Raw genomic sequence first — 55,812 nt, forward strand, 5'->3', positions numbered from 1 at the left:
CCGTTCTGTTCAAGACTTTTGCTGGCATTGACTCTATCGACCTTGAAGTCGACGAGCAGGATCCGAAGAAGTTCATCGAGATCGTTGCGCCGCTCGCTCCAAGCTTTGGTGGCGTGAACCTTGAAGACATCAAGGCTCCAGAGTGCTTCGAAATCGAAGAGGCCTTGCGTGAGCGCATGAACATCCCAGTGTTCCATGACGATCAGCACGGCACTGCGATCATCGTGGCTGCTGCTGTCCTCAATGCGATGAAGCTGATCGGCAAGGATATTGGCTCGATCAAGATCTGCACCTCTGGCGCAGGTGCGGCGGCTATCGCTTGCATGAACATGCTGATCGCTGTTGGCGCCAAGCGCGAGAACATCTGGCTGGCGGACAGCAAGGGTCTCGTCACGACCGCGCGTGTTGGCTCGGTTGATCGTTGGCGTGCAGCCTTCGCTCAGGATACCGACAAGACCCAGCTGAGCGAAGTTATGGATGGCGCAGACGTGTTTGTGGGCCTTTCCAAGGCTGGCGCGCTTAAGCCTGAAATGATGACCAATATGGCGGAAAATCCGCTGATCTTGGGTCTCTCCAACCCAATTCCGGAAATCATGCCAGAACTGGCAAAGGCCACGCGCCCAGACGCTATGGTTTGCACGGGTCGTTCGGACTATGCCAACCAGGTGAACAACGTTCTTTGCTTCCCATTCTTGTTCCGTGGCGCGCTCGATTGCGGCGCAACCACGATCAACGAAGCGATGAAGGCAGCTGCGGCGCAGGCAATTGCTGAGCTGGCGCAGGAAGCCGAACTTGACGGTTCTGCAAGCACCTTCGGTCGCGAGAAGCTGATCCCGAACCCGTTCGATCCGCGTTTGATTGAGCGAGTTTCGATCGCCGTGGCAAAGGCAGCAGAAGAGAGCGGCGTCGCGCGCCGTCCGATCTCTGATTTTGAGACCTATGCTGTGAACCTGCGCAAATTGCGCGGACTCTAAGCCTTCTTGGAATAAAGAATAATAAAAAGGGCCCCGACCGAAAGTCGGGGCCCAATCACTTCTGCTGGGAGTGCGCCCTTTGGAAGTGACTTTATTGCGCTGTTAAATCACAGCGCATTTCCATTTAGCAAAAAACTAAAATATATTTTTAGATCTTCCTATTGTTCTCTCATTTCTAAATAAAAGTCAAACTGCAGTGTTTGAAGGGGGCGTGCTGTGGTGCTGATGGTCTTAGTACGTCTGTGACGCTCTGCACGCAGCTCGTGTGTATAGTGGGGTAACGCTGTCTGTTTCTGGCAAGATTGGGCTGTTGCTCATCGCGATCCACTATCTTGCTGCGCGCAGTGACGCCCGATGGCGAGCCTGTTCAGCGGTCGTGCGTGCCGAAGCTGCTCAGGTTTAATTTCGGGTATATTTGAGGGTGATTTCTGCCGGCAAGCAGATGGGGTGGCTTTTAGGGGTTTTCGGAATGAAGTTCTATTTGATCCAAGCAAAAGCAGGATTGGAGGCATTTTTTTCTTCATTCTCGCAGTTACGGCAAGCCAAAACCTTCTCAAAGGCGACCACGTTGATAGAGTTTAAAACATCAAACGAACGGGAGGTTCCCAATGAAACGGACAGCCAAGCTAGTTGCCTACTCAGCCCTCGCCGCATCCCTGCTCGTGGGCTTTTCTATCACCGCTCAGGCACAGGATCGCACCCTGATCAACGTGTCTTACGATCCCACGCGGGAACTCTACCGCGCTTATAACGAAGCCTTCATCACGCACTGGAACGCTGAAAAGGGCGAAACCGTCGCCATACAGGTGACCCATGGCGGTTCTGGTTCGCAGGCTCGCACCGTCATCGACGGCCTCGAAGCTGATGTCGTCACACTGGCGCTCGAAAGCGACATCAACGCAATCTCAGACGCCAATCCCGATCTTATTCCTGCCGACTGGCGCCAGGCCTTGCCGCATAACAGTGCGCCTTACACATCGACCATTGTGTTCCTCGTTCGCAAGGGGAACCCCAAAGGCATCCAGGATTGGGGTGATCTGATCGCTGATGGCGTCGAGGTGATCACACCGAACCCGAAAACCTCCGGTGGCGCACGTTGGAATTTCCTCGCCGCTTGGGCGTGGGCACGCGAGGCCAATGGTGGCGATGAAGCTAAGGCGCAGGAGTTTGTCTCCGAGCTCTTCCGCCATGTCCCCGTTCTCGACACTGGTGCACGGGGCTCAACCACCACTTTTGTGCAGCGTGGCATTGGTGACGTTCTGCTTGCTTGGGAAAACGAGGCTTACCTCGCCCTTGAAGAGCTTGGCCCTGACGCCTTCGATATCGTCACCCCGTCGCTGTCGATCCTCGCTGAACCGCCAGTTGCGGTTGTGAAGGGCAATGCCGACAAGAAGGGCACGACGGATTTGGCGCAGGCCTATCTCGAATATCTCTATTCGGACGAAGGCCAGACTATCGCAGCGCAGAACTACTATCGTCCTTCGGATTTCTCAAAGGTCCCGGCTGAAGACACAGCGCGCTTCGGTGAGTTGAACCTTGTGACGATCGAGGATTTCGGCGGCTGGCGTGAAGCGCAGCCGAAGTACTTCGGCGATGGTGGTGTGTTCGACCAGATCTATTCCGGTCCAACCCAGTAACGGAACAGCGCTCCCCGGCCCTGTAAGCCGGGGAGCCTCACCCAGGAGAAGGAACATGGTCTACTTCTTCGGTATCTTCGGCCCCGGAAAGCTCCAACGCGCTCCGGCAGCGGAAGCCAAATCCAAAGCAAACTTTTTCGGTGGAGTGCCGGACATTGCTCAGGGCGCTGTGCCCTTGAGCCGAGCAGAGCAAGATGCCTGCTATCTGGCCAGTAAAGCGCCTGAACCCGACTATCGCGACACCCCTGCCAATAGTCGTGAGCGCGCAGGTGAGCCATGACCAGACCAGTTCTCATTGTGCCGGGCCTCAATGGCTCGAATGATGGCCATTGGCAGCACTATTGGCTGCGTGACAAGCCGGAAGCTGTTCTCGTTGAACAAGCCGAATGGGCTGACCCAAAGGCTGGGCGTTGGCTGCATCGGTTAGAGAAAGCGGTGATGACCTATCCGGGCGCCATCGTTGTCGGGCATAGCCTGGGCACTATCCTTGCGGCTCGCCTTGCAACAAGCCCGGTCGCGCCACTGGTGGGCGGGGTTCTGCTGGTGGCACCGGCGGACATAGAGCGCACTTCGACCCTGCACGCGCGTAGTTATGAGTTTGGCACGCTGCCGGGGGATAAGTTGCCGTTTCCGGGGCTCATGGTCGCCAGCCGCGACGATATCTATATGAACTTTGCTAAAGCGCGGACCCTCGCGCAGCACTGGGGTGTCCCTGTGCTGGATTTGGGGCACGCAGGGCACATCAATATTGCTAGCGGGTTTGGTCGCTGGGCACGCGGCTATGATCTGGCCCAACAGCTTGCCGATAAAGCTGATCGACAACAGCGGCACCGCCGCGCGATGGGCCCACAGAGCGTCCAGCGCTCTTGTCTAGTGCCTTAGTCGACTTTATAGTTTTCAGGCTGATCCCCAAAGCTTTCGTATTGGGTGATTTTCAGCCTGGCAGCGATGTGCCGTAGCTTCATTTTAGTGAGCGCGTGCAGCTTCCAGCTTATTATGGAAGGCGCAGTACATGGCTGATCCGAAGGACCTATCTAAGACCCCGGCTGAGAAATCGGTGACGATTATCGGTGGCGGTGCAAGTGGTGTCCTGCTGGCGGCCAATTTGCTCAAAAGCGACGATCCAGATTTGCGTGTCACCTTGCTCGAGCGCCAAGGGCAGTTCGGCCAAGGTCTCGCCTATTCAGCTCGCCGCAAGGACCATCGGGTGAACGTGCCGGCACGTGGCATGAGCGCATTTGCCGATGATAAGGATCACTTCTGGAATTGGCTGCAAGAGCACGAGCCGGGCGTTTACGACAGCTCGTATGTTTTCGTGCCGCGTCGCAAATATGGCAGTTATTTAGAGGATGTGTTGCGCCAGGCAGGTGCACGCATGCAGGGTCGTTTGCGCATTCTGGCCGAAGAGGCTGTATCGCTGCGCGAAACCAGTAAGGGTGTGGAAGTCGAGCTTGGGAACGGCACCAGCCTCGTAAGCCGCCGCGCTGTTCTGGCTGTTGGGCATGAGACACAGCCCGCGCGCGGGCGGGGGATCGCGGTTCGTGTCGGGTCGGAAGAAGATACGCCACTTGAGCCGAATGCTCCGGTGATGATCCTCGGCTCTGGCCTGTCGATGGTGGACGCTTGGGTATCGCTGGTTGAGGCTAAGCATCGGGGCCCGATCACGGTTGTTTCGCGCAATGGACTTTTGCCGAAAGGGCATAAGGACGTGCCGCCGCTGACGATCAGCGAAAGCGATGTCCCCTTCGGCACGAACATGACTGAATTGGCAAAGTGGTTCCGCGCGCTTGTGCGCGATACTGAGGGCAAAGGGGGCGATTGGCGCAGTGTCGTCGACGGCCTGCGGCCCTATAATCAGAAACTGTGGCAGAGCTGGTCTGATCCGGTGAAGCGGCAGTTCCTGCGCCACATTCGGCCTTGGTGGAATATCCATCGTCACCGCCTGCCACCTGATCTTTATCAACGTCTGGTCGATGCCATACGTTCGGGGCAGGTGACACTGCGCGCAGCTGAGTTTGTGGGGATTGAGCGGGACGGCGAGAATACCGTGGCGATCATCCGCGCGCGAGGGACCGAACAGCGCGAACGGCTTACGGTTGCGCGTGTATATGACTGCGGTGGCGTGAGTGTTGATGTCCGTGCGAGCCATAATCCACTGCTCCAGCATCTGGTGAGCACAGGGGCGGCACGTCCAGACTCAATGCATATCGGTATCGATGTGGATGGTGCCTGCGCGCTCATCACGGCGAACGGCGAAGTGTCGCCAAGAGTGCGCGTGATTGGCCCCCTCACGCGGGGACGATATTTTGAAATTGAAGCTGTCCCAGACATCCGCGTACAGGCGGCAGGACTAGCGCAATCTTTGCTCGCTGCAGGACAGGCTGAGGCGGCCGCGCAAAGCTCTTCGTGAATTGCTTGCTCCTTCCGGAACGATTTTCTACATTCTTGAGAAAACTCGCCCAGTCCGCTCCTTGAGAAAGTCGAGCGGAAAGCTAGGGTTAGGCCAGTTCTTGAGGGTAGATGTATGCATCGACCAAAGCATAGAGGCCGAACCCTGTCTAACAGGGGAGATCTCATATGAGCCGGAAGACTGGATTTGTTCAGCCTAGCGTCATACCGGGCTTCGGTTTGACCTTTGGTTTTACTCTTGCATACTTTGGCCTGATCATTCTCATTCCGCTCATCGCGCTGGTGTTGCGTGCTGCGGGTATTGGTTGGACCGGGTTTTGGGCGGTGGCGCTCGATGCGCGCATGCTTGCGGCGCTGCGCACCAGCTTCGTGACGGCGCTGATCGCTGCCGGGATCAATGTTGTTTTTGGCACGCTGATCGCTTGGGTGCTCGTGCGCTATCGTTTTCCCGGTCGGCGTATTTTCGATGCGGTGGTGGACCTGCCATTTGCGCTGCCAACGGCGGTGGCAGGGATTGCTCTGACGGCAATCTATGCGCCGAACGGTGTGATCGGGACGCTGTTTGCACCTTTGGGTTGGCGGATCGCTTACACGCCCATCGGCATCACCATAGCCATGGTGTTTATCGGCTTGCCCTTTGTGGTTCGGACCATTCAGCCGATTTTGGAAGAAACCAGCCGAGAGGTCGAGGAGGCCTCAGCCACGCTTGGCGCCAACCGCTTTCAGACAGTTTCCCGAGTTCTGTTGCCGAGCCTCACGCCCGCAATTTTAACCGGCTTCGCTTTGGCCTTTGCCCGCGCTGTTGGGGAATATGGTTCGGTGATCTTTATCGCCGGCAATATTCCGTTCGTATCCGAAATCGCACCGCTGCTGATCGTGATCCGGCTTGAGGAGTTCAACTATTCTGCGGCCGCCGTGATCGCCACGGTGATGCTCTCGATTTCGTTTCTGATGCTGTTTGCGATCAATCTCATTCAGGCGTGGAGCCGCAAGAGGTATGGCTATGGCACGTAAGAACGCCCCATCCCGCCGCTACCACCCCACCAATGAGCCGCTCTGGGTGCGCGTGACCCTAATTCTGATCGGCGTCGCCTTCATGGGGCTGATCTTGGTTTTGCCGCTCGTGGCCGTATTCACCGAAGCGCTTCGGCAGGGCATACCCGGTTTTGTGGCGGCGCTGCAGACTGCTGATGCGCAGTCAGCCATCCGCCTGACGCTTTTGGTGGCGGCGATCTCCGTGCCCCTCAATGTGGTGTTTGGCATCGCGGCCTCGTGGGCCATCGCCAAGTTTGAATTCAAGGGCAAAGCCTTTCTCATCACGCTTATCGACCTGCCGTTCTCGGTGTCGCCTGTGATCTCTGGCTTGGTCTATGTGCTGCTGTTTGGCTCGGGGAGCCTGTTGGGGCCGTTCCTCAAGTCCTACAACATCGAAATTCTGTTCGCGGTGCCGGGCATTGTTCTGGCGACGATATTTGTCACCTTTCCCTTTGTGGCCCGGGAGCTGATCCCGCTGATGCAGGATCAGGGTTCAGGCGATGAAGAGGCGGCCATTTCGCTTGGTGCTTCGGGATGGCAGACGTTTTTCCGCGTGACGCTGCCCAATATTAAATGGGGCCTACTCTATGGCGTGCTGCTGTGTAATGCGCGCGCTATGGGCGAATTTGGTGCGGTCGCGGTGGTTTCTGGGAAGATCCGGGGGCAAACCACGACCATGCCGTTGCAGGTCGAAATGTTCTATAATGAGTATCAAGGGACAGCCGCCTTTGCGCTAGCGTCGCTATTGGCCTTGCTGGCCCTTGTCACTCTGGTGCTCAAAACGGCGCTTGAATGGCGCTTCGGCGATGAACTCGCCGCTACTGGCCGCGGCCACTGACAGGGTTGGGAATGGAAGTAAAAGTACAAGACGTCCGCAAGGAATTCGACCGGTTTCCAGCACTGCATTCGGTGTCTCTGGATATTCTTTCGGGCGAGTTGATTGCGCTTCTGGGGCCATCTGGTTCCGGCAAAACCACCCTGCTGCGCTTGATCGCTGGGCTTGAGCGCCCGACGGAAGGCAAGATTTTCTTCGGCGCAGAAGACGCTTCAGAAAAGAGTGTGCAGGAGCGGAACATTGGTTTTGTGTTCCAGCACTACGCGCTGTTCCGGCATATGACGATTTTGGAAAATGTCGCCTTCGGTTTGAAGGTGCGCCCGCGTTCGAGCCGCCCGCACAATAGTGAAATCCGCCGCCGGGCGTTGGAGCTGCTCGATCTGGTGCAGCTGTCTGGTCTTGAAAAGCGCTATCCGAGCCAGCTATCGGGCGGGCAGCGTCAGCGTGTGGCGCTCGCTCGCGCATTGGCTATCGAGCCGCGCGTTTTGCTGCTCGACGAACCATTCGGTGCGCTCGACGCGCAGGTTCGGCGCGACTTGCGCAAATGGCTGCGCGAAATCCATGATCGCACCGGCCACACCACAGTTTTTGTGACGCATGATCAGGAAGAAGCGCTGGAGCTGGCTGATCGTCTCTGTGTCATGAGCCAGGGCAAGATCGAACAGGTGGGAACGCCTGATATGGTCTATGACCAACCGGCGTCGCCGTTTGTCTTCGGGTTTATCGGCGAAAGTTCAGAGCTTCCCGTCACGGTCGAGGGGGGCGAACTTCACCTCGATGGTCGCTCACTCGGTCTTCCGGCCAGCGGAGCCACGGGGGCCCAACGGCTTTATTTCCGTCCACATGATATCGAGCTGACAGACGCGTCCTCGGCGCTCGGCGGCGATGTTGTCGCCAGCCGCCGCGTTGGTGGTACGCGCCGTGTTGAGCTTGAATTGCAGGGAAGCGCACATCGCGTCGAGATTGACCTGCCGTTCGACCATCCGCTGGCAGACCGATCCCGCTTTGCGTTTCGCCCCAAGCGGTTCAGACTCTTTCCGGCAGGATAAGGCAGAAAAGCGCGGCTCCGGTCGCGCTTTTCTCTTTGGGGAGCTGCGCGCTCTTGGCATGGCCAAATTTGGCTCTCTTGCGCTATGAGAAGCTTCACTTCTTGTTAGGCAGGCCATGACGCAGCGGCACATCGGAATTCTTGGAGCTGGGCCTGCGGGGCTCATGGCAGCTGAGGCAGCAGCGAGTGCCGGGGCACGTGTCACCGTGTTCGACGCTATGCCCAGTGTCGGCCGGAAATTCCTCATGGCCGGTAAGTCTGGTCTAAATATCACCCACTCGGAGCCACACGAGGCTTTGCTAGGCCGATTTGGCGCGTCACGAGAAAGGCTCGAGACGGCGTTGAACGCCTTTACGGGCGATGACGTTCGCACTTGGGCGGATCGATTGGGCGTGAGCACCTTTGTTGGCTCGTCGGGTCGTGTGTTTCCAGATGTGATGAAAGGCTCGCCTCTGTTGCGCGCTTGGCTCAAGCGGCTGGACGCGCAGGGCGTTGCCATCTGTACCCGTCATCGCTGGCTTGGCTGGGCGGAGGAAAAGCTGGTTTTTGCGACGCCTGAGGGTGAGGTTCAGCACGCGTTTGATGCGGTGGTTTTTGCATTTGGAGGGGCGAGCTGGCCGCGACTAGGCTCAGATGCCGCTTGGGTTTCGCCCTTTTCAAAACGTGGCATTGAAATTGCCGCGTTCCGGGCCGCCAATTGCGCTTTCGAGCGGGGGTGGAGCCCGTTTATCAGCGAGCGTTTCGCCGGTCACCCAGTAAAGTCCGTTGTGGCGACGAGTGCTCTGGGCGCTCTGCCAGGCGAGTTTGTGGTCACGCCTTACGGTGTTGAAGGCAGCTTGATCTATGCTCATTCTGCTGCGCTGCGCGACGCTATTGAGGCAGACGGTTCAGCAGTGCTGACCCTCGATTTGGTGCCGGGACGCAGTGTTGAACGATTGGCGGCGGATTTCGCCCGCCAGCCCAGCAAGGTGAGTTTTACCAACAGATTGCGTAAGGCCGCGGGGCTCGATGGGGTGAAGGCGGCATTGGTGCGCGAGTTGGCGCCTGAGGCAGGGCAGTTGGCCCCTGAAGCATTGGCGAGAGTGCTCAAGTGCCTACCGCTGAGCCTCAACAGAACGCGCCCGATGGCTGAAGCCATTTCGGTGGCGGGCGGTGTCGTTTGGGACGAGATCGGGGCCAACTTCATGCTCAAGAAAATCCCCGGCACTTTTGTCGCCGGAGAAATGATTGATTGGGAAGCCCCAACGGGTGGCTATCTGCTGACGGCGTCGATGGCGACAGGGCGTTACGCAGGCTTGGCGGCCGCGCATTGGGAGCCGTGACCGGTCCAATCAATCTCGATCGTGGCGTGATTGATGTCGTGGGTCTGTGCGAGGCGTTGCCGGACGGCATTTGAAACGCTGGCGGGGGCGATGTCTCCGGTGAGCGCAATGTCGAGCGTTGCCATGGTGCGGCCCGATGATAGCGACCAGACGTGGAGATGGTCCACCTTGGCGAGGCCGGGGACATTGGTCTTGAGGTCCGCGGCGATCGCTGCGGGATCAACGCCATCGGGTGCGCCTTCCATGAGAATATTGAAGGTTCGCATCAGCAAAGCCCAAGCGCCACGCAGAATGAGCACACTGACAAATACCGATAGGATCGGGTCAATAGGCGTCCAGCCGGTGAGCCAGATGATGATCGCGGCCGCAATAGCGCCCACAGAGCCCAAGAGGTCGCCCATGACGTGCAGCGATGCGCCCTTGATGTTGACGTGGTCTTTGTCGGCACCACCGAGAATGCGCAGCACCAGCAGGTTTATGAGAAGCCCAGCGACGGCTACGGCGAACATGGGACCCGCGAGGACTTCGCCCGGCGCCATGAAGCGCTGGAACGCCTCATAGAGGATCCAGACCACAATGCCGAAGAGGGTCAGCGCATTGATCAGCCCGGCAAGGACTTCGACACGAGCATAGCCAAAGCTGCGCTTGCTATCCGCTACACGCTTGCCGATACGGAAGCCGAGCCACGACAGGAATAGGGCAATGGTGTCGGTCAACATATGACCAGCATCGGCCAGCAGGGCGAGGGAGCCCGATAGCAGGCCGCCGATCACTTCGATGACCATGAACGTGCCGGTCAGCGTTAGCCCGATGAGGACAGCGCGTTCGTTGGCGGAACTTACTTTTGGCGTATGATCGTGTCCGGCGTGATCATGACTATGACCTGCATGGTCATGAGCATGGGGCGCGTGTTGATGCGCCTCATGATCGTGGTCAGTTTCGTCGTGACTGTGGCCGGAGTGATCGTGCGGATGTGCCATGATACCCTCGTTCTATAATCATATGAACACGTATTCATATGATGGTCAACAAGCATGGTAGACACGCTGGCGTGATCGCGACGTCGCGCATGAAGCTCGCCCGTTTAGAACGCTTAGACTTGGCTGGGTGCCTCGTCCGTCTTCGGTTCTGCCAAAACGTCGTCGTGCAAGTCGTGCTCTTCCATCGCGTGAGCAATCATGTCGGCCAGGATTCTGGCGATGTGATCGTCCGCTGCTTGGTAGAACACCTGCTTATTGCGCCGAGTTCCGCGCACCAGTCGGGCGGCGCGGAGGAGACGCAAATGGTGGCTAACGAGAGATTGGGAGGCACCGGTGGTTTTGGCGATATCGCCCACCGCGATGGGGCCTTCGAGGCAGGTTAAGAGCACACGCAGACGGGTCGGATCGCCCAAGAGCTTATAGGTCTCGGCAATCAGTTGGATGGTGTGTTCTTCAGGAAGGGCCACGGGGCGATGCGCTCAATTTGCTGGTTCGGCCTGACCTTAAAGCCGCTTAGACGCGCTGACCATCCTTGTCGATCACCACCTCACCATCCTCTTTGGTGAACGGGATGGTGGCCGCTTCTGGCAGAATGTCCAAAACGAGCTCTGAGGGGCGGCAGAGGCGCACGCCATGCGGAGTAACCACGAGAGGGCGATTGATGAGAATAGGCGTCGCCACCATGGCTGCGAGCAGCTGCGTGTCACTCAACTCGGGATTGTCCAAACCCTGGGAGAGGTATTCTGGCTGCTTGGTGCGGATCGCATCCCGCACTGAAATGCCGGCACGAGCGATGAGGTCGGCAAGCGTTGCAGCAGACGGAGGGTTTTCGAGATAGAGCACAATTTCTGGCTCAATCCCGGTGCCGCGGATCATTGCCAAGGTGTTGCCCGAGGTGCCGCATTCGGGATTGTGGTAGATGGTGATGTGCATCAACGATAGCCTGCCGCTTGCAGTTCAAAGAGTTCGGCATAGCGCCCATTGAGCGCCAGCAATTCCTCGTGGCTTCCTGCTTCAAGAATCGCGCCCTTTTCAAGCACCAAAATACGGTCTGCCATGCGGACAGTCGAGAAGCGGTGCGAGATGATGACGGCCGTAGTGTTGGTCGCAAGGTTTTTAAAGCGGGCGAACACCTCAGCTTCCGCCTTAGCGTCCAGCGCTGCGGTCGGTTCATCGAGAATGACGAGATCGGCGTCACGCATATAGGCCCGGGCAATGGCGACCTTCTGCCATTCGCCGCCCGAGAGGTCGCGGCCCTTCTTGAAGAGACGACCGAGCTGTTGATCATATTGCTGCGGCAGCTTGGCGATGACCCCATCGGCAAGGCTTTGTTCAGCGGCCTGCTCGATCCGCGCCTGATCGGTTCGCGCTTCGATACGGCCAACGCCGATATTGTCGCGAGCGGAAAAGCTGTAACGGATGAAGTCTTGGAAGATCACGCCGATATGCTGGTGGATGTCGGTGGGCGACATGTCGCGCAGGTCGATGCCGTCGATGGTGATGCGGCCCTCTGTCGGGTCGTAAAGGCGCGTCAGCAGTTTGACGATGGTGGTTTTACCGGCCCCATTCTCCCCAACCAGCGCCAGAGTTTCGCCTGCCGCGAGGGTGAAGTTGAGATTGCGCACCACCCAATACTCCGTCTCGGGATACTGGAAGCCGACGTTCTCAAAGACGATGCCGCGCTGGATCGGGGTTGGGAATGCCTTGGGGGAGGCAGGGGGCAGAACCGATGGTTCGATCTCGAAGAAAGAGAAGAGGTCGTCGAGGTAGAGCGACTGCCCCGCTATCTGGGTGAAGCCGAGAAGGATTTTTTGGAACAGGCCATTGAGCCTGAGGAAAGACCCCGACAAAAAGGCGAGATCGCCGAGCGTGAACTCGCCGGTAATGGTGCGCCAGACGATGTAGCCATAGGCGAGGTAATAGGCGAGGCTGGAAATGGCGGCAAAGAGGGAGCCCCAGCTGGCGCGCGCAATAGCGACCCGGCGATTGTCGACATAGATGCCGTGTGCCAGCTTTTTAAAGCGCCCGATGAGATAGTCGCCCAGGCCAAAGAGTTTGACCTCTTTAGCTGTTTCAGCGCTCGCACCAACGTGGCGGAGGTACTCAAGCTCGCGGCGCTCTGGGGTACGCCAGCGGCTGAGCATGTAGTTAAGCGTGTTGAACCGCGTTTCGCCCCAAATCGAGGGGATGAAGCTTAAGGGCAGTAAGAGCACCAACCACGGAGCGTAGATGACGAGACCTGCTGCGAGGGTCACGACCGTGATCATGTCCTGCGCTTGGCCAAACAGCTGGCTCAGGAGCTGATTGCGCCCTGCAGCCTGACGGCGTGCGCGCTCCAAGCGGTCTTGATATTCCGCCGATTCAAAATGCATCAAATCGAGCTTGGCGGCGTGCGCCATCAACTCGACACTGACAGTGTTCGAATGCAGTTCGGAGAGGATGGAGTCGACTAGGCCTGTGGCGCGGTTGATCACATCATTGGCCAACACCAGAGCCAGCTCGATCAGCAGGAAGCCGAGAACCGTGTTGAGGGCACCGGCATTCCACCAGTCAAGAATGGTGGGGCCGGGGGCGGGCAGAGCGGTAAGCCGCACCACCTCATCAACAATCAGCTTTGCCGTATAGAGCACCGCGATCGGCTGGAACGCCGCCACGAGGCGTAAACCGATGCTCGCCGCCGTCAAGGATCTGCTGGTGCGCCAAATCTGCGCGATCAGGCGCCCAAGGTGGCGCATGTTGTCCAGTCGTTGACGGAAGGTGAGCGGCGTTTCGGGAATTGGTGGCGGGCGACGCCCTGGAAGATCGGTCATACGCGCAGTTTAGTCCGCAGCAGAGGGCGAAGAAATAGTCGTTATTTCAGATTGTGGAGAAACTTGGTCAGGTTTGCAGTGACGTGATGGACGTGCGGGCCGGAGGTTTGCTCCAGCTCCCAAGCATCGACGAGGTCGTGGCTATAGTCTTCGCTGGCCACCACCTGCACCGTGCTCATCCCCATTTCGTGCGGAACAACGAGGTTCTTTTCGAGATCGTCGAAAAACACAGAATTGCTGGGGGTGATGCTGTAGCGCGAGAAGAAGCCTTCATAAGCCTCTTTGCGTGGCTTGGGGATGAAGACCATGTCGCGAATGTCGTGGAAGTCTTCAAAGAGGTCCGCGCCGCCGAGGCGAGTGAGCACTGATTTGGCGTGGTTGGTGTCCGCATTGGTGAGGATCAACTTACGACCTGGCAAGTTGCGAATGGCTGCCACCAATTCGAGATTCTGCTGAACCGGGGAATAGTCGATGTTGTGGACCGTATGGAGGAAATGGTCCGGATCGATTGAATAGCGGCTCATCAAGCCGTTCAGCGTCGTGCCGTAGTCCCGGTAGAACTCTTTCTGCAGCTTTCTGGCTTCAGTAAACTCAAGCCGCGTAACGTCCATCACATAGTGGGTGATGCGGACGTCCACTTGCTCCCACAAATTGCATTCACGCGGGTACAGCGTGTTATCGAGGTCAAAGACCCACTCGGATACGTGGCTGAGGTCGGCGGCGGGGGACGGGGAGATCACAGAGGTCATAAGCGCAGAATGCATCAATAGCTTGAAAAGGAAAGGGGCCCGAGGGCCCCTAGGAGATTTACTGGTTTGCCGTGAGGGTAATGCCCAAGGTCTTGATCAGACTTGCTGGGTTTGCCGCACCGGCCGCCAGGATCAGCATGCTGGTTTTCGTGGGTGGAGCAATCTTGAGTTCGATGTTCTCAGGCTTGTCGAGGAAGGCCTCGACCGGTGGCGCAACGAGATCAACGATTGCTGGAATGCCAACTTGCTCCAACGCCATGCGCACCATTGGTTTGAGGCTTGCTGCGTATTGCTCGGTGGAGACACCTGCCTGATCTGCAAAGACTTTTAGAGCACGCTGAGCAAAACCTGCGTCATCGTAGCGAAGCGTGAAGCCGCTGATCGAGAGCGCCTGCGCTAGCTCCAGCCCCGTCACCATGGCCTGTGCTTCAGCTTCTTCACTATTGGCCGCCGCCGCCGTTGTTGCGGACAGGGCAGATAGCTTTTCGAGCAGTGGCAGTGTGAAGCCCGAAATATCGAAGGTCGAGTTGATCTGGCCAACGTCGGCGAAGTCGATCAGGAACTGATCCATGACCATGCGGCCATCGGCCAAGGTCCACTGCGCTGTCTGGTTCACTTCACCCTGCAGCGTTTGGAGGCCCAAGCCGTCAATCATCGCGGCGGCTGCTGGATCTTCGGCCTTGAGCGGCTCTAGGTCAGCCTGAATGTTGGCGATTGTGAAAGTGCTATCAACGGTTTCGAGAACGTCGGCGCTATCGAAGCCAAAGTCGTACTTCGCAAGCAGGCTATCGTAGGTGAGAACGGTTGTGCCGTTCGTGATCACGGTCAGTGGACCGGTGCTGATCGAGCCGAAAGACTGCACGACATGAGCGGCGGTCACTTCGCCTGGCGGCGGGAGCCAAATGTCGGAGGCCTTGATGTCTTTGAGGGTCACGTTCGTCTGAGACTTCTTGGACCCTTCAGCAACTTCGAGATCGGGGATCGAAACGGATTCGATCGTGAAATTGCCGCCACTGCCTTCGGCCACGCCGGAGAAGGTGATCGTCTGGTCGAATACGATAGGATCTTCGCCGGGCACATCCATGGTGGCGCCTTCGACGGTAATCGTATCGCCGTTCACTGTTGCTGGGCCAAACGTAATCTTGCTGCCCGAATATTCCATGACAGCGCTGAAGCGCTCGAGCACGGCATCGGCCTCGAAAGCGAGAGCAGGCTGAGCGACAATCAGTGCCGTAACGCTTGTTGCCAGTAATGCGGTGGCCGTCTTGATAGTGCCGAGCATGAGCTGTGTCCCTTCTGACTGAATGCGCAGGGCTGCACCGCCGCTGCAAAACCGTATCGTTGTCTTCGTATGACTTGTAGCAAAGCTAGTCTGACAGAAATGCGACCCAAACGGGGCGGTGCCGGGTGCTTTGCCTAAGCCAGATGCAAAAATTGCTTATAAGCTGGATTTTCTGTCTCGTCCCAATAAGGGAAACCAATCTCATCGATATGGCTAAAGAAGCTTTCCCGCGTTTCCGCCGGGACTTCGACGCCCACCAGTACGCGACCATAGTCGGAGCCATGATTGCGATAGTGGAATAGGGTGATGTTCCACTCATCGTTGAGGCCCTCAAGGAATTTCAGCAGTGCGCCTGGCCGTTCTGGGAACTGGAAGCGGAACACCATCTCATTGTTCAGTCCACCGACGCGGCCACCCACCATATGGCGAGCGTGAAGCTTGGCCACTTCATTGTCGGTGAGATCGGTCACGGCCAATCCTTGCGCCACGAGATGGGAGATGATGTCGGCCTTCTCGGCATCACCGCGGGCGAGTTTGACGCCAACGAAAATGCGGGCCTTGTCGCCCTGCGCATAGCGATAGTTGAACTCCGTCACAGCGCGAGCGCCGATCTGGCGAATGAAGGAGCGGTAACTGCCGGGTTGTTCGGGAATGGTCACGGCCAGCAATGCCTCAGCGCGTTCGCCGATTTCGGCGCGTTCGGCGACGTAGCGTAGGCGATCAAAATTGACATTGGCGCCAGAGTTGACGGCGATCAAAGCTCCGGTGGCCGGGGCGGTGCCATTCTCAATGTCGCGGCGGAGCCCTGCCAAAGCCAAAGCGCCAGCTGGTTCAGTGATAGCGCGATGGTCATCGAAAATGTCTTTGATGGCGGCGCAGATTTCGTCGGCCGTGACGGTGACAATCCCATCGAGCAGCTCGCGACAAATACGGAAAGTTTCTTCGCCCACTTGGCGCACAGCGACGCCATCAGCAAAGAGGCCGACCTGATCGAGCGGCACGGGATGACCTGCTTCAATCGCCGCCTTCATGCTGGCGGCTTCCTCTGGCTCGACGCCAATAACTTTGACATCTGGGTTGAGGAATTTGACCAAGAGCGCAATCCCTGCGGCCAGACCACCACCACCCACAGGCACGTAAATCGCGCCGAGGTCGTGCGGGTGCTGGCGCATAATCTCGAGGCCAACAGTGCCTTGCCCGGCGATCACGTCAGGATCGTCGAAGGGGTGGACGAAGACATAGCCGTGGCGTTCCGCGAGGATTTCTGCCTGCGCGCGAGCAGCGTCAAAACCATCGCCAAACAGAACCACTTCACCGCCCAACCGTTTGACCGCGTTGACCTTGATCAGTGGGGTAGTGGTGGGCATGACGATAACCGAGCGAATGCCAGCGCGGGTCGAGGAGAGGGCAACGCCTTGGGCGTGATTACCTGCCGAGGCGCAGATGACGCCGCGCGCTTTTTCTTCCTCGGTGAGATTGGCGATGCGGTTATGCGCGCCGCGGATTTTGAATGAGAATACGGGCTGTAGGTCTTCGCGTTTGACCAGGATCTGGCGTCCGAGCTTGGCCGATAGCAATTCCATCTGTTCGAGCGGCGTTTGAATAGCAGCTTCGTAGACTGAGGAGGAAAGGATCTTACGGACGTAGTCGGTCATCAATATGGCTCCAGCGCGCGCGTTTGATGGACGCTTCCGTGCGCTAAATGTCAATTGCGCCGCTGGGATGGCGGATCGTCACGGTTACGTGATCAGCTCGGGCAAGGCCGAGATTCTCACAGTATTTAGAGTTTGAAATTGCCAGAGCGACCGACGGTGTGTGCCCGAAGCACGATGGTCGCGGAGGTCGCCTATGCAATGAGGAACGGCCGCCAGTACGTCACAGGCGGCCGTTGAAACAGGTTAGCGGACGATCAGCGTGCCCGCACCGAACTCGGTGAATAGCTCGACGAGAACGACGTGTGGCTGTTTGCCGTTGAGGATCACGACGCCTTCAACGCCGCTGTCGAGCGCGTCAAGGCAGGTTTCGACCTTGGGGATCATGCCGCCCGAAATCGTGCCATCGGCGATGAGCGCCTTGGCTTCGCGCACGGTCAATTCTGGAATGAGCTTACCATCGCGATCGAGCACGCCCGGCACGTCGGTTAAGAACAGCAGGCGCTTGGCACCGAGCGAGCCAGCAATGGCGCCCGCGAAGGTGTCGGCGTTGATGTTGTAGGTATTGCCGTCGCGGCCTGGAGCAACCGGAGCGATGACCGGGATCATTTCCGAACGGGCCAACAGGTCGAGTAGGGTGCGGTCGACTTCAACCGGTTCACCGACATAACCAAGGTCGAGCACGCGCTCGATATTGCTGTCTGGGTCGATCATGGTCTTAACCGCCTTTTTGGCGAAGACCATGTTGCCGTCCTTACCGCTCAGGCCGATGGCCCATTCGCCTTCAGCATTAATGGTGGCGACGATCTCTTTATTGATCGAACCCGCCAGCACCATTTCCACGATTTCCATGGTGCGCTTGTCGGTGACACGAAGGCCGCCTTCGAACTTGGATTCGATGCCGAGGTTTTTCAGCATCGAGGCGATCTGTGGTCCACCCCCATGAACCACGATCGGATTAACCTTGGACTGCTTGAGCAGCGCGATGTCGCGCGCAAATGCCTGACCCAGTGCGGCATCGCCCATGGCGTGGCCGCCGTATTTCACAACGACGGTTTTGCCTTCATAGCGCTGCATATAGGGCAGGGCCTGCGCAAGGATGCCGGCATCATGGCTGAACCGGTCTGTATCGGGGGTAGTCATTGCAGTGGGCGCTCCCTGGGAACAAAGCCTCAAATTGGGCCAAGGGTCTATAGGATTTCTGTGGCGGATGAAATCAGGATTCTTTGGACTTTAGAACGATCAATCGACAAGAATTTCGACCTTAATTCGATCATCAAACGACCAGCCGCCCAATGCGACCACGTTTCCTGCCTCGTCGCGCAGGATAGGGGTGGTTCGAATGGCTTCCGATGGGGCGGTTACCTTGGCTCCAAGCACTGTTTCAATGCGGTGGCGGGGCAAAAATTCAGACACGGATGCGGTGAAGCGCTTGTCGGTCGAGAGATTGGCATAGAGGAAACGCTCGTCCCAAGTGAGCACGCCGCTCGGCTCAAGTAACGCGTCTGCGGGCAATGTACGGCCGGGTTCGCGCGAAATGACGAGGGTCTTTTCGCGGACACGAGCAACGGCGCCAAGGGCGGTCGCGGCGCGCTGGAGTGTATTGGCAATGATCGAATCGTAGAGACGATCGACTTGCCCCAAAGCGCGCGGTTTCTGACGGCCACCAACGATGGTGAGCACGCGCGAAAGCATGCGCCGACCGATGGCCGGGCTGAGAGCGGTAAAGGCGTCGCGTGAAATGGTGGCGGCGCCAAAGCCATCGAGATCAACGAGTTCGTCAAAAGCTGCATCAGCCATTTGCCCGATTGCAAGATCGGTCTCGGCCATGCGCTGGGCGAAGCGGGAGAGTGCTGCCCCGTCTAGGCCCTCGGCGGCCAGCGCAGGCAGGAGCTTGCGCCAGCGCACGCGTTCGTAACTGGTGTCCTCATTTGTCGGGTCTTGCACGGCTGTCATGGCTTCTTGCTTGACGAGGGCAATGAGGTGCTTGGGATCAATCTCCAAGAGCGGGCGGAATACAGTGATGCCTTCAACTTGCGAGCGAGCCGCCATGCCGCGTAGGCCCTCGATGCCGCTGCCGTGCGCCAGGCGCATGAGAACGGTTTCGGCTTGGTCGGAGCGATGGTGTGCGGTGAGAAGTAGGGTTGCCCCATCCTCTATCATTGCCGCGCCGATTATCCCGTAGCGGGCCGCTCGTGCCGCTTCGGAAATGCCGGTTTCTGGCTTTTCGCCAGTCCACTTTAGAGCGCGCGCAGTGAGGCCCAAGCGTGCCGCCTCACGCAACACCATTTCGACCTCGGCAGCTGCCTCCGGTCGTAGATCATGATCGAGACTATAAACGATGAGTTTTGGTGTGTGGGGCGCGCTTTGTGCCCAGCGGTGCGCCAAGATCATCAGAGCTAGGCTATCCGCACCGCCGGAAACCGCTAGGCCGATGGTTTTCTCATGCGCTGCTGGCGCAAAAAGCTGCGCCAGCACGGTGGAGTTTGTAAAATCCGGCGTCAGACTGGCGGACATTGAGCCTGCGAATTGGCCTGCAACAGGCTCGTCTGGAAGGTTTCATCGGTATTGGGATAGCGTGAGCGGACCTCGCCGAATGTCCGGCACGCGGTTTCGCGTTCACCGACACCAGCCAATGCCACGCCAAGGTTCATCAGCAATTCTGGTGCAACCGGGCTGCTCTGGTGCTTCTCATAGGCGGAGACCAGCACATCGGCGGCTTCGGTATAGCCGCCGCGCGCGATCATGGCTTGACCCAATCCGCTCGACGCATCGGCGAGATTTGGGTTGTCTGGGTACAGTTCGAGGAACTGTTTGAACTGGTCTTCGGCAAATTCGTAATCGCCGGTTTCAAGCGCCTGACGGGCTGCCGCAAACTGTGCATCCGCGTCAGCATTGCCGGTATTGGCCGTAGGATTGTAGCTAAGATCAAGGGGTTGACCTGTCGCCAAGTTGATCCCGCCATTCTGGCCGGTACCAACGAGCGGATCGGCAGAATTGCCGAGTTCGTCAACAGCACCCTCGTCGCCAAAGGTGGGGTCAAATTCCTGCTCTCCCGGGAGAGGCTTAACGCCTTGCTCGGGAATGTCGGTCAGCGGGGCTGCTTCTTCGTTAGGGGCTGGGTCCTGCGGCAACGCCTGGGGCTGCATCACGCTGCCCGAGCGGGTTGCCGCTTCAGAGTTTCCCGAGTCACCGCCTTCTAATTGCTGGAAACGGAACTCAGCGTCTTCCTGGAAGCGGTTCAGCATTTCCTGCAGCTGGGTCAGCTGGAAGGTGAGGCCTTCAATCTGCCCGTTCAGGGTGCGGATCTGTTCTTCGAGCTGCTGAATGCGAACCATCGACTGTGCGTCGTTCGATTGCGCTACCAGAATGCGGCCGCCATTATTGTTGTAAGAGAGGCCGCCGAGTTCGGCAGCGGGCAGAGAGGTCTGCGCTTGTGCGGCTTGTGCGCCGAGGCTTAGCCCCAGTGCGCAAAGCGCCGCCCTTCCGAATTTCTTAGTTTTGAACAAGGTTACCCTAGCCTCCGAGTGTCGCCGCCGATGCGGATTAAATGGGTATCAATATGTGTCGATAAACCCCAATCGTGCCAAAAAAAAGAAAGCGCCCAAACCATTTCTGGTTTTGGGCGCTTTTACCTCCAGTTTTCACTGGGTCAGTGGCATTCTCCTCGAGAGGAGAGGCCTTTAGCTTACTGGACGACGGTTACCGCGCGGCGGTTCTGAGACCAGCAGGAGATGTCGTTACAAATTGCAACTGGGCGTTCCTTGCCGAAGGACTGGCTGGTGATGCGCTGCGCGCCAACGCCCTTGGAGACGAGGTAGTTGACCACGATGTTGGAGCGACGTGCACCAAGTGCAATGTTGTATTCACGGGTACCGCGTTCGTCGGCATGGCCTTCGATCATGACGCGGTAGTTCGGATACTGGTTGAGCCACTGGGCCTGCTTGTCGAGGGTCGCCATGGCTTCTGGCGTCAGAGAGCTCGAGTCGGTGGTGAAGAAAATACGGTCGCCAACGGTGACGATGAATTCCTGCTGGCTGCCAGGGGCGCCGCCGCCCGGACCTGTATTACCAACGCCGGTCAGGCCAACATTGTCAGTTGCAGAGCGCGAACACGCTGCCAACACCACGACGAAAAGCATCATGGCAGCAGCGCGCATTACATTAGAGATGGGTGCAGAGATGGCCACGAGCGGCTCCTCAAGAAGGCTTTAAACTTAAGCAGGGCATTTACCGCTCTTATTCTTAAAAGCGAGTTTGCTGCTATGGTTAATCTTGTCCTATTGAGGCTGGGATGTGGCGGGAATCCGGGCTTTTTTGTGGCGCGGTCGATCTCAGACAGCACCGCCATGAAAAGCTGTTAAGGTTAAGCCGTTTAGCCCTCGTCCATGATTTGACGGGGAGAGAGAAACTCTCACCCCTCCGTAAGTTTGAACTCAATACGGCGGTTGCGCCGGTAGGCGTCATCGGTCTCACCCTCATCGAGCGGGGTGAATTCACCAAAGCCAGCGGCGACCAAGCGATTTGGCGAAACGCCGCGTGAAACCAGATATTGGGCGACAGAAATTGCGCGAGCGGCCGACAATTCCCAGTTCGAGGGGAAGCGTGCGTTGGAAATCGGGCGCTTGTCGGTGTGGCCGTCGATGCGCAGGACCCAATTAATATCGGGTGGAATTTCGTCTTCAAGCTGCAGGATGGCGTCGGCCAGAGCATCAAGATCGGGCAGTCCGTCTTCGCCCAGAGTGGCCTGACCCGCGTCAAACAGAACTTCGGATTGGAAGACGAACCGGTCTCCAACAACGCGGACGTCGGCGCGACCTTCAAGAATCTGGCGCAAGCGACCAAAGAAATCAGAGCGGTAGCGCGACAGATCCTGCACGCGTTGGGCTAGTGCAAGGTTCAGGCGACGGCCAAGATCGGCAATCTGCGTGCGCGATTCTGTATCGCGAGCCTCAGAGGCGTTGAGCGCGTTTTCGAGCGCGGCGATCTGAGTGCGCAAAGCGGCCAACTGCTGGTTGAGCAGGGCGACCTGCGCATTGGCCTCGTCGGAGAGTTGTTCGGCCGCCAGTAGCTCCGATTGCAGCCCTGCGATGGCGTCGTCCTTGTCGCCGAGACCCGCGCCGATTCCGGCGAGGCGCGAGTTCAGCGATTGGTTTTCGTTCTCGGCGGAAGCGAGCGTTGCGGTGATGACGGAGATTTGGCCAAGCAAATCATCGGAATTGGCACGCTCCAGCTGCAAGAGCTCGGTCAGTTCGGCAATCTGGGAGTTGAGCCGAGCGAGTGCCGTATCGCGCCCCTGAATCTCCTGACCCAGAAAGAACTGGGTCAGCATGAACAGTGACAGCATAAAAATGATGACGAGCAGAAGGCTCGATAGGGCGTCTACGAACCCCGGCCAGTAATTGGCCTCTTGCCTGCGACGCGAGCGGGCTCCCGGCATGGCTTAGTTCCGCCGCTCGTTGTCGAGCTCTTTGGTCATGGCTTCCAACAAATCGCGCAGCTTCTTGTTGGTTTCGCCTTGCTCCAGGATATGGGCGCGCAAATCGTCTTGCTCGGTGCGGATGTGCTTGACGAGGCCATCAATACCGCGCGCCAGTTCGGCCATGGCGCGAATGGCGTTTTGCGAGGAATTGGCGTTCTGCATATTGGCGCCAAGCTTATCGAACATGGCCTGCATGTCCGGGCCGCCCGCATTGGCCTGCATGGCCGAAACAGGGTGATCCAATTCGGTCATGGACGTCATCCAGTCTTCCAGATCGGTGTAGAAGGCGTTCTGAGCCTGACTGGTTTGAAGATCGAGAAAGCCGAGGATCAGCGATCCTGCAAGGCCAAAGAGCGATGACGAGAACGCCGTGCCCATGCCGCCGAGAGGGGCGGCGAGGCCTTCCTTGAGGTTGGAAAAGAGCGAGGCGCTGTCGGCGGAAGTCACATCGAGAGCATTGATAACGCCAGCAACGGAGCTGACGGTTTCTAAGAGGCCGTAAAACGTGCCCATCAGCCCCAGAAAGACCAGAAGACCCGTCAAATAGCGCGAGGTGTCTTTGGCCTCATCGAGGCGATTTCCCACCGAATCCAAGATCGAGCGCATGGACGACGGCGTGATAACCGCTTCGCCAATGCGTTCGCGCAGCAACCCTGCCACAGGAGCGAGCAGTACTGGCGTACGCACATTGGCCTGTGTGCCGTCTTGAAGCGAGTTCACCCACTTCACTTCTGGGAAGAGGCGGATGACCTGACGGAAGCTTAGGAAAATGCCGATTGCGAGAGCAAAAAAGATCATCGAGTTGATGAACGGGTTTGCCCAGAAGAAGCTGATGATTTGCCCGGCCAGAATGGCGGCAACCAAGCCCACCAGGATCAGGAAGATCACGATCTTGACCAGATACACACCCGGGCTTGCTAGGTGATAGGGATCATATCCTTGGCTCATCGACATTCACGCCCCTTACGCCGCAAATCAGGCATGGCAAAGACTAGAGGGGCTAGCGATGCGTGACAACTCGTAAGGTTAAGGATTTCTCAATCCACAAACCAGATTTCGTGACCCGCACAAACAAAAGCCCCCGCCGAGCGCTAGAACGCTGGGCGAGGGCAGAAAATCAGTTTGGCTAAACTTAGTGGATTGGGCGCAGAGCCTTGAGCAGCAGTGGCTGCAGGGTTTCGTTGCCAGCCACGAGCTGACCGTTGGCAACCGAACCAGGCTGACCGGCGTAGTCCGAAACAACGCCACCGGCTTCCTTGACGAGCAGGAGACCCGGAGCCACGTCCCATGGCTTAAGGCCAGCTTCCCAGAGTGCGTCGAAACGGCCTGCTGCGAGCCAAGCCATATCAACGCAGATCGAGCCGGAGCGGCGAATGCCAGCAACGGCAGCATTGATCGACGCGACCTGCTTGATCTGGAGAACGTCGTTAGAGGTGCCCTGAGTCTTGATGCCAGTCGAGACGACAGCGTCAGCAAGGTGGCGACGCGCGCCAACGCGCAGGCGCTTCTTATCAGCAAGCCATGCGCCACCACCCTTTTCGGCGGTGTAGAGTTCGTCGAGCACTGGGTTGTAGATCACCGAGGCGACAATATCGTCGCCGCGCTGCAGCGCGATTGCGACTGCGAACAGTGGGATGCCGTGTAGGAAGTTGGTTGTGCCATCGAGCGGGTCAACGATCCAAGTGTGCTGGCCGTCGGTACCTGCAACTTCGCCACCTTCTTCCATCAGGAAGGCATAGGATGGGCGGGCTTTGCGCAGTTCATCATAGATGATCTGTTCGGCGCGAAGGTCGGCCTTGGAAACGAAGTCCGCTGGGCCCTTGCGGGATACCTGCAGATTTTCGACTTCGTTGAAGTCGCGGGTGAGGGATTTACCGGCTTTAATGGCCGCGCTGACCATAACGTTTAGAAGGGCGGAACGCGCCATATCGGATTTGCTCGCTAGCTCATGCGGATTATATGCATCGGGCCCGTGTGGATGGAACCAGTGCAGAAGGAGAAAAGCTCCGCCGCAAAATAAATGTGTGGCGGGCTTATTGCCTCAGAACGGGGCGCGGTTCAAGGGTCTTGGCCCGCATCATCTTGTCCCGGCGCAGCTTGTTCATCCTCGACCGTCGGATCGACCACGAGGCTTGGTGCATTTTCGGGATCAAGAGTGGTGGGTAAAACTTCACCAATGGGCTCGATAGCCTCAACAGTGGCGCTGGCGGTTGAACTCGGCGCGGGCAATGGCCAGAAGCGTGCGCGCTCCTCAGCCCGTGCCAAAGCCTCTGGGCGGATCGACACAAGCAGGCGGTCCAATGAAGGGTCCGTAAAGCCCTGGCGGCGCGCCAAAGAGCGCCACATCGCCGCCTCTTCAAGATCGAGTGATATTCCTTCACCAACGGCAAGGAGCTTGGCGTAGCGGTTCTGTGCTACAGCGCTGCCGCTATCGGCGGCGCGTCCGTACCAGCGCGCTGCTTCTTCAAGATCGCGATCAACGCCCTGACCGAGATAGAGCAGGGTCGCGTAGTCGATCTGGGCCGAAACGAGATTCTCTTCTGCTGCGCGTTTGATGAACTCAGCGCCCTCAACCGCATTGGGCAGAACGCCAACGCCCTCGATGAGCATGGTGCCATAATCATAAAAGGCTTCTGGCAGTTCAGCGTCGGCGGCCTCTTTCATAAGACCAGCCGCTTTGCTCATGTTGGGTTCGGCGTAAATGCCCTCAACGTGCAACAGCGCCATATTATATTTGGCCGGAGCATAACCTGCGTCCGCAGCCTTTTTGAACAGTTCGGCGGCCTTGGCGCGATCCTTCTCAACTCCGATTCCCTGCTGATACAGCATGCCGAGCTCAAACGTCGCGAGGCGGTCGCCCGAGCGGGACGCGAGTTCATACCAGCCGCGAGCGCGCTCAGCATTTTGTGCAACGCCTAGGCCTTTGGAATAAATTTCGGCAATGAGCGTTTGCGCTGCGCCATCGCCCTTTTCAGCGCGTGGCAGGGCAAGTTCGAGAGCGGTTAGATAATAGCCGCGCTGGAACGCGCCATAGGCATAGTCGGGTTCGCGCGTGGAGCCGAAGATGGAGTTATTGATCTCAATCGCGCCGGGCATGGGAGAGGCCGACGGTGCGGCCTCTTCAGCAACAGGGGCCTGCGCTGGCTCAGCCGGTTCTGCATCCTGCGCGAAAGCGGGGAGGGGCAGGGCGAGCAGCGCTAAGGCTAAAAGGCGCGATGTGCGGATCATTCTGTCTCCCGAAGGGCACGATCAATAGCAGCCAAAGCCGCTGCAGGATCAGCAGCGGACCATACGCTATCAGACACTGCAATAAATTCCGCCAAAGTTGCGGCAGCGTCGCCCGCCTCTGCACTCGGGTTCGAAAAAACAGCGGGAACCTCAAAAGCTTCTGCCCACCAAGCGCTGAGTTCAGCGGCTTGTGGGTCGGCTTTGTCGCCAATCGGGCCGAAGAAGACATAGTCGACGTCCATTTCGCCAAAGCTCATGGCGTCGTGGCGCGAGCGGATGTGTCCGGCGCCAACAATTCCCTGAGGCTTGAGGAGCTTGATTGCTTCCTCAATGTCTGCAACATCGCCTGTCGAAATATGCACGCCATCGGCGTCGAGCTTTTTAGCGAGCTTGGCGTCGTTTTCGACCAGAACAGCTGCGCCTGCTGCCTGTCCGACCTGAACGAGGCTGGTAACGAACTTGGCATAATCGGCGTCAGAAAGCGTGCCGCGCTGCACCAAAATGGCTGCAATTTCGGGGCCGGTCAGCACAGCCATCAGCTGGCGCGGAAACTGGGCGACATCCGGATTGGCCGGGGTGATGAGATAGAGCTGCGGCGCCATGGGCATTTCCGATACTGCAAAGCATTGTTGCCTTCATCGCCAATGTGGCGAGGTGCAGGCATGCCTCACATAGGGGATGAGAGCGGGTTGGCGCAATGGTGCAATAAATAAGGCGCGCATCGATCCAGTCGACGCGCGCCCAAATCCACAGTGATGCGGAGCGTTAAGCTGCGCGATCTACAGCGTTATTCCACTGACCCAGTGCAGCGAGCGAGTTCATGTGGGCGCGGTGTGCAAAAGCGGTACGCGCTGCCATGAAGTTCTCACGACGGCCTGCCCAAGTGCGCAGTGCAACGTTTTGCAGAGCACGGCCGTAGGAGAAGGTCATTGGCCAAGGCTTGCCGCTGATCTGGTTCATGGCCGAGAGGTGGGCTGTTGCTTCTTCGTCGGTCTGGCCGCCGGAAAGGAATGCAATGCCGGGAACGGCCGCAGGAACGTGGTCGCGCAGCACTTCAACAGTGCGCTTTGCAACTTCTTCCACGCTTGGGCGGTCACGGGAGTTGATGCCCGGCAGGATCATGTTTGGCTTGAGCAGCATTCCGGCAAGGTCAACGCCGGCGAGGCGCAATTCTTTGAAGACGTTTTCGAGCACGTCGCCAGTGACCTGAGCGCAGCGTTCGAGCGAGTGATTGCCCGGTTCGCCATCGCCAACCACTTCCGGCTCAACGATTGGAACAATGCCAGCTTCCTGGCAGAGCACAGCGTAACGGGCCAGCGCGTGGGCGTTGGCGCGGATGTTGTTGCGGGTCGGGGCAATGTCGTTGATGGTGATAACAGCGCGCCACTTGGCGAAACCGGCGCCGAGCTTGGCGTATTCTTCCAGGCGCTGACGCAGTCCATCCAGACCTTCTGTGATCTTTTCGCCAGACTCACCGGGCATTGGGAATGCGCCGCGGTCGACCTTGATGCCCGGGATAACGTCGCCATCAGCGAGAATGGCGCGGAACGGTGTGCCGTCTGCCGCTTCTTGCTTGAGAGTTTCTTCGGTGAGGATGACACCGGAAATATAGTTGCGCATGGCATCGGAAGCGCCAAAGAGCATTTCGCGGTAGTCGCGGCGCATTTCGAGAGTATTCGGCAGGTTAATCTTTGAAAAACGCTTGCCGATAGTGCCTTCGCTCTCGTCGGCAGCAAGAATGCCCTGTCCGGGCGTCATAAGTTTCTGCGCAATCGCGTTAAGGGACTTCGTCATCGTGTGCACCTCAGTTGGGAACTTGAGGCGACATTAGACTTTTGGACTTCTGCTTTCGATTAGACCTGTGGTTATTAGACGAAAGGCTAATCTAGTATGGTAGTGAGCGTTGGCCTTGCGATGGCGTGGCAAAACACTACATCTCTCGTCGAGATGAAAGACGCGCATCGAGGGATCCAAATGACCACTGCACCGACCCAGACTTTCCAAGACGGCTACACCATTCCCCAGATTGGACTGGGCGTGTGGAAAACCCCCGATGATGTGGCTGTGGATGCTGTCGCCACGGCTCTGCGCTCTGGATACCGTCATATCGACACGGCGGCCATCTACGGCAATGAAAATGGCGTTGGTGAAGGCATGCGCCAAAGCGGGGTGGAGCGAAAGGATATTTTTCTGACCACCAAGCTCTGGAATGAGGACCAAGGTTATGACAGTGCGTTTCGCGCGCTCGATGCGAGCCTAGACAGACTGGGCACCGACTATGTCGACCTCTATCTTATCCATGCCCCGTCAGCCTTTCGCGGCAAGTATGTTGAGAGCTGGAAGGCGCTCATCGATATCCAAAAGACGGGTAAGGCGCGCTCCATAGGTGTGTCGAATTTTACGACTGGCTTTTTGAACGAGATCATTGATGCCACTGGCGTCGTGCCGGTGATCAACCAGATCGAGCTACACCCAAAGTTCCAACAGCGTGAACTGCGGGCTCTTCACGAGAAGCTTGGCATCATTACTCAGAGCTGGAGCCCTTTGGGACAAGGTCAGCAGCTTGATAATCCGGTGATCTCTGAGATAGCCAAGCGGTATGGCAAAACCCCTGCGCAGATCATTATCCGCTGGCATTTGGATAGCGGCCTCAATGTCATCCCGAAATCGGTGACAGCGAGCCGCATTCTCGAGAATTTTGCCGTGTTTGACTTTGCGCTTGATGCCGAAGCGATGGCGGCCATCAACGCCCTAGACGACGCTGGAGGCCGCATCGGCTTCGATCCGGCGACGATGACGTTCTAACAATCAAAAGAAAAAGGCCGGGAGTGGTCCCGGCCTAAATTCTTACTTCTTAAGCGCTTCAACGCCTGGCAGAGGCTTGCCTTCCATCCATTCAAGGAAGGCGCCGCCAGCGGTCGAGACATAGGTCAGCTGATCCTTGACGCCAGCGTGAGCAAGCGCGGAGACCGTGTCACCGCCACCACCAACTGAGACCAAGTGACCGTCATGAGTGCGCTTGGCGACATGTTTGGCGATAGCGACAGTCGCTGTATCGAAGGGCTCGATTTCAAACGCGCCCACTGGGCCGTTCCAGATGACGGTTTTGGCGTCGTCGATAGCTGCATTGATGCGCTCAACCGACGACGGGCCGATGTCGAGGATCATGCCGTCGTTAGCAATGGCATCGACGCCATAAAGCATGGTTTTCGTGTTGGCCTTGAACTCCCAAGCGACGACGGCGTCGATAGGCAGAATGATGGCGCAATTGGCCTTGTCGGCCTTTTCCATGATGCGACGGGCGGTATCGGCAAGGTCCTTTTCGCAAAGCGACTTACCAACGCCCAGACCCTGTGCGTAAAGGAAGGTGTTGGCCATGCCGCCGCCGATAACGAGGGCATCCACCTTGGAAACGAGGTTTTCCAGCAGGTCGATCTTGGAAGACACCTTAGCGCCGCCAACAATGGCAACGACTGGCTTCTTTGGCTTGCCGAGACCGGCTTCGAGCGCTTCAAGCTCGGCCTGCATCGCAAGACCGGCTGCAGCGGGCAGGAGGCGCGCTAGGGCTTCGGTCGAGGCGTGGGCGCGGTGCGCAGCTGAGAAGGCGTCATTGACATAAACATCGCCAAGGCTGGCCATGCGCTCGGCCAGTTCGACGTCGTTTTCTTCTTCGCCTGGGTGGAAGCGGGTGTTCTCGAGGATCAGGACGCAGCCTTCTGGCGCATCGTCGATCGCGGCACCGGCTTCAGACACATCGATCCAATCGGTAGCAATGAAGCCAACTGGAAGCTTGGTGACATTGGCAACAGCTTCACAGACCTGCTCAAGCGAGAATTCAGGATCAACCTTGCCCTTCGGACGGCCGAAGTGAGAGAGGATGATAGCCTTGCCATCGCGCTTGACGATTTCGCGGATGGTCGGGACCAGACGTTCGATACGGGTCGCATCTGTGACCTTGCCGTCTGCAACCGGAACGTTGAGATCGCCTCGCAGCAGCACGCGCTTGCCGGTCAGATCGAGTTCATCCAGGGTCTTGAAACTATCGCTCATGGTGCTGCTCCGAGTGTGTGGCCGCTGGGTAGCAGAGTGGCACGTTTGGCGGAAGGGCGAAACATGCACACTAGTCTATCGATTTGAACAAGCCCGGATAGTTGACCACCAAACCATCTGCATCGAGGGTGATTTCAACGTCGATCTGGGCAGATTGAAAGCGCGCAGCTGTGTCGGAGAGCTTGGTGTAAATCTGCTCGACACGGCTGAAGCTTAGGTCTGTAGCGTCAATATAGACGAGGGCTAGGCGCTGTGGCGCGCCCACCTCTGGCTCCAGCCGCCAGAGGGGCAGGGAATTGGTCATCGGGGTGGGCCAGATGTCGAGATCGAGACACCCTTTGAGCGCGGCGATGGGCTCGGCGCGATTGTCGCTCCAATTGCCGAGGCCATCTGAGAAAAGCTCGAGCACGCCGCCATTTGTGTGTTCGATTTTTGCGGCACGAACACGCGCTGCGCCGTCAATGTCGAGCCGATAAAACAGGCCAAAGTCGGGGCCAATAATCGTGCCGCGAATGCGGGTGTCGCGTCCGTTGAAAATTACGTGGGCATGTTCGAGCGTATCAAGCTCAAGCCCTTTCCAAGCAATCGTGGAATTGAGCGTCATCGTCCTGTCCCTCTGGGTGAGGATCGCACGGGAGTTCTCATTTTGTCACCCGGTGGCGCTCAAACAAAAAGGGCGCCCCGAGGGACGCCCTTAAATAGTTTGTCTGACGAGCCCTTAGAGGGTCTTTGCCAGTGCCACTGCGGTGTCGGACATACGGTTGGAGAAGCCCCACTCGTTGTCGTACCAGGACAGGATCGACACGAAGTTGCCGCCCAGTACCTTGGTCTGATCCAGAGCCATGGTCGAGGAGTGCGGATCGTGGTTGAAGTCGATCGAGACGTTTGGAACTTCGGTGTAGCCAAGAACGCCCTTGAGTTCGCCATCGGCGTACTTCTTGATCGCAGCGTTGATTTCTTCAGCCGTTACATTTCGCGAAGCGATGAACTTGAAGTCTACGCAGGATACGTTCGGGGTTGGTACACGAACCGAAACACCGTCGAGCTTACCAGCGAGTTCTGGCAGAACCAGACCGATAGCCTTAGCAGCGCCGGTCGAGGTTGGGATCTGCGAAAGCGCAGCTGCGCGGCCGCGATAGAGATCCTTGTGCATGGTGTCGAGGGTCGGCTGGTCACCGGTGTAGGAGTGGATGGTGGTCATCATCCCCTTCTCGATGCCGAATTCCTTGTGCAGCACATAGGCGACTGGTGCTAGGCAGTTGGTGGTGCACGATGCGTTCGAGATCACCACGTCATCCTTGGTCAGGCTGGCGTGGTTGATGCCGTAAACGATGGTCTTGTCAGCGCCGTCGCCCGGAGCCGAGATGATCACCTTCTTCGCGCCGGCCTTGAGGTGAGCCGATGCCTTTTCCTTCGAGGTAAAGATACCGGTGCACTCAAGAGCGATGTCGACGCCCATTGCGGCGTGCGGCAGGTTCGCTGGATCGCGCTCCGCGGTTACCTTGATTGGGCCACGACCAACGTCGATGGTGTCGCCATCCACCTTCACTTCATGAGGGAAGCGACCGTGCACGCTGTCAAAGCGCAGCAGGTGAGCATTGGTTTCTACCGGGCCCAAGTCATTGATCGCTACGACTTCGATGTCGGTACGGCCCGACTCGATGATAGCGCGCAAAACGTTACGGCCAATACGACCAAAGCCATTGATGGCGACGCGAACTGCCATAGTTTTAAACTCCAAAGAAGGAAGATTGGGAGGGAGGTCCCGATCTGTTACAACTGCGCGGTGACGGCTTCAACAACGGCCTTCGGCGTAATGCCAAAGTGGGCATAGAGCGCATCGATTGGGCCAGAAGCACCGAACGAGCTCATGCCAACAAAGCGGCCCTTGTCGCCAAGGAGCTTGTTCCAGCTCATTTCAATGCCAGCTTCCACAGCAACGCGTGCCTTAGCCGAACCGATCACTTCAGCCTTGTAGGCATCAGACTGCTTGTTGAAGAGTTCCATGGACGGAACCGAGACGACGCGAGCGGAAATGCCCTGTGCGGTCAGCTCCTTCTGCGCTTCTACAGCGATGGCAACTTCCGAACCGGTCGCGAAGATGACAGCGTCTGCATTGGCATCGCCGAGGATAGTGTATGCGCCCTTAGCCGACTTGTTCTCAACCGAATATTCGGTGCGCAGCGCCGGCAGGTTCTGGCGCGACAGCGCGAGGATCGACGGCGTCTTCTGCGAAGCAAGAGCGATTTCCCAGCATTCTGCAGTTTCCATCGCGTCAGCTGGACGGAAAACGTAGAGGTTCGGGATCGCGCGCAGAGCGGTCAGGTGCTCCACTGGCTGGTGAGTTGGACCGTCTTCGCCAAGACCGATCGAGTCGTGGGTCATGACGTAGATCGAACGGATTTCCATCAGCGCAGCGAGGCGGATCGCTGGGCGGGCATAGTCGGTGAACACCATGAAGGTGCCGCCGTATGGGATCAGGCCGCCATGAAGGGTAACGCCGTTCATGGCTGCACCCATTTCGTGCTCGCGGATACCGTACATCATGTAGTTGCCAGAGCGGTTGTTCGCCTGGAACGGCATGGTGTCCGGGGTATTGGTGAGGTTCGAGTGGGTCAAGTCAGCCGAACCCGCCAGAATTTCCGGCACGTTCTTGGTGACGACTTCGAGAGCCATCTGCGAAGCCTTGCGGCTGGCGACCTTTGGCTTGTCTTCAGCGAGCTTCTGCTTGTAGGCGGCGAAGGCTGCGTCCAGACCGGTTGGGAGCTTGCCCGACATACGGCGGGTGAACTCGGCCTTGTGCGCGGAGGCGGCAAGGGTCGCTTCCCAATCGCCACGGATATTTGCACCGCGCTGGCCAGCGGCGCGCCACGTGTCGAGGATATGACCAGGGATTTCAAAGGCTGGGTAGTCGATGCCGAGTGCGGCCTTTGCGCCAGCGAGTTCTTCAGCGCCAAGTGGAGCGCCGTGAACCTTTTCGGTGCCCGCCTTCTTTGGCGCGCCGCGACCGATGACGGTCTTGGCAGCGATCATGGTTGGCTTATCGGTCGACTTCTTCGCTTCGAGCAGAGCCGCTTCAATAGCTGCCTGGTCGTGGCCGTCGATTTCGATGGTGTTCCAGCCCGAAGCCTGGAAACGCGCGATTTGATCGGTGGAGCAAGCGTTGGACACTGCGCCATCGATGGTGATGCTGTTATTGTCCCAGATGACGATCAGCTTGTTGAGCTTGAGGTGGCCAGCAAGGGAAATTGCTTCTTGGGAGATGCCTTCCATGAGGCAGCCGTCACCAGCAAGAACATAGGTGTAGTGGTTGACAAGGTCGGAGCCGAATTCGGCCGCGAGTTTGGCTTCTGCAACAGCGAAGCCAACCGAATTGCCGATACCAGCGCCGAGTGGGCCAGTGGTGGTTTCGATGCCGGTAGCGTGACCGTATTCGGGGTGACCGGCGGTCTTGGCGCCGATCTGGCGGAAGTTCTTGACCTGGTCGATGGTCATGTCTTCATAGCCCAGAAGGTAGAGCGAAGAGTAGAGCAGCATCGAGCCGTGACCGGCCGAAAGAATGAAGCGATCGCGATCTGCCCAGTGGGGCGCCGCAGCGTCGAACTTCATGATTTTTGTGAACAGCACGGTTGCGATATCCGCGCAGCCCATGGGAAGGCCTGGGTGACCAGAATTAGCTTTCTCGACGGCATCCATGGAGAGAGACCGGATGGCATTGGCCAATTCGTTCTGCTGGGCTGTGTTCGTCATGGGGCGGACCGCTCTTTCAAAAGGCTGAAAACGTGGGAGTGGGCGCGCAAATGTCACCCTCCCAAGGCGGTTTTGAGCCATAACAGGTTCCCTTAGGCTGTCAATGTCGGCATTAGGGCAATACGTTCGCCTCTTCTTGCAAAATAAGGGGGTATGGATGGCGACTCGGTTGCAATGCCGGGTAGGGTGGGCCAAGTTTATGTGCTCGAAACGATGCGCCTAAAGGGCAGTACCGGCAATGAGTGAGACGGAACTTCAAGAAGGGCTGCAAGCAGCCGACGCCCGTTTCAACCGGGCAATAGAAAGACTGGAAACCAGTCTGCGCGACCTTAATGGGCGTATCCAGAGACGTCAGCGCATGGAAGTGGACACGCAAAGGCTCGTGCATGAACGCGCGCGGCTTGCCACTGAGCTCGATAAAACTGCCGCAAAGGCGAAGCGTCTGGATGATGGTGCACACGAAGTGTCGCGTCGTCTCGTCGAAGCCATGGAAACCGTGCGGTCCGTGCTCCAAAAAACGGAGAGTTGAGTGCCCGAGGTCAATGTTGAAATTAATGGCCGCAAGTACCGTATGGCTTGTGAAGCAGGTCAACAGGGGCATTTGATGCGCCTTGCCGAGCGTTTTGACGCTGAGGTTGAAGCGCTCAAGGGTGCCGTCGGCGAAATCGGGGATACCCGTCTAACGGTCATGGCAGGCATTGCCGTCATGGATGAATTGACGGAAGCGGAAAAACGCATCGCCGCTCTTGAAGAGCAAGTGGCGCTTTTGACCGAGGCCGGGCAAGGCATTGCCGAAGAGCTTGAGCAGACCGAGCGTAAGTTTACCCAGAAGCTCGATGAAGCCTCACGGACGATCGAGAGCATCGCCAGCGTTCTCGAGCAAACTGCGCCAGTTGCGAATTGAGCGATCAACCTCGTTGAAAGCGCGATGGTGGCCTTTGCAGCGGTGCCGGAAGCGCCTATATGTGTAAGCGCTGCCCGGCGCGTGAGGACACAGAATCCCCGGGGCCTTAATCGATCCTAAGGGAGCTGTCCCTGACCAGGCCCGTGGGCTTGGACATACGGCGCCCACCTACGTAAGTAGGTTCCCGGGATCGCAATTCCCACGGCCTGGGCGGCACAAATATCTGAGGTTTGATGGCGCAGCTGAGCGTTGATGAGATCAAGTCAGACCTGCGGCAGGAAGTGTACCTCGCCCGCGCGGCGTTGAGTGCCGACTATCGACGGGATGCCGCATTGGCCGTCGCTACCCATTTTTTCCAATCATCGCTGATGTCTGACGCCGATACTGTCGCTGGGTATTGGACACTGCGCGATGAGCTCGATTGCCTGCCGATCTTGAGTGCGCTGAAAGAACGAGGCGGAAAAGTCATCTTGCCGGTGGTGACAGCACCTGGTCAGCCGCTCGATCTAAGGCTCTGGGATCCTGATGTTCCATTGGAAAAAGCCGGTTTTGGTACCCTCGGGCCACCGAGCACTGCGCCACGGGCGATACCCGATGTCCTATTGCTGCCGCTCGTTGCCTTTGACAAAACAGGCACGCGTCTGGGATATGGCGGTGGTTACTACGACCGGACGCTTGCGTCCCTACCTAAAAAGCCACGGCTCATTGGATTGGCCTATGCCGTTCAAGAGCTCGATGAGATACCTCGCTTGGACCACGACGTGCCGCTAGATGCCGTCATTACAGAGACTGGCCTGCGCATGTTCGGAGACACTTTATGAGACTGCTTTTTCTTGGCGACGTGATGGGTAAGGCCGGACGTGATGCCATAACCGAACGCCTGCCGGGTTTGATCCAGGAATACAAATTCGATTTCGTCGTCATCAACGGCGAGAACGCCAGTCACGGGCGCGGTCTCACTGAGGGCCATTACAACGCATTGCGTGACGCGGGCGCGGACATTGTCACGCTCGGCGACCATGCTTTCGATCAGCGTGAAGCGCTTTCTTATATCGAGCGCGAACCCAATTTGGTGCGCCCGATCAACTATGTCTCCGGTACGCCGGGCCGTGGCGCAATGATGGTCGAAGGCCGCAATGGTCATCGCGTCTTGGTGGTCAATGCGCTCGGCCGCGTATTTATGCCCCCGATCGATGATCCCTTCCGTGCTGTTGAAGCGGCGATTGCGCAAGCGCCACTCGGCCATGTCGCCGACGCCATTCTCGTCGACTTCCACACTGAGGCCACGTCGGAAATCCAGGCGATGGGCTATTTCTTGGATGGTCGTGCCACCCTCGTGGTTGGCACACATACCCATATCCCCACCTCCGACCACCGCATTTTACGTGGCGGCACGGCACTCATGGCCGACGCTGGCATGTGCGGAGATTTCGACTCTGTCATCGGCAGTGATTATGAGGAACCGCTAAACCGCTTTCTCAGTGGTATACCGACTGGCCGATTTGTTCCGGCAGACGGTGAAGCCACGCTCTGCGGCGTCGCCGTTGAGACCGATCCACTAACGGGTCTGGCGCGTTACGTTGCACCTTTGCGGGTTGGCGGCGTACTGGCACAGGCACTGCCTGACTTCCCCGCTTAAAGACTAGCATAAGCGACTCACGGAACCGTGAGTCGCTGTTCTCGTTACCTCGATGATTGTGTCCGGCTGTAACCAGCGGCTCGTTAACGGGGGAAATGGGGCATGCTTGATCCCATCATCAATTTTCTGAACGACATATTCTGGGGCTATGTCCTCGTTTATGGCCTAATTGCCGTTGGATTATTCTTCACGATCCGGCTGGGGTTCGTGCAGTTTGTCCATTTCGGTGAGATGTTTCGAGCGGTTGTCGGTTCAAAGGCCAACGACAAAGCCGGGATCACACCCTTTCAGGCCCTCTGCACCTCACTGGCATCCCGTGTTGGCACGGGGAACCTCGCCGGTGTCGCGGTGGCTCTCTATCTTGGCGGCCCCGGTGCTATCTTCTGGATGTGGGTGGTTGCGCTCCTCGGCATGGCCACGGCCTACTCTGAATCGACGCTCGCCCAGCTCTATAAAATCAAAAACCAAAACGGAGATTATCGCGGTGGGCCTGCGTTTTATATCGCGCGTGGCCTCAAAGCCCCGTGGGCCGGTGCTCTGTTTTCGGTCTGCCTGATCCTCGCCTTTGGTCTGGTCTTCAATGCTGTTCAAGCCAACTCAATCGCCGATGCGGCTGCGGGCGCATTCGGCTTCGATAAGCTCTGGGTCGGCATTGCTCTGGCTGTGCTAACCGGCATCGTGATTTTCGGCGGTATTCGCGGCGTCGCTTATGTGTCGCAAGTGGTCGTGCCGATTATGGCCGGTATCTACCTTCTGGTCGCGCTCTGGGTTGTGGCCATGCACATCACTGAGGTGCCCGACATGCTCGGCCTCATTGTCCGCAGCGCGTTCGGTCTCGAAGCTGCTGGTGGCGGGATCGCGGGCGCGATGCTCAACGGTGTGAAGCGTGGTCTTTTTTCCAACGAGGCCGGCATGGGCTCTGCGCCCAATATCGCCGCAGTTGCAACGCCTGACCCACACCACCCTTCATCGCAGGGCTTCGTGCAGGCGCTGGGCGTATTCATCGATACCATTCTGGTGTGTACTGCAACTGCGCTGCTTATTCTGCTTTCCGGGGTTATGGTTCCGGGCAGCGAGTTGACTGGCACACCGCTGACCCAGGCCGCCATGACTGTTCACATCGGCGGGTTCGGCAATGCCTTTATCGCCATTGCGATCTTCTTTTTCGCCTTCACCTCCATCATCGGCAATTACACCTATGCCGAAAATGCCATGACCTTCCTCAAGCTGGGCAATTTCCCTGCGCTAACAGTTCTGCGCTTGGCCGCTATGGGCATGGTGATCTGGGGCTCTGTTGAAACCGTGGCGACGGTCTTTAATGCGGCCGACGCGTCCATGGGGCTGATGGCGACCATCAATTTGATCGCCATTGTTCTGCTCTCCGGCACGGTTGCGAAACTGACCAAGGACTATGTCGATCAGCGTAAAGCGGGGAAGGTGCCAACCTTCCAAGCCTCGGATTATCCTGAGCTCGATGGCAAGATCGATCATTCGATCTGGAACAGGCAGGACCCCGGCTAAACTGTTTTTGGCCTAAAAAACCTGCGCTCGCTGCCGTGACACCGGGGGCGGGCGCTTTATTTTTGCCCTCGCGGGCCCTATAAGCAGCCCGATTTTACAAATTCTCGCCGAGGTAACGAATGGCTGGCCATTCCCACGCCAAGAACATTATGCACCGCAAGGGCAAGAGCGATGCTATTCGCTCCAAGATCTTTTCGAAGCTCGCCCGCGAAATCACCGTGGCGGCCAAGATGGGTCAGCCTGACCCAGCGTTTAACCCACGTCTGCGTTTGGCCATCACCAATGCGCGCTCGCAGTCGATGCCAAAAGACAATATCGAACGCGCTGTGAAAAAGGCGTCCGGTGGCGACGCTGAGAACTATGACGAAATCCGCTATGAAGGCTACGGCCCGGGTGGTGTTGCCGTCATCGTTGAAGCGCTGACTGACAATCGCAACCGCACGGCCTCAAACGTTCGTTCGTACTTCTCCAAGAACGGTGGCGCCTTGGGTGAAACCGGTTCGGTCGGCTTCATGTTTGATCGCGTTGGCGAAATCACCTACCCGGCTGCAGTCGGTACGGAAGACAAGGTCATGGAAGCGGCGATTGAAGCCGGTGCAGATGACGTTGAGAGCGACGACGAAGGCCACTACATCTACACCAGCTTTGAAGGCATGGCCGAAGTCTCGGCTGCGCTTGAGCAGGTGTTGGGCGAAGCTGAATCGGTCAAGGCCGTCTGGAAGCCTCAGAACCGTACGCCGATTGACGCTGAAAAGGGTGCAACCCTGATGAAGCTGATCGCGACCCTCGAAGAAGATGACGACGTTCAGAACGTCTACTCGAACTTTGACATGAGCGAAGAAGACGCTGCCAAGCTCGTCTAATTGAGCTGCATTTCGAATTTGAAATCCCCGCCTCACGCGGGGATTTTTTTATGCGCGACGCACTGGGGCCGGGGGCAAGGAAACGGCCGCTACTTCCACCATATTGCGCCCGGCCTTTTTGGCCGCATAGAGCCCCTGATCAGCACAGCGGAACAGTTCTGAAAAACTGATTGGTGCGGCGAAACTTGCGCCCCCAATACTCACGCTGAGCGGATAGGGCACGCCTCGCGGTGAAAAGCTCGCCCTGCGGATGCCGCGACGAATGCGTTCTGCCACCAGAAAGGCGCTCATGCGATTGGCGCCCGGTAAGTAAACGCCAAACTCCTCGCCGCCGAGCCGGCCGACCAGCGCGCCTGTGCGCACTATACGGCGCAACGTCGCAGCAATCAGTGTCAGGGCAATGTCGCCCTGATCATGACCATGGGCATCGTTGATCGCTTTAAAATTATCGGCGTCAATAACGAGAAGGGCACCACTGGGCGTGCCTTCGCGGTCACTGAGATACTCCTGCGTTAGCTCCGTGAACGCACCTCGGTTCAGGCAGCCGGTGAGGCTATCGGTATTGGCCAAGCGCGCCAGTCGAAGGTTTTCGACCGCCAGCTGGCGCATTCGCATTGTGAACAAGTAGAATAAGGGCAGCCCCACCAGCAGGGGTGAAAGGGTCGCCGCGCCAAACAGGCGGATCGAAAGATCGGATGTGAGCTCTGCGCTCGAGAAGAACACAGCCACCACAATCCACGAAACGACCACGCAGCAAACCGGGCCGAAAATGCTCCAACGGGTTACGCTCGACCAGCTATGAAATGGCCCGGCTTTCCTGTGGCTTGCAACGCGTTTGAAGCGTTGTCGTGCATATAAAATAGCTGAAAGTCGCCAGTTGGTAACGCGCTGTGTGTTCATGCCGTTTGCCCCCAAAAGCATGCGCGTGACGCTAGGCGAGGCTTTCTCAATTAATGCTTGCCCGAATTGTTAAAAGTTTATTCATCCACTGGTATATCGTTTGTTGCCAATTTGTTCACTTTAGCCTTGGTAGGCTGCGCGAAGCTGACTACAAGGTAATCCATGAGCACTCCCGTTCGAATCATCGGCATCGATCCAGGCATTCGCCGTTGTGGCTGGGGCGTTATCGAGGCGCAGGACAATCGTTTGCGCTTTGTCGCTGGTGGCACGATTACCCCGCCAACAACAGGCGAACTGGCCTCCCGGCTGGCATTTTTGTCCGAAGGGCTAAATGGCGTTTTGGACGCTCATCAGCCTGATGAAGCCGCAGTGGAAGAGACATTCGTGAGTGCGGGCGCTCGCTCAGCGCTTATCCTTGGCCAAGCGCGCGGCGTTGTTTTGGTGACGCCTGCTTTGCGCGGTCTGCCCGTGGCAGAGTACGCCGCCAATCTCATCAAGAAATCCGTTGTCGGCACGGGCCACGCGGATAAGGCGCAGATTGGCCTCATGGTCAAAACACTGATGCCGACAGCTGTTTTTAAGGGCGCGGACGCAGCCGACGCTTTGGCGATTGCGATTTGCCACGCCCACCACCGTGTTTCAGCGATGCGCATGGGAGCCTATGCATGATCGGCAAGCTTAAAGGTCTGGTCGATAGTTTTGGTGATGATTACGCCCTGATCGACTGCGGTGGCGTTTGCTACCAAGTGTTCTGCTCGGGCCGCACGCTGCAGTCATTGCCCAGTGTTGGCCAAGCTGGTGTGGTCTTTATCGAGACCATCGTGCGCGAGGACATGATCCGGCTTTATGGCTTTGCCACCGAAGCTGAAAAGAGCTGGTTCAATCTTCTCACCTCCGTGCAGGGCGTGGGTGCACGCGTGGCTTTGGCCATTCTGTCGATCCTCACGCCGTCTGAACTCTCGAGCGCTGTGGCGCTGCAAGATAAGGCGATGATCGGGCGCGCCAATGGTGTTGGCCCCAAACTGGCGCTGCGTGTTGTGACCGAACTTAAGGGCAAGGTTCCAGCCATTGGCGCTGTCGATGCTGGCACTCTGGGCTTGCAGGCCGCGCTTGGCGAAGGCGTTGCCGCAACCAATATTTCCGACGCCGTGTCGGCGCTGACCAATTTGGGCTATTCCAGCCAGCAGGCGTCTGCTGCCGTGGCACGCGTGGTGCAAAAGGAAGGCGACGATACCGCGACCGAAAAGCTTATTCGTCTGGGACTTCGCGAGCTCAGCAGTTAAGCTCTCTCCAAATTGGGGAGAGTGATTTTGGCAACCAAACTTAGGTCTGCATGTGTGGCACTGGTTATGCTCGGCGCGGCGAGCTCTGTAACGGCGGCGCAGGCCGACCAAAACGAAGCCGTCGCTGTGGCGATTTGGTTTGTGGAAGCCGATGGGACGTCAAAGCCCTATTATTTCCACGATTTGAATAACCCCTTGCCGCGCTGGTCGTGCGAAGCGCGACTTGACTACCTAACGAAATTGCATTTTCGCAATACAAGATCCAATCCGGACCTCAAGAACAAGCAGGCGACAAGGTCGGCCTGTGTTCCGGTCCGCAACATAAAGTAAGCTTGCGCGTGACCTCAATTACCAACCCTTCCACCGGTCGCGACGAAAATCTCGATGTGTCGTTGCGCCCGTCAGGCTTTTCCGACTTCGTCGGACAGGCGGCGGCGCGCGCCAATCTGGAAGTGTTCATTCAGGCCGCAAAACAGCGTGGTTCGGCGCTGGACCACGTTTTGTTTGTTGGTCCGCCTGGCCTTGGCAAAACGACGCTCGCGCAGATTATCTCCAAGGAATTGGGTGTGGGTTTTCGCGCGACCTCGGGCCCGGTGATCGCCAAGGCGGGGGATCTGGCGGCGCTGCTGACCAATCTTGAAGAGCGAGATGTGCTTTTCATCGACGAAATCCATCGTCTCAACCCGGCCATTGAAGAAGTCCTCTATCCCGCGATGGAAGACTTCCAGCTTGATCTGATCATCGGGGAAGGGCCTGCGGCGCGTTCGGTGCGTATCGATCTGGCCAAGTTCACGCTGGTTGGTGCAACCACACGTGCGGGCCTACTCACCACGCCACTACGCGATCGTTTCGGCATACCGGTTCGCCTCAATTTCTATACGCCTGAAGAGCTGGTCAAAATCGTCACGCGTGGTGCGCGCCTTCTCGGCATGCCAATGTCGCCCGATGGTGCTATGGAAGTCGCGCGTCGCTCGCGCGGCACCCCACGTATCGCCGGACGCTTGCTCCGTCGCGTCATCGATTTTGCCATGGTGGGCGGCGCTCATGAAGTGACACGCCAGATTGCCGACGCTGCACTTTTGCGCCTTGATGTGGATAGCCGAGGCCTCGATCAACTCGACCGCCGTTATCTCACAACCATTGCCGATTTCTACAATGGCGGCCCCGTCGGTATCGAAACAATCGCCGCTGCGCTCTCCGAGCCGCGCGATGCGATTGAAGAAATCGTCGAGCCTTACCTCTTGCAGCAAGGCTTTATTCAGCGCACACCGCGCGGGCGCATGCTCACGTCAATCGCGTTCCAACATATGGGACGCGGTGTACCGCAAGGCTTTGTGGGCATACAGTCGACCCTGTTTGAGGAACCCGAAGAGTGAATGAACGGCATATCATCAGCTTTCCCATCGGCTCGCAGCGGTTCAATTTCCGTGTCGCCGGGATCATCGTGGTCGATAATCACGTCCTGATTTGCAGCGAAGATGATGATGACTATGCCATGCTTCCGGGCGGCCGGATTGAGCTTGGCGAAGACAGCAAGTTTTCGCTATCGCGCGAAATCGCCGAAGAGCTGGATATGCCTGGCCGCGTTGGCGCTCTGGTCGCCACCTCTGAGAGTTTTTACCGACGTGTCGGCGAAGATTTTCATGAGCTCGGCTTTTTCTACGAAGTAGCCTTGCCGGGGCAGGGGCCTGACGGCAATGACCCCTGGCTCCAGCGTTGGGATGAGGGGCATTTGCTCAAATTCTCATGGGTGAGCCTTGAAGGGGATGCGCTGGAGAAGCGCAATCTTCTCCCTTCGTGGTTGCCGAACTATCTGCGGACCCGGTCCCGCACCCTGACCCACATCATTCACGACGAGCGCGTATGACGACCCATAGTTTTCCTGTCCGCATTTATTACGAGGACACTGACTTTTCGGGGAATGTCTATCACGCGGCCTATCTCAAATTCTTTGAGCGGGCGCGGACCGAGTTCCTGCGTGAGAATGGTATTCACCATTCTGAATTGGCGGCGCAGGGCATCGCCTTTGCCGTCCGTTCAATTCAGCTCGAGTTTATCGGCGCCGCTCACATCGATGATTTGCTGTCTGTCTCTACACAAGTTGTTGCGGCAACTGGTGCTCGTCTTAAGCTTGAGCAAAAGATTTTCTGCGATGATACGCTGCTCACAAGCGCTCAACTTGATGTCGTCGCAATAAAAACCTCTGGTGGGCCTGCGCGCCTCCCTGCTGTGCTTCGCGCCCTGGCTCCATAAATAACAAAGCGAACACAAGGGGTTTTCCGGAATCTCTTTGTTAACCCATTGGTGACCATAACCAAGGAACAGAGACCGCAGTTCGGTCTCCGCGCTGCTTCGCGGCCGGAGAAACGAAGCATTTCTCTTAATTTTGACAGAATTGGCCCCCATCGCAGCCCGATGTGGACCCGCGCCTCGTCGGCCGAAAGGATCGTTTAATGGAAGCCATGGATGCAGTTGGAGTCGCCACCGCCGCCGCTCCGCATGCTGACCTCTCCATCTGGGGCCTCTTCTGGGCTGCCGATTTCGTCGTCAAAAGCGTGATGATTGGCTTGCTCGCGGCATCTGTTTGGTGCTGGGCGATCATTGTCGAAAAGTCGTTGATGTATCGTCGCGCTGCCGCTGAGATGAACGCGTTTGAACGCACGTTCTGGTCCGGACAGTCGCTCGAAGAACTCTATCGTCAGCAGGCTGAAAAGCCTTCTGGTGGTATGGGCGCGGTCTTTGTCGCCGCGATGAAGGAATGGAAGCGCAGCCACGAGCAGAACGCCTCGAGCTTTGCTGGCATGCAGCAGCGCCTCGACAAGGTTCTCGATGTTGCCATTTCCCGCGAGAGCGATAGCCTCGAAAAGCGCCTCGGCTTCCTCGCCACTGTCGGTTCTGCGGGCCCATTCATTGGCCTCTTCGGTACCGTGTGGGGCATCATGAACGCCTTCACCAATATTGCGGCCTCATCCGATACCAGCCTTGCCATTGTGGCGGGTCCGATTGCGGAAGCGCTGTTCGCAACTGCGATTGGCCTAGTGGCCGCTATTCCTGCCGTTATCGCCTACAACAAGCTCTCCGCTGATGCAGGCAAGATGATTGGCCGTCTCGAAGGCTTCGCCGACGAGTTCTCGACCATCCTCTCGCGCCAGCTCGAAGCACGGAACCGCTAATATGGGCATGGGTGTTTCCTCAGGCGGGGGCGGAGGCGGGCGTCGCAGACGCCGCAAGAGCCGCGCCGTTATTAGTGAAATCAACATCACGCCGATGGTGGACGTGATGCTGGTGCTGCTGATCATCTTCATGGTGGCTGCGCCAATGATGACCACTGGCGTGCCAGTCGACTTGCCGCAATCCGCTGCAGGATCGATGCCAAACCAGACCAAGCCGATCACCGTGTCGGTCTCGCCGGAAGGCGCGATCTTTGTTGATCAGACGCCTGTGGCTGAATCCGAACTCATCACCACTCTTTCCGGATTAGCGACCACTGAGGACCGCGTTTATTTGCAGGGCGACACCACCGCCAACTATGGCGTTGTGATGCGTGTCATGGGCCAGCTGTCGGCTGCCGGTTATACCAAGATCGGGCTCGTTACCGAGCGTGAGCGATAGGCCCGGGCCCATGCGCACAGGTCTAGTTGTCTCTGTTTCTGCCCACGTGATCGTCCTCGTGCTGGGTCTGGTCAATCTGGGCATGACTGAACGGCTTGAGCCGAGCGTGCAGTCAATTGCCGTTGATTTGGTGCCGATTGAAGATTTCTCCAATATCCGTAAGGGGGTGTTGGATAGCGAGGTCGTGGAAACCGACACGCCATCGGTAACTGATAGCGAAGAACCGGCAGAGTTGGCCCAGCCGACTGGCAATACGGAAGAGGATCAGCTGACCCCGTCGCCGGCCGATGTTCCCACGCCTGCGCCAGTGACTGAAACCGCACCTGCGCCGGAAACGGCACCAGAGCCTGAGCCCGAACCAGAGCCGGAACCGGTGGAGCCACCACCGCCACCAGAACCGACGCCGCCACCAGCCCTGCCTGAGACGCGTCCTGCGGACTTAACGCCTCCACCGCCGCCACCAGAGCCTGAGCCTACGCCTGAGCCGACCCCAGAGCCTGTCCCGGAACCAGAACCGGTTCCAGAGCCCGTGCCAGAACCTGAGCCGACAACACCAGAGCCGACGCCGGAGCCAACCCCTCCTGCGGCGCCAACGGTGAACGTGGCCATGCCGACATCACGCCCAACCGATCTTGCGCAGGTTCGTCAGCAAGCCTTGGCTGCTGAGGAAAAGCGTAAGGAGGAGGCTGCTGCCGAGGCCGAACGTAAGCGCAAGGAAGAGGAAGAGCGCAAGAAGCGCGAAGCCGCTGCCGCCGCTGCACGCCAAAACCAACCGACAGCGCCGTCCGAGCGCCCACCGCCAGATGATATCTCCTCGATCATCAATAATGCGCCGACGACAGGCGGCACGACTGGGCAGGGTGGAGCGGCAAGCTTGGGTGACACAACCGGCACCTCAGCGCGCTTGAGCCAGACCGCAATCGACGGCTTTGCTGCCAAGATCAAGGCGTGCTGGAACTTGCTGCCGAGCGATTACAACTCGGGCATGAATGTAACGCTGCGCGTGAACATGAACCAGGACGGTTCACCGGCTGGCACCCCACAGGTGATTTCGGCTGATCCGTCGACTGCCGGGCAGGCCATGGCGCGCGCCGCTCAGCGCGCTGTCATTCAGTGTGGTCCCTATACAATGCTTTCCGCAGACTCCTACAGCGAGTGGCGGACGATTGAACTTGAACTAAGACCGTGACCTTGAATTTGCCCGTTTGTTAGCCTTAGTGCAGCAAAACTGGCGAGATCGGAGATAGAGAATAATGACGCTTCTATCGCGGCGCGATGCGCTGAAATTGGGCTTGGCTGGCGGCGTCATGCTTGCCACTGCCCCTATGGCTTTGGCACAGCTGCGTGTTGTGGTCGAAGGCGCTAATTTCCAGCCCCTGCCGATTGCTATCCCTGATTTCGCGTCTTCGGACCCGGCCTTTGGCAAAGAAATCGCCGATATAGTGCGCAACAATTTGCGCCGGTCTGGTCTCTTCCTGCCACTCGATCCGGCCTCGCTCCCCGTGCAGGTTGGCGATGTGAACAACTCACCGGACTTTACCGTCTGGCGCACGGCCAATGTCGATGGCGTCGTCATGGGTTCGGTAGAGCGCGGCGGCCAGATCAATTCCATGGTCCGCGTGTGGGACGTTCAGGCTGGCGCGCAGGTCGTTGGCAAGAGTTATGCGACCGATCCAAGCTCGGCGCGTCGTATCGCGCACATGGTGTCGGACGCTGTTTATGAGCAACTGACCGGCGGTTCGGGCTATTTCGATACGCGTGTTGTCTATGTTGCTGAAAGCGGCCCGAAGGCGAACCGTACCCGTCGTCTCGCGATGATGGATCAGGACGGTGCCAATGTGCGCTATCTGACCGATGGCTCATACATGGCGCTCACCCCGCGCTTCTCGCCAAATGGTGATCTCATCACCTATATGAATTTCGCTGAAGGCAATCCGCAGGTTTACCTGCTGCAGCTTTCGACCGGTCGCCAGCAGCGCCTCGCCAATGTCGGTGCGATGACCTTTGCGCCACGCTTCTCCCCCGATAGCAACACGGTTGCGTTCTCGGTTGAGCAGCAGGGCGCAACCAACATTTACTCGGTTGGCGTGGGTGGCGGGCAGGCGATGCAGCTGACCTCTGGCGCAGCGATTGATACAGCGCCGTCCTATTCGCCTGATGGTGGCCGGATCGTCTTTGAAAGCGATCGTGGTGGCTCGCCGCAGATTTATATGATGGGTGCGTCAGGCGGCAATCCGCAGCGTATCAGCTACGGCCAGGGCAGTTATTCGACCCCCGTGTGGTCGCCAAAGGGCGATCTCATCGCCTTCACCCGTCAGTCAGGTGGCCAGTTCCACATTGGCACTATGGCTCCAGATGGCTCGGGCGAACGCTTGCTCTATTCGGGCTATCACGCCGAAGGCCCGACCTGGGCACCAAATGGCCGTGTCATCATGTTCTTCCAGGATCCGGGTGGCAATGACGGCCCGCGTCTGATGTCGGTCGACATCTGGGGCCGCGCGGCCCAGTCTATCCAGACGGAAAGCTACGCTTCTGACCCAGCTTGGTCGAACCTGCTGGTCTAGTGACACGCGTAAAGCGATTACAAAAACACCCCGGTCTGCGCCGGGGTGTTTTGCATTCAAGTGTCGCGAAAATTACATCGCGGGCATAATGGCGATATCGCGGACGTTTGCGCCGTCGATCTTGCCAGCCTCCGTGGTCGCACCGGTTTCCAGATTAACCGTGTGGAAGCTGCCCTCGATCACCAGCCAGGCTTCATTGCCACCCTTGCCATCTGAGGCGATGTCAAAGCCAGCCTCGGTCGGCATGACGCCAATTTCGCCGACAGCGTTCAACACACCATCATTTGGTGGGTCCTGCAGCACCAACCAACCGGCCTTGCCATCGATGTTAAAGAGCTGGGTCTTTTCCGTGCCGGCGTAGGAATTGGTGTAAGCGCCCGCGATCACATTTGGGCTCGCACCGTCCGCGTAGCTGTGGCTACCATCGGTGACGGTTTCACCGGTATCAACAGTGACGCGTAGGCTGGTGCCATCGCTGCCCATGACACGCAATTTGTCGGCAACTGGATTGAAATCAACGGTCGCTGAGACGCCATCTGCGAGTTTCGTCGCCAAAGTGCTGACCTTGGTGGCGACACCGGTTTCGGGGTCGATAGTGGCGAGCGTGCCATCGGCGAACACACCATAAAGCATCCCGTCTGCGGGGCGAACGTCGATCCCGAGAAGACGCCCATCAACGCCTGTTACATCGATCGACCCCGTTTCAGTCCAGCTTTCGGTGTCGAGCCAGTGAAGGGTGTTTTCGCCTGATAGGCCAACGACATTTGCGGCCATTGCGGGTGCAGCAAAACTGGTGAGCAGCAGTGCTGCAGTGAGGGTTTTAAGCGCAGTCATCTTGGGTTTCCTTTCGGTGTCATCGAACTTGCGGATCGGGCAGGGGCCTCGATGTGCAGAAGGGAGACTGCATCGACGAGGCCCCGCCGCGAGCGATTAGCTCGCTGGCATCAGCACTTTGTCGATGACGTGGATAACGCCGTTCGACTGGATCACATCAGCGATGGTGACGGTCGCGGTGCCACCGGTTTCATCGGTGAGGGTGACCATGCCGTCGGTAACTTCGGCGGTGAGCTTGCAGCCGCCAAGGGTGTCGATGACGTGCTTGCCGCTACCGTCTTCAACCATCTTGATAACGTCCGCAGCGAGGGCCTTGGCGCCAACCACGTGGCAGGTCAGGACCTTGGTGAGCATGTCCTTGTTTTCTGGCTTCAGCAGATCTTCAACCGCGCCTGCTGGGAGAGCATCAAAGGCAGCGTTGGTTGGAGCAAAGACGGTGAAAGGACCGGCACCCTGCAGGGTTTCCACCAGACCTGCTGCGGACACAGCGGCCACGAGCGTGGTGTGGTCAGCGGAGTTCATGGCGTTTTCGACAATGTTCTTGTCCGCGAACATTGCAGCGCCGCCCACTTCTGGATTGTCCTGTGCCAGTGCTGCACCGGCAGTGGTCAGAGCAAAACAGCCTGCGATAAGGGTCTTCGAGATCATGTTCATGGCGTTCCTCCATGTGTAGATCGCCTCAGGATTGAGGGACATAAACAGACACGAGAGCAACGGCAGATAAGTTTCAGCCCCACGCATTTTGTTTTGCCTAGGGCCAGTAAGGTGCCGAAGTAAAAGAGAAAAAAGTTAGATTTCGAGGAGATCGCCTAATGCGACAACGTCCCCGGTCGGTTGCCCTGTCGGCGATCCGCCCGGCGGTTCAACGCTGATCGCCATGTGGGCACGATTGTTAAGCAACGCTCTCACGCTGTCGTTAAGGGGCATACGGGCTGCGCCGCCCACAGGGATGACGCCGAGCGAGGTTGGAGCAGCGTCGCCTTCCGCGACCCAAAGCTCAAAGACCTGCCCCGGGGCGGGTTCGCCTGCAAGATGGGCGAGCCGGATCTCGCCGCTACCCGCGTCGTAAATGGCCATATAGCGCACTTCGCTTGTGTCCGCTGCCAGCGAGGCCAGGATGCTGGTTTGGGGCGCCAGCGGCGTCTGCATCATGGGAAGAGTGACGGCCACAAGGAATGCCGCCGCGATACCAGCGGCAAGGCCGCGCCATAGCGCCAAACTGCCCCAAAAACCCTTGCTCTGAGGCGCGCCGGCGACGCCAAAGAGATGCCTGTCGAGTGCGGTCTTCAAACGTGGCGATACATCCTGGGGCACAAAACCCTCGGTGAGCGGGGCTAGGCGCTCTTCCCAAGCGTAGACGGACTGCGCAAATGCTGCGTCGGTTTCGACCCGGCGCGCGAGCATCGCCTGTTCGCTCGCGGGGAGCACACCAAGAGCGAATTCGGCCGCAAGAATATCGTCACCGCCTTCGGGCAGATCGTCATCTTTGATCACGCTCATCGCTCCAAGCACTCCTTCAGTCGCATCAGGCCACGTCGTAGCCATGTGCGCATGGTGTTCAGCGGAACCGCATAGCGGACCGCCAGATCCGCGTAGCTATCGCCTTGCATATAAGCTGCACGCAGGGCGCTGGCCTTTTGCTCTTCCAGCTCGGCTAAGCACCCATCAAGTTGGGTGGCTTCACCAGCGGCAACAGACTGCGCCTCGGGATCGGGGCTCGGGTCTTTCACGGCCAAAGCCGCATCGTCGATCTGCCCTAGGCCCTCACGCCGCGCCCGCAACCGGTCAATCGCGTGGTGTCGGGCCACGGCAATCAGCCACGTCATCGGGCTTTGTCCGGTCACCGCAAAGCGATCTGCTTTGAGCCAGATTTTGACGAAAACCTCCTGCAAGGCGTCCTCAGCTTCGGCTCTGTTGTTTAAGACACGTAGGCAGGTGCCAAAAAGTTTCGCAGCCGTTGCGGTATAGAGCCGATCGAATGCTGATCGGTCGCGCAAGGCCACCCGGAGAATGAGCCCGCCAATGTCGTCTCGCACAGTGTTTGTAGACATGCGTCCTCCGGGGAAACTGCGGGGCAACTATGCGGGCGCCCGATTGGACGTGCAAGTCACACTCATCTTCGGCGCCAAAATCGGTTCTTTACGGTGATCAAAGTCGATTGGATCACACCAAAAAATTCGCCCAGAACGAACGTGTTCGACCCGCTAATATCCCGTAAGTCATTGATTTTTCGTTTGAATGAAGTTTCTGCAGCACGCGCGCGTAAAAACCAATCCAGTGCAGATCGCTCCCCGTAATTGTCGCAGCTCCAATGGTTGGAGCCCCAGACAATGGAAGGTGCATTCTATGATGACGCTTCGTACTCTATCGGTTGCTGCAGTACTCGCATTTGGCTCCCTGTCGGCTACGGCTCAAGACGCAATGTTGGCGAGCACCAGCACCGTGGTTGAAACCGCTATCGGTTCGCCAGATCATTCGACTCTCGTTGCAGCAGTTCAAGCCGCTGGTCTTGTGGACACCCTCAATGGCGAAGGCCCATTCACCGTATTCGCGCCCGTGAACGCAGCCTTTGACGCGCTGCCAGCTGGCACTGTTGAAACTCTGCTGAAGCCAGAAAACAAAGATCAGCTGACTGGCATCCTCACCTATCACGTGGTCGCTGGCGACATTCATGCCGCTGACCTTATCAAGCTGATCCAGGACAACGGCGGTACTTTTAAGGCGGCAACTGTTGCGGGTGGCGAGCTGAGCTTTAGCCTCGATGGCGAGACCGTTAAGATTGCCGACGCAGCAGGTGGTTCTGCAAGCGTCACTACAGCCGACATCGACGCTTCCAATGGCGTTATCCACGTGGTCGATGCCGTGCTTCTTCCGGCAAACTAACGATCAAAGCCATGTGACGGGCTGGACAGTGCTTCAGCCCGGCACCACCATGGTCTAGAACTCAAATCTAAGCGTAACCACAAATCAGGGAGTGCGCGCATGCAACGCCGATCATTTGTTTTGTCACTGGCCGCCCTCTCTGCCGCTGCATTCCCTATGCGTGGCGCCTGGGCCGCTGATGGCGAGTTCCCCTTCAGCCTGACCGATGAGGAATGGCGGGATCGCTTGGACCAAAAAGCCTATATCGTTCTGCGTAAAAAGGGCACCGAACGCCCCTATACGTCGCCATTAAACGAGGAAAAACGCGCCGGAGTGTTCCACTGCGCTGCCTGCGATCAGGCCCTCTTCGTCTCTGAAACCAAATATGACAGCCACACCGGCTGGCCGAGCTTTTATGATTTTATCCCCGGCGCACTCGGCACCGAGGAGGACCTGACGCTTGGCATGATGCGCATCGAGGTCCATTGCAGCAATTGTGGCGGGCACCAAGGCCATGTCTTTGAAGATGGGCCAGCGCCAACCGGTCTGCGCTATTGCATCAATGGTATCGCTATGCGGTTTGAGCCGAGCGCCTAACCCATTGCGGGGTGATGTCGAGCCAGTTACTTTCGGGTCGATCTCATCATGGCCTATTCTCGCATGAAAATTACCATCGTTCAGACCGGCGCTGTGCCCAGCCACCTGCAAGCTGAGCACGAAGACTATCCGCAGATGTTCCGCAAAATGTTTGGCTCGACCGGCGTTGAGGGCTTCACCTTTGACGACATCGATGCCTGCGCGGCAGACGCCTTGCCCGATCCGACGACGCTTGATGCCATTTTGATCACCGGCTCGCCTGCTGGTGTCTATGAAGATCACAATTGGCTCGATCCGCTTCGTGCGTTCATCCGCTCGGCCTATGCGGGCAACATCCCCATGCTCGGGATTTGCTTTGGTCATCAGATTATCGCGGACGCCTTGGGTGGCGAAGTGCGGAAGTCAGAAAAAGGCTGGGGCCTTGGTCGCCACACCTATTCCGTTGCCAATGATCTCCCCTTTGCCCGTGAGCTGCCCGCCGTCATCAACGTCGCTTGCTCGCATCAGGATCAGGTCATCACGCCACCGTCTGAGGCGCGTGTGTTTCTCTCGTCGCCCTTCGCGCCCAATGCCGGACTGACCTATGCCAATGGTGTGACCCTGACACTCCAGCCGCATCCCGAGTTTGAAGACAGTTACGCGCAGGCCTTGGTCGAAATGCGCCGTGGTCGCGCAACCGACGATGTTATCGAGACGGCGCTTCAATCTATGCGGATAAATTCCGATAGCATGGCGCTGCGCCACACGATTATGCGTTTTTTTAGCGCTGCGAGCAGTTTGCGATAAACAACGCTTAACCAACTATGGTTCAGCATGACGCGATTTCTTGTGGCGTCAGTGATTTACCATGGCTCGTTTGCGGCAGTCTTCGATCACCCAGAAGCTCGTGGGTGTGTTTCTGGTATTCGGTGCACTTGTTCTCGTTTTTGGCGGCGGTGCGCTGTTTGAACTCTACCGTCAGGGCAACACGAGCGTCATCGCTTGGTTGGTTCTGGCGGGTGCCTCTGCGGCCGCGGGCTGTACGGCTGTCTTCTTCTTTTTCCAGCGTTTAGTCGCCCAGCGCCTTCGGACTCTTGTCGGCATCACAGCGGCCCTCACCTCGGGCAATCGCGAGATCGCTATCCCCAAGCAAACGACTAATGACGAGCTGACCGTCATGTTCGATGCCTTTGAACGCTTCCGTGCGGCGCTGATCGAGCAGGTTGCGCTCTATGCGGCCGAGCAGGAACACGTTGCCCAAGAAAACAAGCGACAGGTCGACGCCAATCACCTCACCACCGACTTGCGCGACACTATTCGCGCGGTGATGCAGGGGCAGTTGAACCGCCGGGTCGATGCCCATTACGAGCAGGCGGACCTCCGTCAGCTCGCCGTCGAGGTCAACGGTCTTTTGGGTGCGATGGACAGCGGCCTCACCAGCACCGGCCTTGTGCTCTCGGCACTGGCCCGGGCTGATCTCTCTAAGCGCGTCGACGGCGAGTTCACCGGAGCCTTCGCTGACCTCCGCGACAATACCAATGCTGTGGCCAATCGTTTGGCCAGCGTCATGGGCGATCTGCAGTCCACGTCGTCACGTTTGAAAACGGCCGCCGGGGAAATCCTCGCCGGTTCTGAAGACCTCTCGCAGCGCACCAGCCGTCAGGCCGGCATGGTCGAGCATACCTCCGCCACTATCCAGCAGTTGGCCACAACCGTGGAGGCTAATGCCACGCGTGCGGAAGACGCCAATAGAGCCGCTGAAGATGCCTCACGCATCGCGGTCGAAAGCGGCTCGGCTATGGAAACGGCAAAGCTGGCGATGGAGAAAATCTCAGCGTCCTCGTCCAAGATTTCCAAAATCATTGGTTTGATCGACGATATCGCGTTCCAAACCAATCTTCTGGCACTCAACGCCTCGGTCGAAGCCGCTCGGGCAGGGGAGGCGGGTAAGGGCTTTGCGGTCGTCGCCATCGAGGTGCGGCGCTTGGCCCAGTCCGCTGCCGAGGCATCGGCCGAGATTAAACACCTGATTGATTTGTCTGCGGGTGAAGTGCGCTCTGGCACTCAGATTGTGCTGCAGATCGGCGAGCGGATTAGCGCGCTGAATGCGTCAGTCCTCGAAAGCGCTTCGGTGATTGCTGAAATCACTGCGGCGGGACGGCAGCAGTCGCGGGCCATTGGCGAGGTTAATGTCGCCATGCAGCAAATGGATGAGATCACGCAACACAATGCGGCCTTGGTAGAGGAGACCAACGCCACCATCGAACAGACCGAAGCCCAAGTGGATGAACTAGACCGGATCGTTGCGGTCTTTACCATCGCAGAGGTGCGGTCCGGGGGGCAAAAGATGGGGCGGCGGGCCGCATAAAAAAGGGGCGCTTCGGCGCCCCTTTTGCATTTCTATTGGGAGGGCTGTTAGCTTTCCAGCAGCAGCGCGATTTCGCTGCGCAGGTGCTCCATGCCGTCACCCTTCTCACTCGAGGTGAGAATGACGTCTGGGTGGGCCGCAGGGCGCTTGGCGATGGCTGCCTTGGTCATAGCAATCACAGCCTCCAGATCCTTGGCCAAAGGCTTGTCGATCTTGGTCAGCACGACCTGATAGCTCACAGCGGCGCGGTCAAGCTCGTTCATCACCGAGATGTCGTTGTCCTTGGGGCCGTGGCGGCTGTCCACCAGAACATAAACACGGCGCAGGGTGGCGCGGCCAACGAGATACTGGTGAACCAGCTTGGTCCATGCCTTCACCTTAGGTTCAGGCGCCTTAGCGTAGCCATAGCCGGGCATGTCGACGATGCGCAGGGGTTCGCTCTGGCTCTCAAAGATATTGAGCTCCTGCGTACGCCCTGGCGTGTTGGACGTGCGTGCCAGGCCCGAGGTGCCGCACAGCGCGTTGATCAGGCTCGACTTGCCGACGTTGGAACGGCCCGCGAAGGCGATCTCAACACGGTCCATGTCGGGCAGGTCGTTGAGGCTGACGCAGCCCTTGGTGAAGATAATCGGGCGCGCAAACATCAGGCGGCCACGCTCGATGATATGGGGCGAAAAGTCTGGTTGGGTCATGTCGATCCCCTTAAATATCAGAGCCCGCCGGGTTTACCGGCGGGCCCATTGTTTCGTTGCGTGGGCTTATTTCTTAACTTCAGCTGCCGGTTTTGGCTTGCGCTTGAAGCTATCGATGATGTTGCCGAACAGGTTCACTTCAACGCCGTGGCGCTTCATGATGAACCACTGCTGCGCCACCGAGAGGGTGTTGTTCCAAGCCCAGTAGATCACCAGACCAGCTGGGAAGGTCCCGAGCATGAAGGTGAAGATCACTGGCATCCAGTTGAAGATGGCTGCCTGGGTTGGATCTGGTGGCGGCGGGTTCAGCTTCATCTGGACCCACATGGTGATGCCCATGATAACCGGCCAAATGCCAAGGTGCAGGAAGCCACCGATGAGTGGAGCCGCAGTCGGATCCCAAGGAATGAGACCAAACAGGGTGAAGATGTTGGTCGGATCTGGTGCAGCCAAATCCTGAATCCAGCCAAAGAATGGCGCGTGGCGCATCTCAAGCGAGATAAAGATAACGGTGTAGAGGGCGAAGAACACCGGAATCTGCAGCAGCACAGGCCAGCAACCAGACAGCGGGTTGATCTTTTCCTTCTTGTACAGCTCCATCATCGCCTGCTGCTGGGCAGCACGGTCGTCCTTGAGACGTTCCTGGATGGCCTTCATTTCTGGCTGAACGCGGCGCATTGCAGCCATGGAGGCGTACGAACGGCTTGCCAGCGGGAAGAACAGGGCCTTGACGATAACGGTCACAGCGAGAACGGCGAGACCGAAGTTACCGAGAACGCCATAGAGGGTAACCAGTAGCCAATGCATTGGCTTGGTCAGGAAGTGGAACCAGCCCCAGTCGATCAGGAGTTCGATACGGTCAAAGCCGTACTGTTCCTGATAGGCGCTGATGACGCGATCTTCCTTGGCGCCAGCGAAGACATAGGCTTCGTGGCTGATGGTTGCGCCAGCTGGGATAACAACAGGCTGGGTCTCAACATAGTTGGACTGATAGACGTTCTTGCCGTTCTGCTGGTTGTAGGCAAACCGCGCATTGATGCTGGTGCCAGCCTTTGGCAGGACAGCGGTTGCCCAATACTTGTCAGCAATACCGAGCCAGCCAGTGGTCGAGGAGAAGTCGACCTGTGGCTCGCCATGCAGATCCTGGTACTTGCGCGCAACATAGTTGTTCGAGCCCAGAACGCCGATCGGACCTTCATGCTGGATGAAGAAGTTGGCGACCTTCGGGTTACCGTGACGGATAACGCGCGAATAGGGGAACAGGGTGATGTCGCCCGCGCCGTTGTTTTCAACCGACTGGGTGATGGTGAAGAGGTAATAGTCGTCCAGCGCGATGGTGCGACGGAAGACGAGGCCCTGACCATTGTCCCAACGAAGGGTCACTGGGGTGGTGGCGGTCAGCGTTGCCGCATCGCCTTCTACACTCCACTGGGTCTGGCCATCAGGCACGACGACAGTCGAACCGCTGGCCGGAACAAATCCCTGCTCGATGAAATAGGCGTCCTCAAGACCGGCTGGCTTGAGAAGCGCAATGATAGGAGAATCTGGTTCAACCGTTTCGCGATACTGCTTGAGCGACAGGTCGTCGATGCGTGCGCCGGTCAGGTTGATCGAGCCTGCAAGGTCGAGCGTGTCGATCGAGACGCGCTCAGTGGCCGCAAGAGCGGTGTCGCGGTCCGCATAAACGAGCGTGTTTGGATCAGCCACTGGTGTGGTGCCATCGGCAGCCACGGTCGGCATAGCGAGATTTTCCGCTTCCGCCTGTTGGGCAGCGCGAATCTCAGCCTGACGCTGTGCCTGCTCGAGCTGGGGCCCGTTTACAAAGATCTGCCAGCCGAGCAGCACCATCATGCTGAGCACTACGGCTAGTATCACATTACGATTGTCAGAATTCATCATCTGGCGTTCCGTTGGCCGCGGCTCTGTCCTTTACGCTTTTCAGCTTCAGGATC

58 protein-coding genes, 1 other RNA gene and 1 pseudogene (2 of these 60 running past the window's edge) are annotated in these 55,812 nt (G+C 58.0%); 31 read left to right on the forward strand and 29 right to left on the reverse strand.

What is annotated here, in order from left to right; translation table 11 throughout:
* The 9 genes and pseudogenes from JHC09_RS11350 to JHC09_RS11390 all read left to right on the forward strand — a co-directional run.
* Window positions 1–941, forward strand: a pseudogene (locus tag JHC09_RS11350) (malic enzyme-like NAD(P)-binding protein) (its annotated part extends 292 nt beyond the left edge of the window); the annotation flags it as partial.
* Between the two features lie 641 nt (window positions 942–1,582).
* The gene (locus JHC09_RS11355) at window positions 1,583–2,611 is read left to right on the forward strand and encodes a sulfate ABC transporter substrate-binding protein (protein WP_199532024.1); all 1,029 of its coding nucleotides are present in this window, start codon (window positions 1,583–1,585) and stop codon (window positions 2,609–2,611) included.
* A gap of 55 nt (window positions 2,612–2,666) precedes the next feature.
* Window positions 2,667–2,891: a hypothetical protein gene (locus JHC09_RS11360; protein ID WP_199532025.1), complete on the forward strand. Its 225-nt coding sequence runs from the start codon at window positions 2,667–2,669 to the stop codon at window positions 2,889–2,891.
* On the forward strand, window positions 2,888–3,493 hold the full coding sequence (locus JHC09_RS11365; RefSeq protein ID WP_199532026.1) for an alpha/beta hydrolase: 606 nt from the start codon (window positions 2,888–2,890) through the stop codon (window positions 3,491–3,493). Before JHC09_RS11360 ends, JHC09_RS11365 begins: the two co-directional genes overlap by 4 nt.
* A gap of 130 nt (window positions 3,494–3,623) precedes the next feature.
* Window positions 3,624–5,021 carry an FAD/NAD(P)-binding protein gene (locus JHC09_RS11370; protein ID WP_199532027.1) on the forward strand — a complete coding sequence of 466 codons (1,398 nt, stop codon included), beginning with the start codon at window positions 3,624–3,626 and terminating at the stop codon, window positions 5,019–5,021.
* A gap of 167 nt (window positions 5,022–5,188) precedes the next feature.
* Window positions 5,189–6,034 (forward strand): sulfate ABC transporter permease subunit CysT, encoded by an 846-nt coding sequence (gene cysT, locus JHC09_RS11375; RefSeq protein WP_199532028.1) that lies wholly within the window; start codon window positions 5,189–5,191, stop codon window positions 6,032–6,034.
* Window positions 6,024–6,893 (forward strand): sulfate ABC transporter permease subunit CysW, encoded by an 870-nt coding sequence (gene cysW, locus JHC09_RS11380; protein WP_199532029.1) that lies wholly within the window; start codon window positions 6,024–6,026, stop codon window positions 6,891–6,893. Before cysT ends, cysW begins: the two co-directional genes overlap by 11 nt.
* 11 nt (window positions 6,894–6,904) lie before the next feature.
* The gene (locus JHC09_RS11385; RefSeq protein ID WP_199532030.1) at window positions 6,905–7,939 is read left to right on the forward strand and encodes a sulfate/molybdate ABC transporter ATP-binding protein; all 1,035 of its coding nucleotides are present in this window, start codon (window positions 6,905–6,907) and stop codon (window positions 7,937–7,939) included.
* A gap of 115 nt (window positions 7,940–8,054) precedes the next feature.
* Complete coding sequence (locus JHC09_RS11390) at window positions 8,055–9,260, forward strand: TIGR03862 family flavoprotein (protein ID WP_199532031.1); 1,206 nt, start codon at window positions 8,055–8,057, stop codon at window positions 9,258–9,260.
* Here the strand turns inward: JHC09_RS11390 and JHC09_RS11395 are convergent.
* The 17 genes from JHC09_RS11395 to JHC09_RS11475 all read right to left on the reverse strand — a co-directional run bounded on the left by JHC09_RS11395 (window position 9,224) and on the right by JHC09_RS11475 (window position 27,236).
* Window positions 9,224–10,240, reverse strand: coding sequence for a cation diffusion facilitator family transporter (locus JHC09_RS11395; RefSeq protein WP_199532032.1), 1,017 nt, complete (start codon window positions 10,238–10,240; stop codon window positions 9,224–9,226). The genes JHC09_RS11390 and JHC09_RS11395 overlap by 37 nt on opposite strands.
* Window positions 10,241–10,353: 113 nt before the next feature.
* Window positions 10,354–10,707: a metalloregulator ArsR/SmtB family transcription factor gene (locus JHC09_RS11400; protein ID WP_199532033.1), complete on the reverse strand. Its 354-nt coding sequence runs from the start codon at window positions 10,705–10,707 to the stop codon at window positions 10,354–10,356.
* Between the two features lie 46 nt (window positions 10,708–10,753).
* The gene (gene arsC / locus JHC09_RS11405) at window positions 10,754–11,173 is read right to left on the reverse strand and encodes an arsenate reductase (glutaredoxin) (RefSeq protein ID WP_199532034.1); all 420 of its coding nucleotides are present in this window, start codon (window positions 11,171–11,173) and stop codon (window positions 10,754–10,756) included.
* Complete coding sequence (locus JHC09_RS11410; protein ID WP_199532035.1) at window positions 11,173–13,050, reverse strand: ABC transporter ATP-binding protein; 1,878 nt, start codon at window positions 13,048–13,050, stop codon at window positions 11,173–11,175. The genes arsC and JHC09_RS11410 overlap by 1 nt, the downstream gene beginning before the upstream one ends.
* Before the next feature lie 41 nt (window positions 13,051–13,091).
* Window positions 13,092–13,799: a pyrimidine 5'-nucleotidase gene (locus tag JHC09_RS11415; RefSeq protein ID WP_199532105.1), complete on the reverse strand. Its 708-nt coding sequence runs from the start codon at window positions 13,797–13,799 to the stop codon at window positions 13,092–13,094.
* Window positions 13,800–13,857: 58 nt separating this feature from the next.
* On the reverse strand, window positions 13,858–15,081 hold the full coding sequence (locus JHC09_RS11420) for a hypothetical protein (RefSeq protein WP_199532036.1): 1,224 nt from the start codon (window positions 15,079–15,081) through the stop codon (window positions 13,858–13,860).
* 134 nt (window positions 15,082–15,215) lie between these two features.
* Window positions 15,216–16,736, reverse strand: a complete 1,521-nt coding sequence (gene ilvA, locus JHC09_RS11425) for a threonine ammonia-lyase, biosynthetic (protein ID WP_199532037.1) — start codon at window positions 16,734–16,736, stop codon at window positions 15,216–15,218.
* Window positions 16,737–16,979: 243 nt separating this feature from the next.
* Window positions 16,980–17,876, reverse strand: coding sequence for an acetylglutamate kinase (gene argB, locus JHC09_RS11430; RefSeq protein ID WP_169196021.1), 897 nt, complete (start codon window positions 17,874–17,876; stop codon window positions 16,980–16,982).
* 99 nt (window positions 17,877–17,975) lie between these two features.
* Window positions 17,976–19,250, reverse strand: coding sequence for a tRNA lysidine(34) synthetase TilS (gene tilS, locus JHC09_RS11435; RefSeq protein ID WP_199532038.1), 1,275 nt, complete (start codon window positions 19,248–19,250; stop codon window positions 17,976–17,978).
* Window positions 19,235–20,242: a tetratricopeptide repeat protein gene (locus JHC09_RS11440; RefSeq protein WP_199532039.1), complete on the reverse strand. Its 1,008-nt coding sequence runs from the start codon at window positions 20,240–20,242 to the stop codon at window positions 19,235–19,237. The genes tilS and JHC09_RS11440 overlap by 16 nt, the downstream gene beginning before the upstream one ends.
* A gap of 179 nt (window positions 20,243–20,421) precedes the next feature.
* Window positions 20,422–20,892 (reverse strand): peptidoglycan-associated lipoprotein Pal, encoded by a 471-nt coding sequence (gene pal / locus JHC09_RS11445; protein WP_169196039.1) that lies wholly within the window; start codon window positions 20,890–20,892, stop codon window positions 20,422–20,424.
* Between the two features lie 254 nt (window positions 20,893–21,146).
* A complete protein-coding gene (locus tag JHC09_RS11450) occupies window positions 21,147–22,172 on the reverse strand; it encodes a peptidoglycan -binding protein (protein ID WP_169196018.1) in 1,026 nt (341 codons plus the stop codon).
* Between the two features lie 3 nt (window positions 22,173–22,175).
* Window positions 22,176–23,168 (reverse strand): flagellar motor protein MotA, encoded by a 993-nt coding sequence (locus JHC09_RS11455; protein WP_349236542.1) that lies wholly within the window; start codon window positions 23,166–23,168, stop codon window positions 22,176–22,178.
* A 178-nt stretch (window positions 23,169–23,346) separates the two neighbouring features.
* Complete coding sequence (locus JHC09_RS11460; RefSeq protein WP_169196016.1) at window positions 23,347–24,141, reverse strand: inositol monophosphatase family protein; 795 nt, start codon at window positions 24,139–24,141, stop codon at window positions 23,347–23,349.
* 131 nt (window positions 24,142–24,272) lie between these two features.
* Window positions 24,273–25,442, reverse strand: a complete 1,170-nt coding sequence (locus JHC09_RS11465; protein ID WP_199532040.1) for a tetratricopeptide repeat protein — start codon at window positions 25,440–25,442, stop codon at window positions 24,273–24,275.
* The gene (locus JHC09_RS11470) at window positions 25,439–26,044 is read right to left on the reverse strand and encodes a thiamine phosphate synthase (RefSeq protein WP_199532041.1); all 606 of its coding nucleotides are present in this window, start codon (window positions 26,042–26,044) and stop codon (window positions 25,439–25,441) included. The genes JHC09_RS11465 and JHC09_RS11470 overlap by 4 nt, the downstream gene beginning before the upstream one ends.
* 163 nt (window positions 26,045–26,207) lie before the next feature.
* Complete coding sequence (locus tag JHC09_RS11475; RefSeq protein ID WP_199532042.1) at window positions 26,208–27,236, reverse strand: class I fructose-bisphosphate aldolase; 1,029 nt, start codon at window positions 27,234–27,236, stop codon at window positions 26,208–26,210.
* A 180-nt stretch (window positions 27,237–27,416) separates the two neighbouring features.
* Here JHC09_RS11475 and JHC09_RS11480 point away from each other — a divergent pair, with 180 nt between their 5' ends.
* Window positions 27,417–28,247 carry an aldo/keto reductase gene (locus JHC09_RS11480; RefSeq protein WP_199532043.1) on the forward strand — a complete coding sequence of 277 codons (831 nt, stop codon included), beginning with the start codon at window positions 27,417–27,419 and terminating at the stop codon, window positions 28,245–28,247.
* A 42-nt stretch (window positions 28,248–28,289) separates the two neighbouring features.
* On the opposite strand, the gene JHC09_RS11485 is transcribed toward JHC09_RS11480, so the two are convergent.
* The 4 genes from JHC09_RS11485 to tkt form a co-directional block, all read right to left on the reverse strand.
* The gene (locus JHC09_RS11485) at window positions 28,290–29,492 is read right to left on the reverse strand and encodes a phosphoglycerate kinase (protein ID WP_169196011.1); all 1,203 of its coding nucleotides are present in this window, start codon (window positions 29,490–29,492) and stop codon (window positions 28,290–28,292) included.
* A 70-nt stretch (window positions 29,493–29,562) separates the two neighbouring features.
* Complete coding sequence (locus JHC09_RS11490) at window positions 29,563–30,096, reverse strand: putative glycolipid-binding domain-containing protein (RefSeq protein ID WP_199532044.1); 534 nt, start codon at window positions 30,094–30,096, stop codon at window positions 29,563–29,565.
* Window positions 30,097–30,210: 114 nt separating this feature from the next.
* Window positions 30,211–31,218, reverse strand: a complete 1,008-nt coding sequence (gene gap / locus JHC09_RS11495; protein WP_169196009.1) for a type I glyceraldehyde-3-phosphate dehydrogenase — start codon at window positions 31,216–31,218, stop codon at window positions 30,211–30,213.
* A gap of 47 nt (window positions 31,219–31,265) precedes the next feature.
* Complete coding sequence (gene tkt, locus JHC09_RS11500; RefSeq protein WP_199532045.1) at window positions 31,266–33,242, reverse strand: transketolase; 1,977 nt, start codon at window positions 33,240–33,242, stop codon at window positions 31,266–31,268.
* Between the two features lie 238 nt (window positions 33,243–33,480).
* Here tkt and JHC09_RS11505 point away from each other — a divergent pair, with 238 nt between their 5' ends.
* The 7 genes from JHC09_RS11505 (at window position 33,481) to JHC09_RS11535 (ending at window position 38,169) form a co-directional block, all read left to right on the forward strand.
* Window positions 33,481–33,771 carry a DUF4164 family protein gene (locus JHC09_RS11505; protein WP_169196007.1) on the forward strand — a complete coding sequence of 97 codons (291 nt, stop codon included), beginning with the start codon at window positions 33,481–33,483 and terminating at the stop codon, window positions 33,769–33,771.
* The gene (zapA, locus tag JHC09_RS11510; RefSeq protein WP_169196006.1) at window positions 33,772–34,146 is read left to right on the forward strand and encodes a cell division protein ZapA; all 375 of its coding nucleotides are present in this window, start codon (window positions 33,772–33,774) and stop codon (window positions 34,144–34,146) included.
* A 64-nt stretch (window positions 34,147–34,210) separates the two neighbouring features.
* Window positions 34,211–34,367: non-coding RNA, 6S RNA (gene ssrS, locus JHC09_RS11515), on the forward strand.
* Between the two features lie 12 nt (window positions 34,368–34,379).
* Entirely contained in the window at window positions 34,380–34,967 is a 588-nt protein-coding gene (locus JHC09_RS11520; protein WP_199532046.1) for a 5-formyltetrahydrofolate cyclo-ligase, read from the forward strand.
* Window positions 34,964–35,785 carry a TIGR00282 family metallophosphoesterase gene (locus tag JHC09_RS11525; protein ID WP_169196004.1) on the forward strand — a complete coding sequence of 274 codons (822 nt, stop codon included), beginning with the start codon at window positions 34,964–34,966 and terminating at the stop codon, window positions 35,783–35,785. The genes JHC09_RS11520 and JHC09_RS11525 overlap by 4 nt, the downstream gene beginning before the upstream one ends.
* A gap of 102 nt (window positions 35,786–35,887) precedes the next feature.
* Window positions 35,888–37,306, forward strand: a complete 1,419-nt coding sequence (locus tag JHC09_RS11530; protein ID WP_199532047.1) for a sodium:alanine symporter family protein — start codon at window positions 35,888–35,890, stop codon at window positions 37,304–37,306.
* A 119-nt stretch (window positions 37,307–37,425) separates the two neighbouring features.
* Window positions 37,426–38,169, forward strand: a complete 744-nt coding sequence (locus JHC09_RS11535; protein WP_169196002.1) for a YebC/PmpR family DNA-binding transcriptional regulator — start codon at window positions 37,426–37,428, stop codon at window positions 38,167–38,169.
* 48 nt (window positions 38,170–38,217) lie between these two features.
* Here the strand turns inward: JHC09_RS11535 and JHC09_RS11540 are convergent, their stop codons facing one another.
* Window positions 38,218–38,919 (reverse strand): GGDEF domain-containing protein, encoded by a 702-nt coding sequence (locus JHC09_RS11540; RefSeq protein WP_199532048.1) that lies wholly within the window; start codon window positions 38,917–38,919, stop codon window positions 38,218–38,220.
* Between the two features lie 312 nt (window positions 38,920–39,231).
* On the opposite strand from JHC09_RS11540, the gene ruvC reads away from it, so the two are divergent.
* The 10 genes from ruvC to tolB all read left to right on the forward strand — a co-directional run bounded on the left by ruvC (window position 39,232) and on the right by tolB (window position 46,528).
* Window positions 39,232–39,738 (forward strand): crossover junction endodeoxyribonuclease RuvC, encoded by a 507-nt coding sequence (gene ruvC / locus JHC09_RS11545; RefSeq protein WP_169196000.1) that lies wholly within the window; start codon window positions 39,232–39,234, stop codon window positions 39,736–39,738.
* Entirely contained in the window at window positions 39,735–40,352 is a 618-nt protein-coding gene (ruvA, locus tag JHC09_RS11550; RefSeq protein WP_169195999.1) for a Holliday junction branch migration protein RuvA, read from the forward strand. The genes ruvC and ruvA overlap by 4 nt, the downstream gene beginning before the upstream one ends.
* A gap of 54 nt (window positions 40,353–40,406) precedes the next feature.
* Window positions 40,407–40,682, forward strand: coding sequence for a hypothetical protein (locus JHC09_RS11555; RefSeq protein ID WP_210338156.1), 276 nt, complete (start codon window positions 40,407–40,409; stop codon window positions 40,680–40,682).
* Between the two features lie 8 nt (window positions 40,683–40,690).
* Entirely contained in the window at window positions 40,691–41,728 is a 1,038-nt protein-coding gene (gene ruvB, locus JHC09_RS11560) for a Holliday junction branch migration DNA helicase RuvB (protein WP_169195997.1), read from the forward strand.
* A complete protein-coding gene (locus tag JHC09_RS11565) occupies window positions 41,725–42,219 on the forward strand; it encodes an NUDIX domain-containing protein (RefSeq protein WP_199532050.1) in 495 nt (164 codons plus the stop codon). Before ruvB ends, JHC09_RS11565 begins: the two co-directional genes overlap by 4 nt.
* Window positions 42,216–42,605, forward strand: a complete 390-nt coding sequence (gene ybgC / locus JHC09_RS11570) for a tol-pal system-associated acyl-CoA thioesterase (protein ID WP_199532051.1) — start codon at window positions 42,216–42,218, stop codon at window positions 42,603–42,605. Before JHC09_RS11565 ends, ybgC begins: the two co-directional genes overlap by 4 nt.
* A gap of 209 nt (window positions 42,606–42,814) precedes the next feature.
* Entirely contained in the window at window positions 42,815–43,525 is a 711-nt protein-coding gene (gene tolQ / locus JHC09_RS11575; RefSeq protein ID WP_182396034.1) for a protein TolQ, read from the forward strand.
* A gap of 1 nt (window position 43,526) precedes the next feature.
* Window positions 43,527–43,964, forward strand: a complete 438-nt coding sequence (locus tag JHC09_RS11580) for an ExbD/TolR family protein (RefSeq protein ID WP_199532052.1) — start codon at window positions 43,527–43,529, stop codon at window positions 43,962–43,964.
* 10 nt (window positions 43,965–43,974) lie between these two features.
* Complete coding sequence (locus tag JHC09_RS11585) at window positions 43,975–45,153, forward strand: hypothetical protein (protein ID WP_199532053.1); 1,179 nt, start codon at window positions 43,975–43,977, stop codon at window positions 45,151–45,153.
* Between the two features lie 64 nt (window positions 45,154–45,217).
* A complete protein-coding gene (gene tolB / locus JHC09_RS11590) occupies window positions 45,218–46,528 on the forward strand; it encodes a Tol-Pal system beta propeller repeat protein TolB (protein WP_199532054.1) in 1,311 nt (436 codons plus the stop codon).
* Between the two features lie 72 nt (window positions 46,529–46,600).
* On the opposite strand, the gene JHC09_RS11595 is transcribed toward tolB, so the two are convergent.
* The 4 genes from JHC09_RS11595 to JHC09_RS11610 form a co-directional block, all read right to left on the reverse strand.
* Window positions 46,601–47,362, reverse strand: a complete 762-nt coding sequence (locus JHC09_RS11595) for a DUF4394 domain-containing protein (protein WP_199532055.1) — start codon at window positions 47,360–47,362, stop codon at window positions 46,601–46,603.
* Window positions 47,363–47,458: 96 nt separating this feature from the next.
* On the reverse strand, window positions 47,459–48,016 hold the full coding sequence (locus JHC09_RS11600; protein ID WP_169195991.1) for a fasciclin domain-containing protein: 558 nt from the start codon (window positions 48,014–48,016) through the stop codon (window positions 47,459–47,461).
* Window positions 48,017–48,151: 135 nt separating this feature from the next.
* Window positions 48,152–48,862 (reverse strand): anti-sigma factor, encoded by a 711-nt coding sequence (locus tag JHC09_RS11605; protein WP_199532056.1) that lies wholly within the window; start codon window positions 48,860–48,862, stop codon window positions 48,152–48,154.
* Window positions 48,859–49,413: a sigma-70 family RNA polymerase sigma factor gene (locus JHC09_RS11610; protein ID WP_199532057.1), complete on the reverse strand. Its 555-nt coding sequence runs from the start codon at window positions 49,411–49,413 to the stop codon at window positions 48,859–48,861. Before JHC09_RS11610 ends, JHC09_RS11605 begins: the two co-directional genes overlap by 4 nt.
* A gap of 295 nt (window positions 49,414–49,708) precedes the next feature.
* Between JHC09_RS11610 and JHC09_RS11615 the strand changes: the two genes are divergently transcribed.
* The 4 genes from JHC09_RS11615 to JHC09_RS11630 all read left to right on the forward strand — a co-directional run bounded on the left by JHC09_RS11615 (window position 49,709) and on the right by JHC09_RS11630 (window position 53,168).
* Complete coding sequence (locus tag JHC09_RS11615; protein WP_199532058.1) at window positions 49,709–50,245, forward strand: fasciclin domain-containing protein; 537 nt, start codon at window positions 49,709–49,711, stop codon at window positions 50,243–50,245.
* Window positions 50,246–50,401: 156 nt separating this feature from the next.
* Window positions 50,402–50,821 carry a peptide-methionine (R)-S-oxide reductase MsrB gene (msrB, locus tag JHC09_RS11620; RefSeq protein WP_248308992.1) on the forward strand — a complete coding sequence of 140 codons (420 nt, stop codon included), beginning with the start codon at window positions 50,402–50,404 and terminating at the stop codon, window positions 50,819–50,821.
* Window positions 50,822–50,869: 48 nt separating this feature from the next.
* Window positions 50,870–51,607: a type 1 glutamine amidotransferase gene (locus JHC09_RS11625; protein WP_199532060.1), complete on the forward strand. Its 738-nt coding sequence runs from the start codon at window positions 50,870–50,872 to the stop codon at window positions 51,605–51,607.
* 61 nt (window positions 51,608–51,668) lie between these two features.
* Complete coding sequence (locus tag JHC09_RS11630) at window positions 51,669–53,168, forward strand: methyl-accepting chemotaxis protein (protein ID WP_199532061.1); 1,500 nt, start codon at window positions 51,669–51,671, stop codon at window positions 53,166–53,168.
* Window positions 53,169–53,215: 47 nt separating this feature from the next.
* Here JHC09_RS11630 and yihA read toward each other — a convergent pair whose 3' ends face one another.
* The 3 genes from yihA to rnpA all read right to left on the reverse strand — a co-directional run.
* On the reverse strand, window positions 53,216–53,860 hold the full coding sequence (gene yihA, locus JHC09_RS11635) for a ribosome biogenesis GTP-binding protein YihA/YsxC (RefSeq protein ID WP_199532062.1): 645 nt from the start codon (window positions 53,858–53,860) through the stop codon (window positions 53,216–53,218).
* A gap of 66 nt (window positions 53,861–53,926) precedes the next feature.
* Window positions 53,927–55,756: a membrane protein insertase YidC gene (yidC, locus tag JHC09_RS11640; protein WP_182396032.1), complete on the reverse strand. Its 1,830-nt coding sequence runs from the start codon at window positions 55,754–55,756 to the stop codon at window positions 53,927–53,929.
* Window positions 55,756–55,812, reverse strand: the 3' end of a protein-coding gene (gene rnpA, locus JHC09_RS11645; protein ID WP_169195984.1) for a ribonuclease P protein component. It continues 345 nt past the right edge of the window; the window shows 57 of its 402 coding nt (coding positions 346–402); the start codon falls outside the window, past its right edge; the stop codon is at window positions 55,756–55,758. The genes yidC and rnpA overlap by 1 nt, the downstream gene beginning before the upstream one ends.

The organism is Devosia sp. MC532, assembly GCF_016461625.1.
Classification (GTDB): domain Bacteria; phylum Pseudomonadota; class Alphaproteobacteria; order Rhizobiales; family Devosiaceae; genus Devosia.

Coding starts and splice junctions, on each gene's coding strand:
- JHC09_RS11365 (WP_199532026.1), top strand. CDS start 2,888: ATGACCAGACCAGTTCTCATTGTGCCGGGCCTCAATGGCTCGAATGAT.
- JHC09_RS11490 (WP_199532044.1), bottom strand. CDS start 30,096: ATGACGCTCAATTCCACGATTGCTTGGAAAGGGCTTGAGCTTGATACG.
- JHC09_RS11505 (WP_169196007.1), top strand. CDS start 33,481: ATGAGTGAGACGGAACTTCAAGAAGGGCTGCAAGCAGCCGACGCCCGT.
- JHC09_RS11615 (WP_199532058.1), top strand. CDS start 49,709: ATGATGACGCTTCGTACTCTATCGGTTGCTGCAGTACTCGCATTTGGC.
- JHC09_RS11605 (WP_199532056.1), bottom strand. CDS start 48,862: ATGAGCGTGATCAAAGATGACGATCTGCCCGAAGGCGGTGACGATATT.
- ybgC (WP_199532051.1), top strand. CDS start 42,216: ATGACGACCCATAGTTTTCCTGTCCGCATTTATTACGAGGACACTGAC.
- yidC (WP_182396032.1), bottom strand. CDS start 55,756: ATGAATTCTGACAATCGTAATGTGATACTAGCCGTAGTGCTCAGCATG.
- JHC09_RS11395 (WP_199532032.1), bottom strand. CDS start 10,240: ATGGCACATCCGCACGATCACTCCGGCCACAGTCACGACGAAACTGAC.
- JHC09_RS11475 (WP_199532042.1), bottom strand. CDS start 27,236: ATGACGAAGTCCCTTAACGCGATTGCGCAGAAACTTATGACGCCCGGA.
- arsC (WP_199532034.1), bottom strand. CDS start 11,173: ATGCACATCACCATCTACCACAATCCCGAATGCGGCACCTCGGGCAAC.
- JHC09_RS11355 (WP_199532024.1), top strand. CDS start 1,583: ATGAAACGGACAGCCAAGCTAGTTGCCTACTCAGCCCTCGCCGCATCC.
- JHC09_RS11580 (WP_199532052.1), top strand. CDS start 43,527: ATGGGCATGGGTGTTTCCTCAGGCGGGGGCGGAGGCGGGCGTCGCAGA.
- JHC09_RS11625 (WP_199532060.1), top strand. CDS start 50,870: ATGGCCTATTCTCGCATGAAAATTACCATCGTTCAGACCGGCGCTGTG.
- JHC09_RS11610 (WP_199532057.1), bottom strand. CDS start 49,413: ATGTCTACAAACACTGTGCGAGACGACATTGGCGGGCTCATTCTCCGG.
- JHC09_RS11460 (WP_169196016.1), bottom strand. CDS start 24,141: ATGGCGCGTTCCGCCCTTCTAAACGTTATGGTCAGCGCGGCCATTAAA.
- JHC09_RS11480 (WP_199532043.1), top strand. CDS start 27,417: ATGACCACTGCACCGACCCAGACTTTCCAAGACGGCTACACCATTCCC.
- JHC09_RS11410 (WP_199532035.1), bottom strand. CDS start 13,050: ATGACCGATCTTCCAGGGCGTCGCCCGCCACCAATTCCCGAAACGCCG.
- JHC09_RS11470 (WP_199532041.1), bottom strand. CDS start 26,044: ATGGCGCCGCAGCTCTATCTCATCACCCCGGCCAATCCGGATGTCGCC.
- gap (WP_169196009.1), bottom strand. CDS start 31,218: ATGGCAGTTCGCGTCGCCATCAATGGCTTTGGTCGTATTGGCCGTAAC.
- JHC09_RS11485 (WP_169196011.1), bottom strand. CDS start 29,492: ATGAGCGATAGTTTCAAGACCCTGGATGAACTCGATCTGACCGGCAAG.
- tolB (WP_199532054.1), top strand. CDS start 45,218: ATGACGCTTCTATCGCGGCGCGATGCGCTGAAATTGGGCTTGGCTGGC.
- cysW (WP_199532029.1), top strand. CDS start 6,024: ATGGCACGTAAGAACGCCCCATCCCGCCGCTACCACCCCACCAATGAG.
- JHC09_RS11530 (WP_199532047.1), top strand. CDS start 35,888: ATGCTTGATCCCATCATCAATTTTCTGAACGACATATTCTGGGGCTAT.
- argB (WP_169196021.1), bottom strand. CDS start 17,876: ATGACTACCCCCGATACAGACCGGTTCAGCCATGATGCCGGCATCCTT.
- JHC09_RS11360 (WP_199532025.1), top strand. CDS start 2,667: ATGGTCTACTTCTTCGGTATCTTCGGCCCCGGAAAGCTCCAACGCGCT.
- msrB (WP_248308992.1), top strand. CDS start 50,402: ATGCGTGGCGCCTGGGCCGCTGATGGCGAGTTCCCCTTCAGCCTGACC.
- JHC09_RS11585 (WP_199532053.1), top strand. CDS start 43,975: ATGCGCACAGGTCTAGTTGTCTCTGTTTCTGCCCACGTGATCGTCCTC.
- ruvC (WP_169196000.1), top strand. CDS start 39,232: ATGAGCACTCCCGTTCGAATCATCGGCATCGATCCAGGCATTCGCCGT.
- JHC09_RS11465 (WP_199532040.1), bottom strand. CDS start 25,442: ATGATCCGCACATCGCGCCTTTTAGCCTTAGCGCTGCTCGCCCTGCCC.
- JHC09_RS11450 (WP_169196018.1), bottom strand. CDS start 22,172: ATGCCGGGAGCCCGCTCGCGTCGCAGGCAAGAGGCCAATTACTGGCCG.
- JHC09_RS11535 (WP_169196002.1), top strand. CDS start 37,426: ATGGCTGGCCATTCCCACGCCAAGAACATTATGCACCGCAAGGGCAAG.
- JHC09_RS11390 (WP_199532031.1), top strand. CDS start 8,055: ATGACGCAGCGGCACATCGGAATTCTTGGAGCTGGGCCTGCGGGGCTC.
- JHC09_RS11370 (WP_199532027.1), top strand. CDS start 3,624: ATGGCTGATCCGAAGGACCTATCTAAGACCCCGGCTGAGAAATCGGTG.
- pal (WP_169196039.1), bottom strand. CDS start 20,892: ATGCGCGCTGCTGCCATGATGCTTTTCGTCGTGGTGTTGGCAGCGTGT.
- JHC09_RS11525 (WP_169196004.1), top strand. CDS start 34,964: ATGAGACTGCTTTTTCTTGGCGACGTGATGGGTAAGGCCGGACGTGAT.
- yihA (WP_199532062.1), bottom strand. CDS start 53,860: ATGACCCAACCAGACTTTTCGCCCCATATCATCGAGCGTGGCCGCCTG.
- JHC09_RS11455 (WP_349236542.1), bottom strand. CDS start 23,168: ATGTCGATGAGCCAAGGATATGATCCCTATCACCTAGCAAGCCCGGGT.
- JHC09_RS11420 (WP_199532036.1), bottom strand. CDS start 15,081: ATGCTCGGCACTATCAAGACGGCCACCGCATTACTGGCAACAAGCGTT.
- tolQ (WP_182396034.1), top strand. CDS start 42,815: ATGGATGCAGTTGGAGTCGCCACCGCCGCCGCTCCGCATGCTGACCTC.
- ruvA (WP_169195999.1), top strand. CDS start 39,735: ATGATCGGCAAGCTTAAAGGTCTGGTCGATAGTTTTGGTGATGATTAC.
- ilvA (WP_199532037.1), bottom strand. CDS start 16,736: ATGACCGACTACGTCCGTAAGATCCTTTCCTCCTCAGTCTACGAAGCT.
- JHC09_RS11415 (WP_199532105.1), bottom strand. CDS start 13,799: ATGACCTCTGTGATCTCCCCGTCCCCCGCCGCCGACCTCAGCCACGTA.
- JHC09_RS11385 (WP_199532030.1), top strand. CDS start 6,905: ATGGAAGTAAAAGTACAAGACGTCCGCAAGGAATTCGACCGGTTTCCA.
- JHC09_RS11600 (WP_169195991.1), bottom strand. CDS start 48,016: ATGAACATGATCTCGAAGACCCTTATCGCAGGCTGTTTTGCTCTGACC.
- tilS (WP_199532038.1), bottom strand. CDS start 19,250: ATGTCCGCCAGTCTGACGCCGGATTTTACAAACTCCACCGTGCTGGCG.
- tkt (WP_199532045.1), bottom strand. CDS start 33,242: ATGACGAACACAGCCCAGCAGAACGAATTGGCCAATGCCATCCGGTCT.
- JHC09_RS11520 (WP_199532046.1), top strand. CDS start 34,380: ATGGCGCAGCTGAGCGTTGATGAGATCAAGTCAGACCTGCGGCAGGAA.
- cysT (WP_199532028.1), top strand. CDS start 5,189: ATGAGCCGGAAGACTGGATTTGTTCAGCCTAGCGTCATACCGGGCTTC.
- JHC09_RS11595 (WP_199532055.1), bottom strand. CDS start 47,362: ATGACTGCGCTTAAAACCCTCACTGCAGCACTGCTGCTCACCAGTTTT.
- JHC09_RS11630 (WP_199532061.1), top strand. CDS start 51,669: ATGGCTCGTTTGCGGCAGTCTTCGATCACCCAGAAGCTCGTGGGTGTG.